Here is a 57671-nt window from a genome sequence, read left to right on the forward strand (position 1 = left end):
AGTTTATCTCGCTTTTGAAAAAGCTTTTGCTGCAAGTGAGAAAAACTATGAATTTGAACGTATTGGAACCGCTGTTCAATATGATTTAAAACTAAATAATAAAGGTATTTTAGGAATGAATTTTAAAGCTGGTAAATTCTTTAACGCCGAAAATATTTCTTTTATCGATTACAGACATTTTAACGGAAATCAAACTCACATAGGCACAAGCGATCGATATTTAAATGTTTTCAATTTAATGCCGTACTACGCAAACAGCACAAACGACAGCTATTTTGAAATGCATTTGGAACACAATGATATGGGATTTATAATGAATAAGATTCCGCTTTTAAATCTTTTAAAATCAACTATGAATCTGGGCTTTCATTCGCTGGCAATTCCGGATCGTAAACCTTATACTGAATTTACGGTAGGTTTAGACAATTTAGGTTTCGGAAAATTTAAATTATTCAGAGTCGATTATGTACATTCTTACCAAGGCGGTATGCAGCAGAATGGTGTAGTGTTTGGATTGAAGATTTTGAATGTGTTGAATTAAATATTCTAAGTTGTTAAGCTTCTAAGATGCTAAGCTTTTTTTATTTCAGATTGATTTAAAAGCAGATTATTTTTTGCAAATGTTTAAAAACTTTGGCAAAGAAAAAAGCTTAGAATCTTAGCATCTCAGAACCTTAGGATCTCTAGCAATGATAATCATCCGGTTCAATGTGTATCAAAACATTTCCTAACTGCGGAATTTGTTCTTTTAAAGTATCCTGTAATTTATGTGACAAATCATGTCCTTCTTTTACCGAAATTTTAGCCGAAACTATAGCGTGAAGATCAACATGGTAACGCATTCCGGCTTTTCTGATGAAACATTTTTCAGTTCCAAGAATTCCGGGAACCTTTAAGGATACAACGCGAATTTCTTCTACTAAATCATCGTTTAGGTTTTCATCCATGATTTCACCAAGTGCAGGCCTGAAAATTTTGTAGCTGTTATACAAGATAAAAAATGCTGCAAAAAGTGCCGCCCAGTCATCTGCAGATTCGTAACCTTTTCCCATAAACAAAGCAATCGAAATTCCAACAAATGCCGCAACAGAAGTTATGGCATCGCTGCGATGGTGCCATGCATCGGCCGCTAAAGAAGAACTGTTTGTTTGTTTGCTTCGTTTCATTACAACACGAAACGAATATTCTTTCCAGATTATAATTGCGCCTAAAACATACAACGTCCATGATTTTGGTAAATCGTGAGAAGTACTGATATTGGAAATACTTTCGTAACCAATAATGGTTGCCGAAGTAATTAAAAACCCAACTACCAAAAAAGTAATTAAAGGTTCTGCACGACCATGACCATACGGATGGTTTTCATCTGCGGGTTTATTAGAATATTTAATTCCGAATAAAACCAAACAAGACGAAAATATATCCGTAGTCGATTCAATCGCGTCTGCAATCAAGGCGTATGAATTGCCAAAAAAACCTGCGAGACCTTTTATAAGGGCCAGGCAGGTATTTCCTATTATACTAAAAATAGTAGCTTTTACAGCTTTTTGTTCGTTTGTCATTTAGACTATTTTTTTCACCGCGAATTCATGAATTAGTTAATTCGTGAATTCGCAGCTAACTTTTTTAAGCTCTCACGATTTTTGCACCGATAGCTCTCAAACGCTCGTCAATACGCTCGTATCCACGGTCAATTTGTTCGATATTTTGAATTGTGCTTGTTCCTTTTGCAGAAAGCGCCGCAATCAATAATGAAATTCCTGCACGAATATCAGGAGATGACATTGTTGTTGCTTTTAATTGAGATTCGAAATTATGTCCCATAACCACAGCTCTATGCGGATCACATAACATAATTTTTGCTCCCATATCGATTAATTTATCCACGAAGAACAAACGGCTTTCAAACATTTTTTGGTGAATTAAAACATCACCTTTTGCCTGTGTTGCCACAACTAAAACAATACTTAACAAGTCAGGAGTAAATCCCGGCCATGGTGCATCGGCAATTGTTAAGATCGACCCGTCGATATCTGTTTTTACTTCATATCCGTCTTTGTGAGCAGGAATATAAATATCGTCGTTACGTTTTTCGATTGTAATACCTAATTTTCTAAATGTATTTGGAATCAAACCTAGGTTTTCCCAGCTTACATTTTTGATCGTAATTTCGCTTTTTGTCATAGCTGCAAGACCAATCCAAGAACCAATTTCGATCATATCCGGTAAAATTGTATGCTCGCATCCTCCAAGACTTTCAACACCTTCAATAGTTAACAAGTTAGAACCAACTCCAGTGATTTTTGCTCCCATTGAGTTCAGCATTTTACACAATTGCTGTAAGTAAGGTTCGCAGGCTGCATTGTAAACAGTTGTTGTTCCATTTGCTAAAACCGCAGCCATTACAATATTTGCAGTTCCTGTTACAGAAGCTTCATCAAGAAGCATATCTGTTCCTTTAAGTCCTTCTTTTGGAGATTCTACTCCATAAAAGTGATCTTCTCTATTGTATCTGAATTTTGCACCAAGATTAATAAATCCTTCAAAATGCGTATCTAATCTACGACGTCCAATTTTGTCTCCTCCTGGTTTTGGGATATATCCTTTTCCATAACGGGCCAAAAGCGGTCCAACAATCATAATAGAACCACGAAGTGCTCCGCCTTCTTTCTTGAAAGCTTCAGTTTCTAAGTATCCAACGTTTACTTCATCTGCCTGAAAAGTAATCGATCCCGGCTCATTACGTTGAATTTTAACCCCTAAATTACCCAACAAAGTGATTAATTTATTGATGTCTATAATATCAGGAATGTTATTAATTTTCACTTTCTCTCCTGTCAGCAGCACGGCACATAAAATTTGTAATGCCTCATTCTTTGCTCCTTGTGGAGTGATTTCTCCTTTTAGAGGTGTCCCTCCTTCGATTTTAAAAATTCCCATAGATCTTTGTTAAGGTTCTTTTAAAGTTTCTAAGGTTCTGAGATCCTAAGATTCTAAGTAAAAAAACTTAGCGTCTTAGAAACTTAGCAGCTTAGCAGCTTTTTCTATTTTTGTTTTTGTTTATTTTTTAAGTATCTAAGTAAAAAAACTTAGCAGTTTAGAAGCTTCGCCTCACTACCTTTTTTACTTTTGATTGTTTTTTTGAAAAGTCTTTTTTTGACCTCCTTTATTATTTTTATTGTTTTGAATTTTAGCCTGTCCGCCCACAGCTGTTTTGTTTGAAACACGTTTGTTGGTACGCATTAAATCTGTCGTATTTAAAAGCTCTTCTGTGCTGTGCAGTAAGTTGATTTTTCCTCCAGACAATTCGTATAAATGTTCAAAAATCACATCATCTTTTACAGTGTCTTTGTTCCAGCTCAGGAAAGATTTTTTCATATGATTGGCAATAACCATTACCAATGCATTTTTCATTTCGCCTTCTTCCCATTTATTGGCAACATCAATCATGTATTTGATATTGTTGCCATAAAACCTGTATTTTGGAAAATTCTGCGGATATTGCAAAGTTTCTGGTTTTAACTGCAAAACATCTCTTGACGGGATTGGATATGGAGATTCAACATTTAATTTGAAATCAGACATGATAAAAAGCTGATCCCATAATTTATGCTGAAAATCCGGCACGTCACGCAAATGCGGATTTAAGCTTCCCATAACCTGAATGATGTATTTCGCTGCTTTGTTGCGTGTTTCATCATCTTCGATTGCAGTAGCCTGATCGATCAGTTTTTGTAAATGACGACCATACTCCGGAATAATCAAACGCTGTCTTTCAGAATTATATTCTAAATTAAAAACAACGTCGTTTGCGACTTCTTTTTTATATTTTTCGATCATAAGTTATAATGAAACTATACCTTCAATTGTAGATACTTCTTTGTATTTAGCAATCACCTCGTCTGAGCTGTGCATGGTAACATCTATAGAAACACTGGTAAATTTACCGGTTTTAGATTTTGTTGTTTTAATAACCGCTCCCATTCTGTCAAAAGCTTTTTCGACACGCTCCACATTATCAGCTACAGAAGGCACAATAAATTTGTACAAGTATTCTGCCGGCCAAGTATTTGCGTTATCAAGTTCAACTTTTAATCTTTCGTAAAATTCGGCTGTATTTTTTTCGTTATCGTTCTCCATTCGTAATTAAAAATAAACGCAAATATACGGTTTTGATTTTAGACTTTTAAGTTTAGATTTTAGATTTTTTTTAGGCTTAAAACTTTGTTTTAAAGGAGCAAAGTTATAAAGGCACAAAGGTGCAGAGAAAAAAGCAATCCAAGATTATTTCTTTGTAAAATTTACGCTTATATTTGAGAAAACATTACTGCGAAATTTGCCCACAAAGCCTCGAAGACGCAAAGCTTATCGGCTTTCTTTTCGAGATTAAAACCACATTACAATGAAAAAAATCCTTTTACTTTTTATTGCACTTATAATCAACAATATTCAGGCACAGGAAGTTAAAACCCTTACTTATTTTCAAAACGACACTTTAAAACTAGATTTAGATTTATATCTGCCAAAGAAAAAAGCCGGAGAAAAAATCCCGTTGATTATGTTTGCTTTTGGAGGCGGATTTTCCGGAGGAGAGCGCACCAGCGAAAAAGAGTTCGGAAAATTTATGGCACAAAACGGTTATGCCGTTGCGAGTATATCATACAGTTTATACATGAAAGGAAAAGATTTTGGATGCAAAGGAACTTTAACCGAAAAAATAAAAGCAATCCAGATTGGTGTGAGCGATATGTGGCAGGCAACTTCTTATTTAATTGAAAATGCCGATAAATTCAATCTTGACACTTCAAAAATCTTTATTTCAGGAATTAGCGCCGGTGCCGAAATTGGTTTTCATGCTTCATTCTGGGATTATAAACTCATGAATTTATATAAAAATAATTTACCAGAAAACTTTAAATATACTGGTTTCATTGGAGGTTCGGGAGCAATTCAGGACATTAATTTGATTACCAAAGAAAAAGCAATTCCGATGTTATTAGCACACGGAAGCAATGATGATACGGTTCCTTACAGCGCAGGTTCGCACCGCTCCTGCCCAACAAATGCTTCGGGCTGGCTGATTTTGTTTGGCTCTTATGCTGTTTACAATCACATGCAGGATTTACATAAAGACATCGAACTGATTACGTTCTGCGGAGGCGGACATGAATTCTCAGGTTATCTTTTTCACGAAGGACAGCAATATGTTCTGGATTTTGTAAATGATATTTTGGAAGGAAAGAAATTTCAATCGCATTTGATTATGCCTTCTAAAAAAGAAAAAAGTTCTGGGAAGTATTTGTTTTGTGAGTAAAAAACTAGATTATGAAAAAACACATCATATTATCATTAATTGTTTTAGGTTTAAATACTCAATGTAAAAACGAGAACGCTAAAAAATCAACAACAAAAATCGAACAGATTTGCGCTGTAAACAATTATAATTTTTATGGAAAAACTAGTTTAAAATTTCAGTTCTTTTCTGACAGCACTTATGTTTTTACAATAACGAAAAAAGAACCTGATTATGAGAAATTTGAAAAATTTACAGGTCATTGTTTCGTTAAAAATGACACAGTATATTTTAAGCCATTTGAATTTAAATTTGATCGAAGAAGCGAAAAAGCAGTAATTAAAAACAATTTCATTGAATTCATTAATGACAAATCAGCATTAAAAATAGAAATTACGAAAAATCTATTTCATACAAAAAACAAATTGGACCTTAAAAAATATAGCGATTACGCATTTTTTAGTTTTAACCAAGAAGTTCATAGTCCAATATACTACAATTATGAACCAAATACTATTAAACCTTACGATCTACAACAAAGTGAATTAATTGAAACTGATCAAATTTTAAAAAAATGTTTTAAAGAAAATAATACAAAACTCAAAAATATCAATCACTACATTAAACAATGTATCGTTGTAATAAATAAAAAACAAGAAAAAGAAGTCTGGATAAGTTGTTATTGCAATGATTTTTCAACTAAAGACACTTTTAAATACGATTTAATAGATATGAGTGACGGCGGAAATTGCAATATTAATTTAAAAATCAACTTAACGAATCGTAGTTATTCTGATTTACATATTGCAGGAAGGGCATAAATATTTGGCTAAAATCTACAACTATCCTAAATAAATTCTTACTGTTCCTATTTTTAATTTCAGAAATTGCTCCAGCGGAGCAAAATATTTATAGAAATTCATATTTCGAATATCAAAAAGCTCCAGCGGAGCGATACATATAAATATATCGCTCCGCTGGAGCTTTTATTTATAATGCATAATTTTTCTATAAATATGTCGTCCCGCTGGGACTTTTTTAAAATTATTTTTTTTTAAAGAACTCCAAAAACAAAACCATCTCTCCCTTCCAGCCCTGATGGAAGCGGAAATCCTTTTGCTTTTTCCTTTAAAAAGCAAAAGATTGCAGCATACAGCAGGAACCAATTTTTACTAAAAATGCAAAATCTTTCGCTCTTGATAAATATTCTTTTTAATTATGAATAAGTTTAGGTAAATTTGCGCTTTATTTTTAGAATAGTGCAAAAAGAAATCATAGTCCTACTTGGCGGTCCTGGTACAGGAAAATCTACACTTATAAACGAATTAGTAGCTCGAGGCTATTGCTGCTACCCCGAAATTTCCAGAGAAGTTACACTTGAAGCCCAAAAAAGAGGCATCGAGCAATTGTTCTTAGAACAGCCTTTATTGTTTAGCGAAATGCTGCTAGAAGGCCGTATTCAGCAGTTTAAAAATGCCAAAGAAGAACCTGACAACGTAGTTTTTATTGACCGCGGTATTCCAGATGTTGTCGCTTACATGGATTATATTGGCGATGAATATCCTGAACATTTTATAAAAGCTTGTGAGGACTATAAATATTCTAAAACTTTTATTTTACCACCGTGGGAAGAAATTTATCAAAGCGACACAGAACGTTACGAAAATTTTGATCAGGCATTAGAAATCCAAAAACATCTAATCGAGACCTATAAAAAATACGGTTACGATTTAATTGAGGTTCCAAAAGACACGGTTGAAAACAGAATTCTTTATATCTTAGACAAAATTTAGCAGCCGGTTTTAAAGTTGCAAAACTAGAAACTGTTTTTCTAAATTTTTAACTTTAAAACAAAGGCCATGCTGGACGCGCAGGAAATTCTTTTAAAATACTGGAAACACTCCAGTTTTAGACCGTTACAAAAAGAAATTATCGATTCGGTTTTAGAAGGTCAGGACACTTTTGCACTGCTGCCAACCGGAGGCGGGAAATCAATTTGTTTTCAGGTTCCGGCGATGATGCGTGAAGGAATCTGCCTGGTTATTTCGCCTTTGATTGCTTTGATGAAAGATCAGGTGGCGAATCTGCAAAAAAGAGATATTAAGGCCATTGCTCTTACAGGAGGTATTCATACAGAAGAAATTATTGACCTGCTGGATAACTGCCAATTCGGGAATTATAAATTCCTTTATCTTTCTCCGGAACGTCTACAATCAGACTGGATTTTAGAACGAATAAAAAATCTTCCTATAAATTTAATTGCCATTGATGAAGCACATTGTGTTTCTCAATGGGGTCATGATTTTAGACCTGCTTATTTAAAAATTTCTGAACTTAAAAAATACTTCCCTAAAATTCCTTTTTTGGCTTTGACCGCAACAGCGACTCCTAGAGTTGTGGAAGACATCAAAACTGAACTCGGATTAAAAGACACCAAACTTTTTCAACAGTCTTTTGAAAGAAAGAATATTGCATACATGGTTTTTGAAGTTGAAGACAAATTATATCGCGTCGAGCAGATTTTAAAGAAAAATCCACAGCCGTCTATTATATATGTACGAAACAGAAAATCGTGCTTGAATATGTCAACTCAATTACAATCGTTAGGATTTAGAGCAACGTATTATCACGGCGGACTTTCGGCTCAGGAAAAAGATAAAAACATGCAGTTGTGGATGTCGGAACAAGCGCAGGTAATTGTTGCAACCAATGCGTTTGGAATGGGAATCGACAAAGACAACGTTAAAACAGTTATTCATACTCAATTACCTGAAAATTTAGAAAACTATTATCAGGAATCTGGACGAGCGGGACGAAATGGCGAAAAGGCTTTCTCGGTTTTATTATTCAATAATTCTGATGCAACTCAAACAGAACAACAGTTTATAAATGTTTTACCAGACAAGAAGTTCTTAAAAACCATTTTTATTAAACTTTGTAATTATTTTCAAATCGCTTATGGTGAAGGTTTAGACGATTCGTATTCATTTAAAATGAATCATTTTTGCAATAAATATGACTTTCCTACTTTAAAAACTTATAATGCACTGCAGTTTTTAAATCAGCAAGGCATTATCACCATGTCTCAGGAATTTTCAGAAAAGGTTACAATGCAGTTTTTAATCGAATCTAAAGAAGTGATTCGATACATGAGCCTGAACCCAAATGATGAAGAAATTATTCTGGCAATTTTAAGAACTTATCCTGGGATTCATGAAATGAAAACACCGCTTAATCTCTCACTTATTGCAAAAAAATCAAATCATTCTGAAGAACAAGTTACAGCACTTTTAGAAAAATTAAAAGAGAAAGAGATCATTGAGTATAAATCTAAAAATAACGACGCGACTATTTTATTTAATGAAGTCCGCGAAGATGATTTGACAATAAACAGGGTTTCTAAATATCTGGAAAAACAAAATAAACTGAAACGCGACCAGCTTTCTTCTGTATTATATTATATAAAAGAAGACAAAACTTGTAAAAACCGACTGGTTTTGGATTATTTTGGAGAAGAAACTAAGGTCAATTGCGGAGTTTGTTCTTACTGCATTACTCAAAAAGGAAAAATCACAGAAGCTGATTCTATTGCTGATAAAATTCTTCACTTATTAAAAGCAACTGCATTAACTTCGCGCGAAATTCAAAATCAAATTAAATTAGACGCAAAAGATGTTCTTTTGGTGTTGCAGGAATTATTAGAAAACAATCACATCGTTATATTAGCGAACAATAAATACACTTTAAAATCATAATGGAAAAATTACGAATTATTTTTATGGGAACTCCAGAATTTGCTGTCGGCATTTTGGATACCATCATTAAAAACAATTACGATGTTGTGGGCGTTATTACAGCAGCAGATAAACCAGCCGGGCGCGGACAAAAAATAAAATATTCAGCTGTTAAAGAATATGCTTTAGCAAATAACCTTACTTTACTGCAGCCAACAAATTTAAAAGATGAAAGTTTTTTAGCAGAATTAAAAGCACTGAATGCAAATTTACAAATTGTTGTTGCTTTTAGAATGCTGCCAAAAGTAGTTTGGGAAATGCCAAGTTTAGGAACTTTTAATCTTCATGCTTCTTTGCTGCCAAATTACCGCGGTGCTGCACCGATTAACTGGGCAATTATTAATGGCGAAACCAAAACCGGCGTTACGACATTTTTTATTGATGATAAAATTGACACCGGAGCAATGATTCTTAATTCAGAAATTGCAATTGAACCAGCGGAAAATGCAGGTCAACTACACGACCGATTAATGAACCTAGGAAGCACAACTGTAATCGATACTTTAAAAGTAATTGAAAACGGAAATGTTATTACAACAATTCAGGAAGATAACGAGGATATCAAAACAGCTTATAAACTAAATAAAGAAAACTGCAAAATCGACTGGACGAAATCTGGAGACGAAATCAACAATCTTATTCGCGGCTTAAGTCCTTATCCTGCAGCGTGGTGCTTTTTGAAAGATAAAAATGAAGAATTGAACATCAAAATATATGAAGCCAAACTGCTTGAAGAAGCCCATTCTTATGAAGCCGGGAAATTAATAAGCGGTAAAAAAGAAATTAAAATTGCAATAAAAAACGGCTTCATACAGTTATTAAGTTTACAATTACCAGGAAAAAAGAGAATGCAGGTGGCAGAATTGTTAAACGGGATAACTTTTTCTGATGAGGCAAAGGTCTATTAACGTCAGTAAAACAGGGGTTTGTACCTTTTTTTGATCGACAAACAACATGCTTTATGAACAAAAAAAGCAAGTTATCAACAATTATTGCTAAAATTAAAGAAAACACTTGCACGCAACGGATTTCCTACTAAATTTGTGTATTAACAATTTTTTTTAACCAACAATTAATAACTAATTATTATGAACAAATCAGAATTAATCGATGCTATCGCTGCTGATGCAGGAATTACAAAAGCTGCGGCAAAATTAGCTTTAGAGTCATTTTTAGGAAATGTAGGAACTACTTTGAAAAAAGGCGGAAGAATTTCATTAGTAGGTTTCGGATCTTGGTCAGTATCTGCGAGAGCTGCTAGAGACGGTAGAAATCCTCAAACAGGAAAAACTATCAAAATTGCTGCAAAAAATGTAGTAAAATTCAAAGCTGGAGCTGAATTAGAAGGTGCAGTGAACTAAGTAAGAAAGTTCTCTAAACTAAATAATATAATTAAAACCCTCCTTGTGGAGGGTTTTTTTATGCGGTTTAACGATTTTTTTTGTGATTTTAATTTTTTTATGATTAAATTTAATAAAAATTGTAGCCGTATGATTTCAGAAAAATTAAAAAAAGGACACCTGCTTATTGCCGAGCCTTCAATAATTGGAGATTTATCTTTTAACAGATCGGTAATTTTATTAGCAGACCATAATAAGGAAGGATCAATAGGTTTTATCATTAATAAACCTTTAAAATATACTATTAATGATTTAATACCGGAGATTGATGCAAACTTCAAGATATATAACGGAGGCCCAGTTGAACAAGATAATCTGTACTTCATTCATAATATCCCGGATTTAATCCCGAATAGTGTCGAGATTTCAAACGGAATTTATTGGGGCGGAGATTTCGAATCAACCAAAGACTTAATAAACGACGGATCGATCAACAAGAACAATATTCGTTTTTTCTTAGGTTATACCGGTTGGGACGAAAACCAGCTTGAAAATGAAATGCAAGGAAACTCCTGGATTATAGCTGATAATAATTATAAAAATAAAATTATCGGAAAATCTACTACCCATTTTTGGAAAGAGCAGATTATTGAGCTAGGCGGAGATTATCTTATTTGGTCTAACGCACCTGAAAATCCATATCTGAATTAATTTTCAGTTATGGATTCATTTAGCTTCTGCACTAATAAATGAGCCAGATTGCTTGTAAACTCTTTTTTTCGATATTTAGTTATCGGTTGTATTCCTATGATTACATTGGTCAGAAATAATTCGTCGGCTTTTTGAAGATCAAACGGCGAAATTATTTCTTCAACTACTTCTATGCCTTCTACTTTCTTTGCTAAGGCTAAAATCTGCTTACGCATAATTCCATTTAAACAGCCTTCAGAAATTGGCGGTGTAATTAGCTTTTTTCCTGTCAGCATGAACAAATTACCCTGAAGGCCTTCGACCACATTTTTTGCATCATTAATCAAAAGACAATTAGCAAGTCCGTTTTCGTGAGCAAAAATACTTCCGGTTACATTTATCATCTTATTAGTCGTTTTAATCGACGATAAAAGCTGTTTTGTTACATAGAAGTCTTTATACAAATCTACTTCATACTGATCTGTATTTAAAACATATACTGTGCTTTCCAGCTGCGATGCATGAATCAAATATGAAATTTCATTGGTTTTTGGAAGATACAAACCTCCATCATTTCTAAAAACCGTGATACGGGCTCTTGCAGATGCTGAAATTCCTTTTTGCTGTACAAGATTTAAAATCTGTTCTTCAAAATGTTCCATTGTAAAATTCATCGGAATTTCCATTCTCACAACACGCATTGAAGCCATAAGCCTGAAATAATGGTCTTCAAGAAACAGAATTTTATTATTGATTATTTTAACTGTTTCAAAAACGCCGTCACCAAATAAAAATGCGCGATTTTGAGTTAATAAATTTTCTTCCTCTACAATGTTTCCGTTAAAATTGATCATAAAAAAACCCTGAATTTTGTTCAGGGCAAATATAAGGCATAAAATAGACTTTTACTAAACAGATCCTATAAGATGTTTTAGGTCTGAGATTTGATTCTCCCACAATTGTTTAGCCTCTCCTATTTCTTCTTTTTCAGCAAAATCAACCACCATCAAAGAAACATCTTTAGTTAATTCATCAACTAAAATATGCAGTTCAAAAAAGTATTCAGTATCCTTACTGCTTTCATCTACCCATTTAAACTTTACTTTTTCTCCACTTTTTTTAGAAGCAAGACGCGCTTTTTCCTGCGAGTCATTCCAAATGAAAGTGAAAAATTCTCCTCTTGAGTTAACATTGTCAGCAAACCATTCTGATAAACCTGACGGAGTTGATATATATTGATACAATAATTGCGGCGAAGAATTGATCGGAAACTCTATTTCGTAACGTATTTTTGGATCCATGTGCTACTTTAAATTTTTTGGAAATATAAGAATATATGTTCAAAAACAATACATTTTTAAAAATATTTTTTTTTCTTCAAAATATGCTTGCGAGCTTTAATATTATTTCTATCTTTGCACCCGCAATCAGGAATTCATGATAGCAATCCAGGCGAGGTAGCTCAGTTGGTTAGAGCGCAGGATTCATAACCCTGAGGTCACGGGTTCAACTCCCGTCCTCGCTACCAGGTAAAAAAAACATCACTTTAAAAAGTGATGTTTTTTTATTTAAAATACTTTGTAATTATTTTTAAATTTGTTGTTTACATTTTATATAACTACTTTTAAAATAATGTTTTACTAACTGTAATTTGCAGTCATATATGGATATAGTTAAATTTAAAATCACATCTAAAACGATAAAAGTAGAAGTACGCAATTCGAATAATTATGTTTTTAATTTTAATACAGCATTAGATATTGCAAAGGAAGACAAAGATGTTTTATTAAAACTTTATAATGCTCTGGATCTTCTTTTTAAGAAAGAAGCACCTTCTGAAACAAAAAACTACATTTCTCCTAACCAAACTAATATCCTTGATCAGATTTCTGATATTGATAATTTAAAAGCCGGAGAATAAATAGCAGATATACATAAAAAGAAAAGCCCTTAAATATTTTAAGGGCTTTTCTTTTTTAATCGTTTTTTGAAACAAGATAAATTGTTATTGCATAATATTTTCCTGTAGTCAAAAAAACTTTAGTAAATTTATCTGTACCCTTAAAAAAATCATTTTCTGTATCTGTACCCTAATTAACAGCAGTGGTAATTTTGCTAAAAAAAAGATGGAATCTAAAGCATTACTACAGGAAAAAATAACTTTTAGAGAAGTGTACATATTTGACATGGAGATTTTACAAAACATTTTCAGTGAAAACAATTGTGTAAAAGCCGAAGGTAAAATGCTTTTTGGAATTCCTTTTCTACTTGCCGAAAAAGAAAACAAGATCAATTCATTTGCAAGTTTATTATTGAACTCAAACAATGAAATCGTTTATAAAATTTACGACGACGGAAGTCTAACAGATAAAGATAAAACACTATTTGAGGAATACATTTCAAATTTTATGAAGAAAAAAAGAAATGCTAATTTCAATAATGCACAACAGCTGAAACACAGCACTGATCACTTTTTACATTTTTTACATTTTTAAACGCTCATAAAAAGCAAAATGAAAAATCGCGAAACATTATATTTAAAAATTGCCAAAATAATTGAAGATCAAATTCACAATGAAACTCTCGTTCTTGGCAGCAAACTGCCTTCTGTACGAAGTGCGCAGAAATTATATAATGTTAGTTTAAACACAATAAAACAGGCATATTTAGAATTAGAAAGCCGTTCACTTATAGAATCGCGTCCCAAAACGGGTTATTATGTCAGCAAAAGTTCAAAGCGCACCACTGCACTTCCAACAATTGCCAGCATAAACAATCATGAAACAGAGAATACACCTGAGGAACTTATCGATAAAGTTTTTGGCACCATTAACAAATCAGATGTAACACAGTTTGCATTGGGATTACCCGGAAAAAATTTCCTTCCTGTTGCCAAACTTAACAAAGGCATTATCAATGCTGTCCGCAACAGAGGTGATGCCGGCACAGCTTATGAACCTGTTCAGGGATCTGAAGAGCTTCGACGTGCCATTGCAAAATGGGCTCTTGTTATGGAAGGAAAAATTACCGAAGACGATCTTGTAATAACTTCCGGCGCCATGCATGCCATGTACAATGCGCTTATGGCCGTAACTTCTCCGGGAGACAGCGTTGCTGTAGAAAGTCCGGCTTATTTTGGAATACTGCAGGCAATTAAGGCTCTAGGTTTAAAAGCAGTTGAAATTCCAACCCATCCTTTGTACGGATTAGATCTCGATGCTTTAAAAAAAGTACTGCCTGAAATAAAAGCCTGCTGTTTTGTTACCAATTTCAACAATCCAATGGGATTTCAAATGCCTGACGAAAACAAACAGGAACTGGTAAAACTGATTACACAATACAACGTTCCATTAATTGAAGACGATATTTACGGTAATCTCTATTTTGGTTCAGAACGTCCTAAACCTTGCAAATTTTATGACGAAGCCGGTTTAGTTTTATGGATTGGATCTGTATCTAAAACTCTTGCACCCGGATATCGTGTTGGATGGATTGCACCGGGAAAATTTAAAGATAAAATCATACGTCAAAAACTGGTTCAAACGGTTTGTAATTCTTCTTTATATTCTGATGTTATTGCAGATTTCTTAGAACATGGGCGTTACGATCATCATCTTAGGACATTTAGAAATAAGCTTTATGCTAATTATCTTCAGATTAGCCGGGCTGTAGAATCTTATTTTCCGGATAACACTAAAATAGCACAGCCAAAAGGCGGTTTTATGTTGTGGCTGGAATTAGATGAAAGAATTTCTACAACAGAATTATACAACACTGCCCTAGCCCAAAAAATCGTTTTTGCACCGGGAAGAATTTTTTCGCAGTACAATCAATATAACAACTGCATGAGATTAACGTATGTTTTAGAATGGAATGACCGCGTAGACTCTGATTTAAAAAAGTTAGGCAGTATAATAAAAAACAGTATTTAATAAATTATGAATAACAAGCACCAAGTTAGAATATTAACTTATACATCGAAATATAAAAAAAGTTTTAAGGATTTAAACATAGAATGGATTTCAAATTATTTTGAAGTCGAACCCAATGATATCAAAGCTCTGGATCATGCAGAGGAATACATTATAAACAAAGGCGGTGAAATATTTTCGGCAGTTTTAAATGAGGAAGTTTTAGGTGTCTGTGCTTTAATTAAAAGTGATGGAAAAAATTACGATTATGAATTAGCAAAAATGGCCGTAAGTCCAAAAGCACAAGGAAAAGGCGTTGGATTATTATTGGCAGAATCGGCAATAAAATGGGCTTCAGAAAAAGGTGCTTCAAAAATTTATCTGGAAAGCAATACGAAACTTACCCCTGCCATTAAATTATATGAAAAACTAGGTTTTAAAAGAATTACAGGCATTTCTTCGGCTTATAACAGAGTCGATATTCAAATGTTACTTACTTTAAATTCTTAAATAAAACTGAAATTTCTTTTTAAACCGCATTCTTAAAAAACCTTAAATATCAATTTAAGGTTTTTTAATTTCAGTAAGATTGTAACTTTTTTTATTAACTGCGACAAACTTTAAAATTAAATTACGGTTCTTTGTAACTTATTACATTCAGGATTTTAGATAGTCGGTTTCTAAGTACAATAATATTGAACTCATTGAGTTTTGACTAGACAAAACTAGTCGCGATATTTTCGTTATGGACAATAAAAAATTAATACTAAGTTTAAAAAAAGGTAATGAAGCAGCTTTTAAAGAGGTGTATTTCAATTACTACGACAAACTGGTAAATATTGCCAAACGATTTAATCTCACGGTTCTTACTCCTGAAGACTTTGTTCAGGAAAGTCTTTTAAGACTTTATAACAAAAGAGAACTTCTTAACGAAGATGTTTTACTTGACAAGCAGTTATTTACTATTTGCAAAAACATCATCATCAATCATGTTAACAGAGAAAGCAAAATAATTCAGCTTGATCCGCATAAAGCTGATATTGCCGACGAAGAAACTGACTTGGGAGTTTTTGAGGATAGAAAAGAAAAATTATACAATTTTATCAATCAGCTTCCTGAGCAGCAACAAAAAATATTTACTTTACACAAACTGGAAAACCTTAGCTATAAGGAGATTGCAGAACTTACAGACCTTTCTGAGAAGACTATTGCCAATCATATTTATCTCGCCAGTAAATTTATTCGAAAAAAAATCGAAAACCATTAGGAACTTTTTTGATCTCGTTTGTTATATATAAAAACGAGAACAAAAAATGCATATCGAAGCGTACAAAACCAATGTTAGAACAAAAAAAGATGCAAGTCTGCTTGTAGTTCTTTTACAATTTGTTATTTCAGATTGTATCATAAATTTTGATTTTAAAAATCGCGAAAGAATACTTAGAATCGAAACTAACAGAGAAATTAAGGATGTGGTTTATGGTGTTTTTAATAAACAAGGATTTTATTGTAAAAAGCTTTAACCCCCAAAGTCATGGATAAAGAAAAATTAGACGAAGAGTTTGAAAAATTGTGGAATGAAACACCGGCTTCGCATTCAGATAAAATGAAAGAAGCTTCGTGGAAAAAATTCCATTCAAAAACTTTTACTCCAAAGAAAAAGAAGTTTAAACCTTGGCGCTATTATGCAGCCGCGGCGGTTTTACTTTTTGTTCTTGTTGGAACAGGAATTTATTTTACCAATGATTCAGCAGCAGGAGCAATTGTACTTTCTGAAAATGTAATTGAAAATACTACTTTAAAAATAAAACATGTGGTGCTGCCAGACAGCTCAAAAGTAGAACTAAGTCCAAATTCTAAAATTTCATACGGAAACAACTTTGCATTAAACAGAAAAATTGAAATTGTGGGTGAAGCTTATTTTCAGGTAAAAAAAGACAAACAGCATCCGTTTCAGGTTTTTTGCAATGAAACAACCACAACCGTTTTAGGAACTTCTTTTACAGTAAAAGGATTTCAAAAAAAGGAAGTAACTGTTGAATTGTTTGAAGGAAGTGTGCAGATGAATGTAAAAGGCCAGGATCAGAATTGGGTTTTAAAACCGGGACAGAAATTTACTTACGGAAATCAAACCGCATCAGTAGCAGAATTCAGCCGATTTATAGATTTTGATAATGAAAAACTAACCGCTGTAAGCACTTACATCGAAGAAAATTACGGATATAAAGTGACACTGCCTAAAGAATATAAAGACCAGAAAATCACTATTAGAATAAACAGAAAAGAAGATTTAAAAATAATTGTACAATTAATATCAGAAATGTATAACCTAAACTTTGAAATAAATGAAGATCTAAAACAGATTACTTTTCAATAAGAAAAGAAAAAGGATGCAAGCCGCGAAACTACACATCCTCCTTTATAGTCAGGAATAACAGGAAGTTATTCCATTTAATAATTCAAAAATACAAAATTTCATGAAGCATATAATTTCAGCATGCTTTTTTTTATTCAGTTTATGTATGTCTGCTCAGACTGTTACAATAACTGTAGATCAAAATGTAACTTTAAAAGAATTTTTTAAGCAGATAGAAAATCAAACCGATTTTAAATTTGCTTTTACAGATCAGATAGATACAAATCAAAAGTATTTTACAAAGAAAAGCACTTATAAGCAGGTCGAAATCGAGAAACTTATCTCTGAATTAAACAAAACTGCCTCTGTACAATTTTCTATTGTTGGCAATAATATTTTTGTGAAACAAAAATCACAATCTGCTAAAACTGTCAAAAAAAAAAGTAAGCTGACAGGTCAGATTTTTGATGATACTAAACAGCCCGTTATTGGCGCCAATGTTTATATTAAAGAATTAGAAGTTGGCGCTGTAACGGATGTAAACGGAAAATTCAGTATTGAAATCCCAAACGGAAACTATACAGTTGCAGTCAGCTATGTTGGGTTTAAAAATCACGAAAAACGCATTACAATTTCTGATGACACTAAGATCAATTTCAATATAGACTCTGATAGTCAGGAATTAGAACAGGTTATTGTAACCGGTAATAAAGCTGTTGACATTAAAACCACTCAAATGAGTGTAAACAGACTTTCGATGCAGGAAATAAAAAGGATTCCTGCAGCAATGGGTGAGCCAGATCCTTTAAAATCGATACTTACTCTGCCGGGAGTTACCAATGCAGGAGAAGCTTCGTCAGGTTTTAATGTTCGAGGCGGTGCTGCCGATCAGAATCTAATTCTTTTAGACGGCGCTCCGGTTTATAATGATTCGCACATGTTTGGTTTTTTCTCTGTTTTTAATGCCGATATCGTAAATGGTTTAGACTTATATAAAGGAGGAATTCCTTCTAAATTTGGCGGACGTGTTTCTTCTGTTTTAGATGTAACACAGCAAACGGGAGATTTTGAAAATTACAAAGTAAACGGGGGAATTGGTGTAATTTCAAGTCGTCTTTTGGTTCAGGGACCTTTACAAAAAGACAAAGGATCTTTTATCGTATCCGGACGTACTTCTTATGCACATTTATTTTTAAAACTGGCAGACAATAAAAACTCAGCTATGTTTTATGATTTCAATGCTAAATTAAATTACCGTTTTAATGCTAATAATACATTGACTTTTTCTGGTTATTTAGGAAATGACATATTCGACATCAACGATCGTTTCTCAAGTAAATACGGAAATACAATGGGAATCTTAAGCTGGAAACACAAATTTTCTGATCGCTTAAATCATAATCTTTCTGTTTTTTACAGCGATTATAAATTCAATTTGGGACTTTCTATGGAAAACTTTGAATGGGACAGCAACATTCAAAATTACGGTCTTAAATACGGATGGAATTATCAAAAATCAGAAAAATTCAAAATCAATTACGGAATTGACGGATTGTATTATAATTTTAATCCTGGTACTGTACAGCCTACAAGTATCGATTCTCAGTTTAATTACACACAGCTTGATAAAAAATATGCTTTAGAAACTTCTGCTTATCTGGATTTTGAAAATCAAATTACTGAAAAATTAAATTTCCGATACGGGCTTCGTTACAGCATGTTTTATCGTTTAGGTTCTGAAGCAATCAGCACTTATGAAAACGGACAAAGTGTTGTATACAATCCGTTATACAAAATTTACGAAGAAGGAACTCCCACAGGAACAACATATTACGGCAAAGGAAAAAAAATCAGCAGTTTTGATAATTTCGAACCAAGAGCGGCACTTTCGTATGCTTTTAACGACAATACTTCTGTAAAAGCTAGTTACAACAGAATGGCGCAGTACATTCATATTTTATCAAATACTCAATCGCCGCTGCCAATGAGTATTTGGACGCCAAGCGGGCCGTTTACCAAACCTCAGCTTTTAGATCAGTATGCTGTAGGGTATTTTAAAAACTTTAAAGACAACGATTATTCTTTTGAAGGAGAGCTGTTTTACAAAAACGTTCAAAACCGCATCGACTATATTGACGGGGCCGATATTTTGGCAAACAATAATATCGAACAAGTTATCTTAAACGGTAAAGCCAGGTCGTATGGTATGGAATTGTTATTTAGAAAAAATACTGGAATTTTTACGGGTTGGATTTCGTACACTCTATCAAGAGCAGAACAAAAAACTCCGGGAAGAACTGCCGAAGAACCGGGAATTGCAAACGGAGACTGGTACTTATCAGGATATGACAAAATGCACAATTTAAGCGTTGTGGGAAGTTATGAGTTTAGTCCAAAATGGTCTTTCAACGGGAATTTTACGCTGCAGTCAGGACAGCCTGTAACGTATGCAAATGGGTATTATGAATTTGGGGGAATTCATGTGCCAAATTATTCTTTAAGAAACGAAAACAGGCTGCCTCTTTTCCATCACCTCGATGTGGCAGCAACTTATACGCCAAGACCAGATAAAAAGAAAGGATGGCAAAGCTATTGGGTATTCAGCATTTACAATATTTACAACAGAAAAAATGCTGCTTCGATGAGTTTTACAACTAATGAAGACACTGGAGCAAATGAAACAAGAAGGTTATCAATCTTCGGAATTGTACCTGGAGTTTCTTATAATTTTAAATTTTAATGCTATGAATAAATTAAAAAAATATACTAAAATGAATAAAATACTGGCATTAATGAGTCTTCTGTTTGTTGTATTTTTTACTTCGTGTGAAGATGTTGTAACTCTGGATTTAGAAACCGGAGAAACAAGATTAGTAGTCGACGCCGAAATCATCTGGAAAAAAGGAACCAGCGGTAATGAACAAACCATAAAAATCAGTAAAACAGCTTCATATTACAGCGGTTCAACACCAAAAGTTTCTGGTGCTCAGGTAAGAGTTGAAAACAGCAGCGGCGACGTTTTTACTTTTAATGAAACTGAGCCGGGCGTATATGTGTGCACTAATTTTGTACCCGTAATCGACATGGATTATAAGTTGTTTGTTGAAGCTGAAGGAAAAAGTTTTACAGCAGTTGAAAAACTGACTTCTGTAACACCAATAACCAAAGTTGAGCAGGCAGTAGTTCCAGATTTTGGAGGAAAAGACATTATTGAACTTACTTTTTATTATACAGATCCTGCAGATCAGGTCAATTTTTATTTAACAGATTATAAAAGCGATTTCTTAATATATCCTGAATACGAAATTACAAATGATGAGTTTTATAATGGAAACGAAATAAGCACCCGTTATTCTCACGAAGATGATATTAAAACCGGAAGTATTGTAAAAATTACGCACCGAGGGGTTTCTAAGAACTTTTTCAATTATATGAAACTAATTTTAGAAGCTTCAAGCGCAAATCCGTTTCTTGTGCCTCCCGGAAATATTAGAGGAAACATTGTAAACACAACCGATGCCAGCAATTTTGCATTAGGTTATTTTAGACTTTGCGAAGCAGATGCAGTTGATTATGTGGTAAAATAAAACCAATTTTCGACAATAAAAGACAAATCCCTTAAATGCGATATTTAAGGGATTTGTCTTTTTATCTCGATCCGGTTTTTGAAGATCTCTCCCACTTTTCTTTTACTTTTAAAAAGAAATACGGAATTTCACCTTCAGATATTTTAAAATTAAACGTGAACAAATGAAAAAAGTAGTTTTAAATCTTGCGGTTACATTAGACGGATTTATTGAAGGTCCAAACGGAGAAGTTGATTGGTGCATAATGGATGAAGACATGAATTTCCCAGCCTTTATAGAAAGTATTGACACTATATTTTATGGAAGAATAAGCTACGACGAATGGGGAAATTATCAGCCAGATGAAAATGCTGATTTGGCAGAAAAAGAAATGTGGAATGGAATTCACTCTAAAAATAAATTTGTTTTTTCGAGCCAAAACAGAGATGATGAAAATGCTGTTTTTATTACCGCAGATCTAATTACCAAAGTAAACGAAATAAAAAATCAGCAAGGCAAAGATATCTGGCTGTACGGCGGTGCCAGTCTTATCAAAACCTTTATAAATTTAAACCTTATCGATGTTTACAAAATCTCTGTTCATCCCATTGTTTTAGGTTCCGGAAAACCTTTATTTGAAAACTTATCAAAACGTATTGGACTGAAACTAATGGATACGCGAGTTTTTAAATCAGGAGTTGTAGAGCTGACTTATCAGCCGGAATAAAACCGAAAATAAAAATAGTTGTATCTTAGCAGAAGTTTAAATTAAAGTACCATGTCAATAACAACAGAAGCAGAATTAATTGGAATGAAAAAGGCAAGCGAAGCAGTTGCTTATGCTTTAAAAGAAATGAGAAATTTTGCAAAACCCGGCATATCGACAAAAGAACTGGATGAATACGGCGGAAAAATACTAAACGATTTAGGAGCAAAATCTGCACCTTATGTAACGTATGGTTTTCCGGGATGGACTTGCATCAGCGTAAATAAAGAATTTTGCCACGGCATTCCTTCAGAAAAAAGAATTTTAAAAGAAGGCGATTTAATCAATATCGATGTTTCGGCAGAATTAAACGGTTTCTTTTCAGATAACGGAGGTTCGTTTGTTATTGGTGAAGATGTAAATCAGCATCAAAAATTAATTGAAGCCTCAAAAGAAATTCTGCATAAAGCCATTTACAATATAAAAGGGGGCGTTCGCATTTCTGATATTGGTTTTATAATGGAAACCGAAGCTAAAAAAAGAGGCTACAAAGTAATCAAGAATTTAACCGGCCACGGAATTGGAAGAGGTCTGCATGAAGAACCACACGAAATAGCCAATTACAGAGATCGTTTTAACCTGACAAGGTTTAAGAAAAACTCAGTTGTTGCTATCGAAACTTTTATTTCTACTACTTCTACAATTGCCGAAACTCTAAAAGACGGCTGGACAATGGTTGGAAACAAAGGCGGTTTTATGGCACAGCACGAACATACAATCATAGTTACAGAAGGAAAACCAATCATCTTGACAGAAATGAACGGAATCTGGAATTAAAAAAATTACATACAAATACAAAAAAACTCCATTATTGCTAATGGAGTTTTTTTATGTTTTGAAAATTTAAAAATAAGATTTAATCTAATTTCTATATGATTTGTAAACTTTTTTTATTGTTTTTCAAAATAAAGATAATTGGTACTGTTATTTACATCTCGCAATCGAATTTGTGAATTATTAAACTCAAACAATTTCCAGCTCTTGTTTAATTTGCTGAGTAACTCTGAACTAAAAGTCAGTTTTAATTCCCTAACATTATTTTGTACGGTGCTTTCCCATTGTCCTGTTTCTGAAATTCCCGCTTTAGTGGCTGTAACAGAATTGTCGCTTTTAAACACAAATGAATAACCGCTGTAAGACGAAGTTTTATCAGAATCAGCAAAATAATACGGAATCTGCCAGGAACCTTTTGTAATTACTTCGTTTAGATTAAGTGTTACAATATTATTTTCTGGGCAGTAATCAATCGCATATTTTATAGCATTTTCGAAATCTAAATTAGTATTAACCGCTTTCGTCTGTCCGTGGTAATCGACTATCGAAATTGGATATTTTAAAGAAATGTACTGACTGGCGTTGAGGTTTTTTATAAAATTAAAAAACGCCTGATCGCTTATTATAGTTTGAGAACTTCCTATTTGATTAGCGCTGTTGTAAATATTGATAATGATTGGATAATTAATATTGAGTCCGTTAATTTTAGAAAGAAGATCAGGATATTGATTCCAGTAATCAATTAAAGTATCAAAATCAGCTTCGTTCGGGATCAGTTTTTCAATGTAATTATAGTAAACCATCGTTACCGGAAAATCTATTTTTACAATATCATCGTCGTAATTACTTGCATTAATATTGTCAATTACTTTTTGATAATCGGCTGCACTGTTTATGGCAATCTGCGTGTTGTTAACCGTAACCGTGTAAGGAAATTTTATAGTACAATAAGTAGACCCGTCGATTAAATTATCCTGCACGGTCTGCACCATGGCAACCCTTTGCAGGTAAGACGTAAGAGGCGAAGCATTTGTAATGGTTCCCTGCGCCGTATTGTCCTGATCGTCTGATTCGTTCTGACAGGAAAACAAGAGCAGGAAAATGGCTGCTATTGATAAATATTTTTGAAAAGAAAGCATATTTATATTTTTACAAAGGTAATAAAATTAAAAACGGTTTTAATAAATTCGGCATCAACGGCTTCTGTTTCATATTTTTAATTCTCGATAATAACAGAAAATAACATCTGATGTTTCTATAAAACAATCAGCACCGCGTTTACCCTACTTAAACTAAAAACAAATACTTTTGCATCGTACCAATCACAAATATAAATGCCAACTAAGAACCAATCAGATACTTGTGACGAAATAATCTTTTCGTCCTTTTTTAAAAGCCATGCAAAAGCGCTTCGAAATTTTCTTCTTTACAAGTTTGGCAATATCGAACAGGCAGAAGATCTAACACAGGAAGCATTTGTAAAACTCTGGCAGAATTGTGCTTCGGTGCCGCTTGAAAAAGCAAAATCATATCTCTATACCATTGCAAACAACAGCAGTCTTAATCAGATTGCGCATCAGAAAGTGGTTTTGAAATACGAAAAAAACTTCACCGGTTTAGACAAAACCAATGAAAGCCCGGAATATATTCTGGAAGAAAAACAGTTTCAGGCAAAACTTTTAAAAGCCATCGAAAACTTAAACGAAAAACAACGCACCGCTTTTTTGATGCACCGAATTGACGGAAAAAAATACAGTGAAATTGCCGCGGAGCTAAATATCAGCGTAAAGGCGGTAGAAAAGCGCATTCATCTTGCGTTGTTAAGCTTACGTAAAGAAATTGATTTATAAAAAGTAGGGTAAAATAAGTTCTAATTGTTTTAATTATAATAGTACGATAAAATGAAAAAAAATCGCTTATTGGCAAAATGGCTCAACGATGATTTATCTCCGGATGAATTAGCAGCATTTGAGGCAAGTCCGGATTTTGAAAAATATCAAAAAATCAAGAATTATACAGCTCATTTAGAGGTTGGTGATCTTGATGAAAACGCTATGCTGTCGAATATTTTGAGTCAGAAAAAAACAGCTCCAAAAGTTGTGCCGCTATACAAAAAATGGGCTTTTAGAGCCGCTGCAATATTTGTTCTCGCATTGGCAGTAACTTTTGTAATGCAGTTTTTTGTGCCTGAGACTGAAACAGCCGATTTTGGAAAAAGAACCACTTTTTCATTACCGGATAATTCAGAAGTAGTATTGAATTCAGGTTCTGAAATACAGTATAAAAAATGGAACTGGGACAACAGCAGGCATTTAGAATTAAAAGGCGAAGCTTATTTTAGAGTAGCCAAAGGCCGAAAATTTGAAGTAGAAACCCGTCTTGGAAAAGTAACAGTTTTAGGAACCCAGTTTAATGTAAAAACCAGAAAAAACAGGTTTGATGTAGTGTGTTATGAAGGACGTGTAAAAGTAAATTATAACAACACTCAAATTTTATTAACCCACGGGCAAAGCGTAAGTTTTGAAAATGGGAAACAGGTTAACCTGACTGTAAATACATCAAAACCGGAATGGATTGAGAATCAAATAGGGTTTTATAAAGAAAATATCAGAAGTCTTCTGGATGAAGTTGAAAGACAATATAACATTAAGATCGAATTAAATACAAAAGATACAACATCATTATTTACAGGGAAATTACCCGCTAAAGATTTAAATACAGCTTTGCAGATTATTAGTACAACATATCATTTAGAGGCGAAACAAGTCTCGAAAAATAAAATAATATTTGACGAAAAATAAATGTTGCTCCCCAAACAATTTCATTTTTTGTTTTTTCTCTTTTTCATTGCCCTGAATTGTTTTGCTCAGGGCAAAGGAAAAGTCTTGCCTTTTAAAAAAATAATAATTGATATTGAAAAACAGCATCATGTAAGTTTCAATTATACTGAAGACAACATTTCTGGAGTTGAATTAATTCCGCCCAAAAAATCATTTTCATTAGAAAAAAAACTGGAATATCTGAGTGAAAAGACGCATTTATCATTTGAGAATATTGGAAATACATTTATCAATATTTATAAAAAAGATAATGTTTCTCAAATAATCTGCGGATATATTTTTTCTGCATTGGATAAAAAACCAATTGAAAATGCCAATATTAGTGTATCAAATCACACTCAGGTTTCGACCAATTCAAATGGTTATTTTGAATGTAACGAAGAAAAAGAAGCAGTAGTTTCTATAAGCCATGTTGGATATATAACTCAAAAAATAGCGGCGATAAATTTCAACTCAAAAAACTGCCCGCAGATACTATTACAACCCGAAATTACAGAACTTAAAGAAATTAAGACAAATGCTATTCTGGCATCGGGAATTTCTAAAAACAAAAATGGTTCTTTTGAAATTAAGCCCAAGAAATTTGGTATTCTGCCCGGACTTATCGAACCGGATGCCTTGCAGACTATGCAGCAAATTCCGGGTGTAAATAGTATCGACGAAAGTGTATCGAGCATTAATGTGCGCGGCGGTACGCACGATCAGAATTTATTTTTATGGAATGGAATAAGAATGTTTCAAACGGGACATTTTTTTGGTTTAATATCTGCTTTCAATCCTAATCTGGCCCATACCATTTCAATTTACAAAAACGGAAGTTCTGCTTTTTACGGAGAAAGTGTATCGAGTGTTGTAGCCATTTCTTCTACACCAGAAACGGCAGAAAAAAATTCTTTCAGCGCCGGACTCAATATGATCAATGCTGATGTTTACGGGAAATACAATCTTTCGAAAAAGAGTTATATTGAAGTTGCTGCACGCAAATCTATTACTGATTTTATTGAAACTCCTACGTACAAAGAATATTTTAATAAAGTATTTCAAAACACGACAATTACCGATTTTTCGAACAATCAGAATGTCGATTATCAAAGTGATAAAAAATTTGATTTTTATGATGCCACCTTTAAGTATGTTCAAAAAATAGGAAACAAAGACCAGATAATACTAGACCTTATTACCATTAAAGATAATCTGGAAGTTTTGCAAAGCGCGACTATTTACAGCATAAACCGATCTGAAAACAGTATTTTGCGCCAGCAGAATTATGGCGGTAATTTGTCATGGAAACGAGATTGGAACAATTTCAACACTACTAAAATTAACGTTTACAATTCGGCTTATGAACTTCTGGGCAATCAGACCAACAGCGAAGGCCAAAGGGTTATTCAGGAAAATTCGGTAAACAATAACGGAATCAATTTAGAAAACAATCATATTCTCAGCACTAAATTTACTTTTAGCGATGGTTATCAGTTTAATGAAATTGGTATTACAAATTTAGAGCAGGTAACAAATCCTGATTTTTATCGAAAAGTAAAAGATGTACTGCGAACACATGCTTTAATTTTAGAAGGAAAATACAATGACACAATTTCCCGAACCTATTTTAAAGCCGGAACCCGAATTAATTATATCGAAAAATTTGAGAAATTTATTCTGGAACCGCGGGTACAGTTTGGTTACGGCATTAATAAAACCCTGAATTTAGAATTACTTGGAGAATTAAAAAGTCAGAACTCCCAGCAGATTATTGACCTGCAGAAAGATTATTTCGGAATAGAAAAAAGACGCTGGATTATCTCCAATAATGGTTCAATTCCTATTCAGAGAAGCAGACAGCTGTCTCTGAATTTATCATACATAAAAAATGACTGGCTGTTTGATATCGAAAATTTCTATAAAAAAGTAACCGGAATTACGACTTCAAGCCAGGGGTTTCAAAACCAGCTGGAGTTTGTTAAAACAACCGGCGATTATGAAGTCTGGGGAGCCGAAATGCTGCTGCAAAAAAAGATGAATCATTTTTTAACCTGGTTAAGTTATACCTATAATCATAATAATTACCATTTTATTAATTACGAATACCCTGTTTTTCCTAACAATTTTGAGGTAATGCATACGGCATCGTGGGCAGGAATTTATGAAAAAAACAATTTTAAAATTGCTTTGGGAACAAAGTGGACTTCGGGCAGGCCAAAAACTTCTCCTGATAATTCTCAAATTGACCCGTCAAATCCCACATTGGTTTACAATAAACCTAACAATACCAATCTGCATATTTTTTCCCAGGTCAATTTTTCATCTACTTATAAATGGGAAACTGATAACGGAATCCAATACAAATTGGGGATTTCTATTTTAAATATCCTCAACAGAAAAAATGAAATCAGCGAATATTACAGGATAAGTTCGCTTACAAATTCTATAGAAGAAGTCGAAACTTTTTCTTTGCAAAGAACTCCAAATCTGAGTTTTAGAGTTTCATTTTAATTCTATTCAGGCAAGGTTTTTTCATCGCCTGAACTCCTTTTATATTTTTTTTCTTAAAATTTTTAATTTTTTGGTAGGGTTATCTGCACCAAGGCTGTTTTACTATTGAACCTTATCAAAAGAATTAAAATGACCGCAGCAGATTTTACAAAACACCGCAGGGACAGCTTTTACATGACACTTCGTAGCGCTGCGAAATGCTCATCAGTAAAGAACAATTCTTTGATGAATCATTTTTTAAACAAACGCTTTATAAATTCTGTAAAGCCTATTTACCCATTTCAATTTAACTAAAATTAAAGACGATGAAATTAAAACAACTTAAATTCGCTGCAGCACTTGCTGTTACAACATTTTTTTTAAGCTGCAGCAGTGACAATTCTGGTGACAATACTAATCCTGATCCAACTCCGGAAACTAAGAAAGAAGTTACGCTTGCAACAAGTACTACATTGGGTTCTTATCTTGTAGACAAAGACGGAAGATCTTTATATTTTTTCTCAACAGATGCAAAAGGACAATCTTCTTGTACAGGCGGATGTGAAGCAGTATGGCCTGTATTTAATGTAGATAATTTAACAGCTGATAAATTAGGCGCAGGATTAACATTATCTGATTTTGGAACTATTACTAATGCATCTTCAAAAAAACAGCTTACTTACAAAGGATGGCCTTTATATTACTATGCACCTAGTTCTGCAAACGACGGATATGGCAACGTTACCAATACACCGGAAGCTGCTGGTAAAACTGATGGAGACGGAATTGGCGGTGTTTGGTTTATTGCAAAACCAGATTACTCTATTATGATCGTAAGAAGTCAGCTTGTTGGTCATGACGGTAAAAATTACAAATCTGATTATACTGTTGGCGACGGACAGACTACTTATTTTACAGATGCCAAAGGTTTAACATTGTATACTTTTAAAAATGATAATTTCAAGAAAAATAACTTCACTAAAGAAGATTTTTCAAACAATGCAGTCTGGCCAATATATGAGACAGACAAAATCGTAGTGCCTTCTATTCTTGATAAATCAAAATTCTCTGTTATTACCGTATTTGGTAAATCACAATTGGTTTACAACGGCTGGCCTTTGTATTACTTTGGACAGGATGCAAGTCTAAGAGGCGCTAATAAAGGAATTAGTTTCCCTGCTCCTGCTGTATGGCCGGTTCCGGTAAAAGATATTCCGCTGGCGATTTAAAAATCAAAAACTGTTTCTTTCAAATTAGTCCGGTTTTCACCGGGCTGATTTGAAATTATTAATAAGAAATTCTGGCACACTGCTGTAAAATTTAAATCCCAAATTGACATGAACAAAAGAAAAATCACGATTTTGATAGTACTGCTGGTAATAAGTTTTGGCCCTTACTATATCTACCAAAACATTCTTTACAAAGATGCCAGAGACATCGATAATGAAAAATCAATGCTTACTATTTCTGCCCAAAACTTAGAAAGTCAATATGCGCAAAATTCTTCGCAGGCAGATTCAAAATACTTAAATAAAACAATTGAAATTGAAGGAACAGCCACAGAAGTTACTGATTCTTCAATGGTAATTGACGGAAAGGTATTTTGTAAAATGAATAAAAAATCAAACCAAAATTTAATTAAAAAACAAGTTAATATAAAAGGAAGATGTATTGGTTATGATGATTTATTTGGAGTCGTAAAATTGGATCAATGCAGTACACAACAAAATTAATTATGAAAAAAATATTCTTAATAGCCAGCTTTTTAATCTGCTTATGTGCCAATGCTCAGGAAGATTTACTGTCAAGTCTGGACTCAACCCAGGTTGTAGATAAAAATGCGACGGCCACTTTTAAAGGTCTGCAGATTATAACACTTCAGTCAACAAAAATGGCAGCCAAAAAAGAACTGTATATTGTTATATCGCACCGATTTGGTTCTGTAAAAGGCGGTATTTCTGAGTTTTTTGGTTTTGATGATGCCACGACAAAAATTGGAGGAATTTATGGTGTAACCGACTGGCTTTCTGTAAGTGCATCGCGCCATACACTTTTAAAAATTTATGAAACATCGCTTAAATATCGACTGGCAAGACAAAACGACCAATTTCCGTTTGACATTGTGGGTTATAATACAATCGATATTAACAGCGGATTGAAAAAAGACGATTATCCTAAAATTGAGTTTTCTGACCGATTAACGTATGTAAATCAGCTTTTAATTTCAAGAAAATTCTCTGATAAATTATCTCTCGAACTTGTGCCGTCTTATATTCATAAAAATCTATACAATCAGAATACTGAAAACGACAATCAGTTTACGTTAAGTGCCGGAGGAAGATTAAAATTAACCAAAAGACTTTCTTTAAATCTGGAATACGGAGAAAATTTTAATAAACCGGATTTTTACAATAATCCGCTTTCTGTTGGATTGGATATAGAAACCGGCGGTCATATTTTTCAATTAATTTTTACCAATTCGCAATCTATGACCGAGAGCGGTTATTTAACAAATGCCACGGGCGACTGGGGAAAAGGCGATTTTTTCTTTGGGTTTAATTTATATAGAGTTTTTTAAAAGTATAGAATATGAAAAAATATATCTTTTTATCTGGCATATTGTTGTCTTTATACGGCTGTGAATCTAACACGTACGAAAGTCTGGAAGAACCAGAGGTAATAGTTGGAAAAGTAACCTATAACGCAAACGCAAAAGCCATTATCGATGCAAACTGCATCGCGTGCCATGCTTCTGGCGGAACATTGAAACCGTTGGAAACTTATGCACAGGTTAGAGACGCAATGTTAAACACTGATTTATTAGACCGAATTCAGCGTCAAAACGGAACTCCGGGACAAATGCCAAGAGCAGGAAGAATGTCTCAGGATAAAATAAATACCATTTTGCAATGGAATGCGGATGGATTATTAGAAAATTAAATCGACAGGAAATGAAAAAACATATTATACTGTTGTTTTTGTTTGCCGGACTATTTCAAGTTTCGGCACAAAAATATGCAACAAAAACAGGGAATTTAAAGTTTGAAGCTTCCGCAGATTCTTTTGAAGAAGTGGCGGCAGAAAACAAAAATACATCAGCCATTTTAGACTCAGGAACGGGAGACGTTGCTGTTTTAGCACTCATGAAAGGATTTCGTTTTAAAGTGGCTTTAATGGAAGAGCATTTTAATGAAAATTATGTCGAATCGGATAAATTTCCTAAAGCCTCATTTAAAGGAAAAATTGAAGATTTTGATGTATCAAAACTTTCAGCGTCATCAAAACCAGTTAAGATTTCGGGAGATTTGACTCTGCACGGAAAAACAAAAAAGATTACCGTTAATTCTAAAATCCAGAAATCAGATGACAAGATTACAATTACCGGAAGTTTTGAAGTAAAAGCAGAAGATTTTGATATTGAAATTCCAAAACTGGTCAGCAAAAAAATCGCTGAAAAAATAAAAGTGAGTTTCAATCTTCCGCTTACAAAAATGTAGTTTTTTTAGTTTATGGTTAATTATTTAAAAGTGCTGCATTTTTAAATACAGCACTTTTAATTTATCTAAGCTTTATTTCCCAACAGTTTGCTGAATATGAGCAGGATATCTATCACCCTGAATTGTAGTTTGAGCAAAAGCATCGTCAATTTTTTTAACATCTTCTGCCGATAAATTAATTGAAGCACCGCCGATATTTTCTGTTAATCGGTTTGATTTTGTGGTTCCCGGAATTGGTGCAATCCAAGGTTTTTGTGCCAAAAGCCATCCTAAAGCAATTTGTGCAGGAGTTGCTTGTTTTTGAGAAGCAATAGCAGATAATAAATCAACTAATTTTTGATTGGCAGATCTGTTTTCTTCGCTAAATCTTGGAAGAGAATTTCTAAAATCTGTACTTTCAAATTTTGTGTTTTGGGTAATAGCGCCTGTTAAAAATCCTCTGCCAAGCGGACTAAACGGAACAAAACCAATTCCTAATTCTTCTAACACGGGCAAAACTTCTAATTCTGGTTCTCTCCACCAAATAGAATATTCACTTTGCAAAGCCGATACTGGTAAAACAGCATTTGCTTTTCTAATAGTTTCGGCACCAGCTTCAGACATACCAAAATATTTTACTTTTCCTTCCTGTATAAGATCTTTAACCGTTCCGGCAACATCTTCGATTGGAATATTTTGGTCTACTCTATGCTGATAAAATAAATCAATAACATCCGTTTTTAAACGTCTTAGAGATTCTTCGGCAACAGCCCTGATATTTTCCGGACGACTGTCTTGTCCGTTAAATGCCTGTCCGCCTTTAAAACCAAATTTAGTCGCGATTACAACATCTTTTCTAAACGGGCTCACCGCCTCTCCTACCAACTCTTCGTTGGCAATGCCGTATGCTTCGGCAGTATCAAAAAAATTAATTCCCTGTTCGTATGCTTCTCTGATTATTTTTATTCCGTGTTGTTTATCTACTGCTGTACCGTAAGCGAAACTCAATCCCATACAGCCCAATCCTAATGCAGAAACTTCTAATCCTTGTGTTCCTAATATTCTCTTTTCCATAATTTTATTTATATAAAAGTTTATTGTTATTTTTAACAGTACAAATTTCTTGTAATAAAACCAGCTGTATATAATACATATTACTGCTGTTATTACCATTTTTACTGATTTGAATAATCATGCTAAGTTATTAATAATCTGAATAGTATATTTGTGTATCTAAATTTCACAAGCACATCATGGACCAACTAAAACTTGAACACGTTACACAATACAATCAGTTAAAAGGTGTTGGAACTCAGCATCCTTTAATAAGTATTTTTGATAATTCTAACAGTAATCCGTTACCCAATAATACCCGTCTGCATTTTGGTTTTTATGCTATATTTTTAAAAGCCGGAAATTGCGGCGAATTAAAATACGGCCGTAATAATTATGACTACGATGACGGCACAATGGTTTTTGTTGCTCCCGGACAGGTTCTGGAAGTAAGCAATACCGATAATTATAAATCTACAGGTTTAACACTGCTTTTTCATCCTGATTTTATAAAAGGAACTGCCTTGTTTAAAAATATAAATCAATATTCGTTCTTTTCTTATGACTCGCACGAAGCGCTTCATTTGTCTTTAAAAGAACAGGAAATTATAAAAGATTTATTCAACAAATTAGAATACGAGTTAAGCCAGTCTATTGACAAACACAGCAAAAACATTATCAGCAATACTATAGAACTGCTTTTAAATCACTGTGTACGTTTTTATGACAGACAATTCATTACCCGCGAAAACATCAATTCTGATATTTTATCAAAATTTGAAAACTGCTTAAATGACTATTTCCAATCTCAAAATGCACAAGATTCCGGACTTCCTTCTGTTGGATATTTTGCAGATCTTTTACATCTTTCACCTAATTATTTTGGAGATTTAATAAAAAAAGAAACTGGGAAATCGGCTCAGGAACACATTCAGTTAAAATTAATCAATCTGGCAAAAGAACGAATTTTTGATGCCGAAAAATCAGTCAGCCAGATTGCTTTTGAATTAGGATTTAAATATCCGCAGCACTTTAACCGCATGTTTAAAAAGAATACCGGTTATACACCAATCGAATATAGAAACCTAAACTAAAAAAATGCTGGATAACTTCCCCTTCTACCTTGGTCTGTTAATTGTTATTTTACTGCTCATTATGCTGGCCAATAAAATAAAAGTAGCTTATCCTGTACTTCTGATACTTGCAGGATTGTTAATCAGTTTTATTCCGGGTGTACCTTCAATCAACATCGAACCAGAGCTCATCTTCTTTATTTTTCTTCCGCCATTATTATATGAAGCTGCCTGGACAATTTCATGGAAAGAATTGTGGCGCTGGAGACGCATTATAACGAGTTTTGCTTTTATCGTTGTTTTTGTTTCAGCACTTTCTGTTGCGCTGGTTGCAAATTATTTTATTCCCGGCTTTTCATTGGCATTAGGTTTTGTTTTAGGAGGAATTGTTTCTCCTCCAGATGCTGTAAGTGCCGGTGCAATTTTAAAATTTGTCAAAGTACCCAAAACCATGTCGTCGATTTTAGAAGGCGAGAGTTTATTAAATGATGCCTCTTCCCTTATTATTTTCAGATTTGCCATGATTGCCGTTGCAACAGAACAATTTATATTTTATAAAGCGGCATTAAGTTTCAGCTGGATGGTTTTGGGCGGCGCTGGTATTGGTTTATTAATAGGATGGCTGTTTATGAAAGCACATAAATATCTGCCAACCGATGCCAACAGCGATATTGTTTTATCATTGTTAACGCCTTATATTATTTATCTCGCAGCCGAAGAAGTTCATAGTTCCGGAGTACTGGCTGTAGTAAGCTGCGGTTTACTTTTGTCTAATAACCGACACCGTTTTTTGAACAGCAGATCGCGTATACAAGGCGTAAATGTCTGGGAAAGTCTCTGTTTTATACTAAACGGATTGGTCTTTATGCTGATTGGATTAGATTTACCTCAAATTACTAAAGGACTGGAAGAAACCACGCTTTTAACAGCAATTGGTTATGGCGTTTTGATTACGGTTGTTTTAATTATAAGCAGGCTCTTATCTTCTTACGGTGCCGTAATTGTAACACTTATCGCCCGAAATTTTATTACTGTAGCAGACAATAGACATCCTGGATATAAAACGCCTTTTATATTAGGCTGGACGGGAATGCGCGGTGTTGTTTCATTAGCAGCAGCATTATCTATTCCCGTTTATCTGAACAATGGCAACGGATTTCCGCAGCGAAACCTCATCTTGTTTATCACCTTTATCGTTATTCTTTTAACTTTATTGATTCAGGGATTGACGCTTCCGTATTTTATTAAAAAAATCAAACTTCCCAATATCTACGATCCTGTTCCCCGCGAAGAAGCGCATCACCAGATACGACAAGAATTGGCTGAATTTGCGTTACATTACTTAAAAACCAATTATCAAGATCATGCCGAAAACAATACTTCATTACAGCATCTTATTCAAAAATGGGAACAGCATATTAAAGGAATTGATGATGAATCCATAAGTCAGGAACTCAAACATATTTATCGGGATTTATTAGACCAGCAGAGAAAGTGGCTTTTAAATAGAAATAAAGAAGACAAAACTTTAGACGAAGCTATTATACGCAGACAAATGTATTACCTTGATATTGAAGAAGAAAAATTGCGATATCTTTAAAAAAACTACAGCGATAAGAGAGGAAGACTTTTGTATTAAGTTTATCTCTTTTATGCTGAGCAGGAAGTGAAGAAACAAATACAGGCGGAGAATTTAATAAAAAATTAAGCTTTTTCTTTAACAAAATTGTTAACTTGTTATAGAAATAGAAAAGATATCAGGATATCAAAGCCGATAAAAAAGGTTTAATTCTATTTTTTCTCAGCAAATTACAGGTCATAATACACCAAACCTAATTTGCATCAAATAATTATTTTATTGCAATTAAAAACCAAAACTATGCGTGTATCCGTTGTTCGAAAAAGTATAAAATTTACCCCAGATTCCAGAAGAGTTGTAGCCCGTTATTTCATGAATGGTTATGATAGAACCCAGCAGATGGTGCTTCGGATAATGACGCTGGATGAAAAACAAGTTTCAGAAACCTTAGAACAAACACTTCGGGAATTTGCCAGACGCCACAGAAATATTTCGGCGGTGTTTTTTAGACACTGCGAAAGAATAAGACCCATAATCGAAGCCATGCAGGTTGATTATGAAGCCATGACACTTAATCGAAAAATGCTAATTGGTTCTTATTGCACAATGGAATATGCCATAGAATCAGCAGCTATTTTTAATCCTTCGATTGTAGAAGATTTTGATCAGTCTGGTTTAGAAGCGGGTGAGAAACGTGTAATAATTTCTTTCCGCGCCACTGGTGAAGGACATATTTCTTCTATTGTTTTTAGAAGAGGAATTCTGGACAGAGACAACAATCTTCAGATAATGAAAATTGGTCATCATATTGATAAGGCCGAAATTGAACATAAAACTTTATTCAATAAAGAGCGATTTCTCACCAAGCTCATTGAAATGCATACGCAGGACAAATACATTGATCAGATTATGCAGGATCTGCCGGAGGAATTTGAATTTGCAATTTTAAAAAACACATTAAAAACAGCTTTAAGTGATCCTGCAATTCGTCAGGAAAGAAGAACTGCTCTCGAAGAAATACTCTGGCTTGCCAACTCTTTTTATGATTTACAATTCAAACACGATTCTGATATTACAGAACGTGTCATTTTTCCAATATCAGATTCTGAAAGCCGTGGAATTGAAGATGCCCGTTTTGTGCGTTTTGTAGACGACGACGATTCTGTTCGCATTATGGCTACATACACGGCATATAATGGTCACGCGATATTGCCCAAATTAATTTCTACTGAGGATTTTTATTCTTTTAGAGTTATGCCTCTACATGGAGAAGGTGCTCAAAATAAAAACCTGGCTTTATTTCCGAGAAAAATAAAAGGAAAATATGCCATGCTTGCCCGAATTGACGGTGTAAACAATTACATTATGTATTCCAACAGAGTTACACAATGGAACACTCCTGTTTTATTGCAGCAGCCGCGTTACACCTGGGAACTCACACAAATAGGAAATTGCGGATCACCGCTCTGGACCGAAGAAGGCTGGCTTGTTATTACACATGGTGTAGGTACAATGCGACGTTATTGCATTGGTGCATCACTTTTTGATCTTGATGATCCGTCAAAAGAAATTGGAAGACTTAGCGAACCTTTACTTTCTCCATTGGAAGATGAACGAGAAGGTTATGTCCCAAATGTTGTGTATTCCTGCGGAGCCATTATTCACAACAATAGTCTAATCCTGCCTTATGCAGTTTCTGATTATTCTTCGACTTATGGTGTGGTTGATATGGTTGAATTATTGGATGCTTTGAAGAAAAGTAAATAAAGGATGTATCAAATTATTTTATGCGAAAAGGCAACAGGTATTATTCTGGAACTTGATGGAAAAACAAGATATTCGTATGATGGTATAAATGATTTTCCTCCAACTTTTTTTGCTTCTCTTGAAGAGGCAGAAGATAAGGCAGATGCTTTACTAAAAGAAAATAATACTATTGAGATTCAAATTTGTAATACTGATGGGTCTCGTGTAAAAATAATGGCTTAAAAACTGCTTTTCATTTTTAAACTTGAATCAGTCCCATAACAAGAGCCGTTCGTAAAGCTTCGGTTGTATTAGAAACCTGCATTTTCTGGATGATATTCTGTCTGTGGCGCCGAACGGTATAAACTGATATGTTTAGAAATCCGGCAATTTGACCGCTGTTGTTTCCTTTTGCAGCAAGTTTTAAAATTTCCAATTCTCTTTTCGAAAGTAACGTTTCGGAAAGAGATTTGTATTTTTCAGAAGCAATCGTTTCGCCTGTCTGCATGTTTACAATTCTGCCGTCGATTCCGGTACTGGTTTGTAAATTGCCGGAAGGCGAATACAAACACAATGCAAGCCAGATACTCCCGTTTGATGATTTTTTAAGATACATGGTGCGGTGATTAATGTAATTCACGTTTTGAGAATCAGAAGTTCTTAAACGACTGAAAGTGCTGAATTTTCTATATTCTTCTCCGGGTAAATTTTTAAGAAATTGTATATACTGAAGTTCCAAGGCATGACGTTCGGTTACATCATCAGAATTTATTTTATTAAAAATACAGTCTTCAAAAGCAGAATCGATTATTAAATCTTCTGAAGAAAGTCCAAAAAATTCTCCAAAATTGCCTGCATAAATATAACTGCAGTCTGCCTGAAAATCAGAAAGCACGGCTACACATTGTTCGATTTCTACATATGAAACAACCGATTTTTTATATTCTTCTATGTCTAAAACTTCTCCATCCAGAAAGGTTTGCTGTAACAAAGTTGAGGTTAACTGATCTTCGATGGAAACTTTGGACATAGCGGCTTTATAAATTGGTTAATTTTACGTATTGCTGTTTTTGGAAAGCAGGACTAAATTTGAAAAACCTAAATTATCATTTTTATACTTCTAACAAAACATTTTATGAAAACTAAATTTATTACCTGCCTCGCTCTTTTTGGAATTATAATCTTTTCAAGCTGTAACAATTCTTCAAAAGAAAACAAAACTGAAGAAAAAACCACTGAAAAAATTTCAGATTCTGCTTTAGTTCGAGGTAATCCGTGCGATATAAAACTAGAGAAAATTCATTTTACAAAATCTATTAATGGTGCCGATACTCTGGCAAAAGTTGATGAGAAAAAGAATATCCAGTTTCATGTGGGCGAGAAAAAAGATTATTTTTCAGATCCAAACAACAAACTTTCAAACAACACCGCTCCTATTCTTTTATCTAAAATAGACAATACTAAACCTTTTACGATTACAGCAAAAGTAAGTCCCGAATTTACAGAAAGCGGTTTGTACAATGCAGGCGTTTTGTATTTGTATGTAAATGACAGCTTTTATCAGAAATTTTGTTTTGAGCAGGACGAAAGAGGAAATCACAGAATCGTAACAGTCCGAACAATAGGAACTTCAGACGATAACAATCATGATGTGGTAAAAGGCAAAACAGTTTATATGAAAATATCATCAGATACGCAGACTGTTGCCAGTTATTATTCTCTTGACAACAAAACCTGGCAGATGGTTCGTTTGTACAAAAACAATTATCCGGCAGAACTTTGGGGCGGAATCAGCGCGCAGTGTCCAGTAGATAAAGGAACTACAAGTTATTTTGAAGAAATAAGTTTAGAACAGAAAAGTGTAAAAGATTTTCGTTTGGGAATTTAAGAACATTTTAAAAGCGGATTAGTTTTATATGAACCGTTCCTACGGAACTTTAAATTTTTCAATAAAACTAATCCTCTTTATTTATTTAAATTCGGAATTTTCTCAGTTAAATTCTTCCAATATCGTTTTGGCATGTGCTGTAAATGCAGTTTGGTATTTTTTCTGGATTCAATATTTACACTGCTGAAATACTGTCGCCAAAGATTTTGAAAAAATTCTTCGTTGTCATCACATATTTCTGCTAAAAACTTCGCTGAGGTTGATTCAGCATTAAATTGAAGCTGCACGGTTGAGGTATCTTCAAGATCATAGTAAATTCCGTATTTGCGTTTTGAGTCATATATCAGCCAGCGCTGATCGGCATAACGGTTTTTAAAATGTTTTTCTATTAAAGGCAGCACATCACAATCTGGTTCTACTATGGCATAATACAAATTGTCTTTTGTGAGTTTAAAGCGGACAAAAGCTTTCATGCGATGGCTTTCTTTTCCGGTTAAATGTGCCGCTCTTTGAACATCCAAAACAAAAGTATTTGCCAGATCATCTTCAATATTAACAGAGCTGGCAAATATATATTTTACAAATTGAAATAAGGTTTCTTCTATTTTATCCAAATCAGATAAAAATGCTCTGTAAATATTAGCAAAACCTTCTGGAGAAAGACGCTGTTTTAATCCGTTTAAAACACGATTTGCTTTACTAATATCAGTTGTCACAAAATATGTCTCTGAAAAAAGTAAAGTATTTGTAACTTCATTTTTAGCAAAAACAACATCTGTGAGTTTTAATTCGTAAATTTCGAATACTGCCGTCAGCCAGCCTTCAAAAGTACTATCGTAAATTACTTGTGTCATTGGTTTAAAATAAAGCTAATTGATTCGAGAAATCATTTTTGTATTTACTTTTCTGAGAATTTAAAATGTGCTCTTTTATTTGAATTGAGGTCAGGTCTCTTTGTAACTGAAACGGCGCTGCAAAAGCCAGAAAGTATTTTGACCTGCTGTAAGAGATTCCTAATTTTTGCAAATCTTCTGGCTGCAGCTTTTTAAATTTTCGAGCTGCAACAATTTTTTTGGCACTCAAAACACCAATTCCGGGAATTCTGAGAATCAATTCTAAATCGGCAGTATTTATATCAACCGGAAATTGATTTAAGTTTCGCAAAGCCCAGCCCAATTTTGGATCTATATCCAAATCAAGGTTCGGCTGGTCAAAACCTACCATTTCATTGACATGAAATCCGTAAAACCGAATCAACCAATCGGCCTGATACAATCTATTTTCGCGAATCATAGGCACGGGAGTTCCAATTGCCGGAAGTCTGTTATCATAACTTATAGGCACATATCCCGAATAATAGACCCTTTTCATGTTCATTTGTTCGTAAAAATAATTGGCCATGCCCAAAATTTCCATATCATTTTCTTTTGTCGCGCCAATAACCATTTGAGTACTTTGACCGGCCGGAGCAAAAAGAGGCGCTTTGTAGTTTTGCTTTTTCTCTTCTTTATAGCCTATAATTTCATTTTTCAGATATTCCATTGGTTTGATAACATCAATGTGATTTTTATCCGGAGCCAATAATTTAAGACTTTGCTCGGTTGGCATTTCAACATTTACACTTAAACGATCGGCATATAATCCAGCTTCTTTCAACAATTCCGGACTCGCACCCGGAATTGCTTTTAAATGAATGTATCCGTTAAAGTTTTCTTCTAACCGCAGTTTCTTGACAATTCTAACCAAACGTTCCATTGTATAATCGGGATTATCAAAAATACCCGAACTCAGGAACAAACCTTCGATATAATTTCTTCGGTAAAAACCTATCGTTAAATCGACCACTTCCTGAACCGTAAAAGCAGCGCGTTTAATGTCGTTGCTTTTTCTGCTGACACAATAAGCACAATCAAAAATGCAATGATTGGTCAGCAATATTTTAAGAAGCGAAACACAGCGTCCATCTTCTGTATACGCATGGCAAATTCCGTTTCCGGAAGCATTTCCTAAACCTTTATCTTTATTTTTTCTGCTGCTGTTACTTGAAGAACACGAAACATCGTATTTTGCAGCATCGGCTAAAATTGCCAATTTCTCCATCACTCTTTCCTGTACCATTTGACCTTAAATTTAGTTTTAGAATAAAATTTGTTTCCTCAAAACTAAATATTTGATATTGAAAAGAACTGAATTCTGATGTTCTAAATTGTACCAAATTTTCTTAGTACAATTAGCAATAACAAAGCTTTTCTTAATAAATGAAGCCTTGTAAATAAATGAATTAGACTCAAAAAACAGGTAAAAATACGTAATGCCGAATTATTGAATCTTTATACATTGCATCATCATTTAAGGAGAAAAATTTTTATCCCCCTAGATTAATTTTTCGGTCCTTTTTGATAAAATGGAGACTTGGATATTAGCGAGTATTAAAAACCAAAAGCTAAAGAGATGAATTTTGTAAAAGGACAAGATGTATTCTACACAACATTGAGTGGAAGATCTTATAGGGCGACAGTAATAGAGAGAAAAATAGATTTTAAAAAAGGACTTATCAAAAAATCTGCAATTAAGGAGATGACCTACCATTATTTGATAGAAGTCCATAAAGTTGGTATTAAAGAACAGATTCTTTGTACTGAAAATCAAATTAAGCTTTTGGAGAAAAAACAGCGCGCAAAAAAAGCGGCGTAAAGCTTATTTTAAACATTCAGTAATTTAAAATTGGCTGAAAACTCTCTAAACAAATTACCCACTTGATGAAGTTGGGGAAGAATATCTTTATCCAAATTATCTGAAGAATGATTAAGATAAATTATAAAATTCAGTTTTGCCTATTTGTTATCTGCCTTTTCTTCATTGGTATAGGAATCTATGAAACTTCAAATGAAGGACTAAAAACAGGAAAAGATCTCTTTTGGCAGATTTCTCATTTTGTACCTTTTGTAATGGGAGCCATTATTTTTGGCAGTAACTTATATTCTGGCAGAATTCATAAATTTAAAAATTAAATAAGAACTATTTCTCTTGATAAAAAAGGCATTTTTAAATTTCAAAAATGCCTTTTTTATTTATCAATTGTAAAAAAGACGTTAAAATCCTGATCTCATAAGGCTTTTTCCATATAAAAAAATATATTTGTCTTAAACCCAGTTTTACCCAAAAACCGAAAAGACAGTAGCATGGATAATGAAAAATTTATTTTCTGCCTCGAAGGCGTTCAGGACGTAGATACCGTTACAACTACTGATGTGGTTAAAAATCTGGAAGAAATTGCTTTTAATCAGGGAATTTCGAGCATCTATAAAGCCTGTGATACTATTGAAGGTTTAGAAGAAAGTTTAAATACTTTATTATATGATGATCATAATTTTAAGGATTATGAAATCATTTATCTGGTAATGCCGGGACAGGAAAACAACATCTGTCTTCATGATTATTATTACAGCATTGAAGAAATAGCCGAACTTTTTGAAGGGAAAATGAAAGGAAAAATTATTCATTTTGCCAATAAAAAAAGATTAGACCTTAACGACGAAGAAGCACAATATTTTCTTGATATTACTGGTGCACGCGCCATTTCAGGATATGGTTCTACCTATAATAAAATTGCCAGCTGCAGTACAATCGATAAAGCGTTTTTCAGCTTATATCAGGAAAATGACGATTTGACTGAAGTTGTAGAAGATTTGTACCAAAAGCATTATGCTCTTTGTAAATTACTTGATTTTAGATTGTATTATTAAGTATGAAGACAAAGACAATTGAAAAAATAAAGACTTATAATACCTCAGGATTTCGGGAGAAGTTCCTTGGAGAGGACAATCCTATTCATTTGCTTTTTAAATCAAATTCTGATCATTTTTTCTGTTTGGAAATTGAAGAAATAATGCAGATGCAGCATCCGGTGCCGCCTTGTAAACATTCCTGCCATACTTTAATTTTTATTTCTTCGGGCCAGCATGTCATGAAATTGGGGTATCAGGAATATACCACTATAGATAACGAAATAATTGTGGTTCCCGCTGGTCAGATTTTCTCTCTTGAAAACGTTAATAACATACATAAAGGTTACATCTGCCAGTTTCACCCTGATATTTTAATTAGAAAATACGGAAGTCGTGAAATGATTAATGAATTTGATTTCATGAAAATTTCAGGCAATCCAAAAATTGCATTGGCTCCAAAAGATGTTCCGCACGTGACGGCTATTTTGAGCCGGCTTGAAAAAGAATATTCTCAAACTTCAACAGCAAACCTAAATATTGTACAGTCGTATTTAATTACGCTGTTTTATGAAATGAATAAAAACTCGGTTAAGAGTTCGAAAAATATTTCTGCAGCAGAAGTTATTACGAATAAGTTCAAAGAATTGATTCACCAAAATATTAAAACACATCATTTGGTTCATTATTATGCATCATTATTGAATGTTACGCCCAACCATTTAAATAAATCTGTTAGAACGGTTACAGGAAAATCAGCCACAAAATGGATTGATGAAACCATATTATTAGAAGCCAAATATTTACTCTTTCAAACCACACTTTCTGTAAGTGAAATCGCAGTACAAGTAGGTCATGAAGACCAATCGTACTTTAGCCGTTTTTTTAAGAAACATGAAGGAATTACACCAATTCAGTACAGAAAAATGATTGATAAGTCCTAATAATTGATTATTGAATCCTATTAAACAGCCATACATTTTTCAGAAATTTGCCTCTTCAAAAAATGCAAATTATGATTTATGTTTTTAAAACTTCCGTTAACAGCCAATCAAAATTTGATTCGGCTTCTACACTGCTTCACGAATTATTACCTGATACTTTATGGAATTTTGATCTTGAGGACTGCGATAATATTTTAAGAATCGACAGCGAGCTTGATATTCCAAAACTAATTCTAAACAATGGCATTTTTGACTGCATTGAATTAGAATAAAACTTAAATACTTACAACATCTTCACAAATAAAATGGAAACTAAATTATACCAAAACCGAACTTTTGACACAGTAGATTACTCTGATCAAAGTTTATCGAATACAGAATTTGTAAACTGCGAGTTCATCAACTGCAATTTCTCTAAAAGTGATTTGAGTCATAATGATTTTTTAGATTCTACTTTTAAAAACTGCAATCTCTCATTGGCTGTACTTAAAAATACCGGATTAAAAAACATCAGGTTTATTGGCTGTAAACTAATGGGATTGGATTTTAGTGCAAGTAACAGTTTTTTGTTTTCGATGAGTTTTCAGGATTGTCTTTTAGACTATTCAACTTTCATTTATAAAAAACTAAAGAAAACCAATTTTATTGACTGTTCGCTGAAAGATGTCGATTTCTCAAATACCGATTTGTCTTTGGCAGTTTTCAAAAATTGTGATTTATCTAATGCTACTTTCGCAGAATGTATCCTGGAGAAAACTGATTTCAGGTTTTCGAGAAATTATGCTTTCGATCCTTCTGAAAATAAAATTAAAGGAACGAAAGTTTCTCATACAGCACTTGCCGGATTATTAGAAAAATTTGATTTGGATATTGAATAGATTATACAAAGTATTCAGCCGCAGTTTTTAGTCTCAGGATTTCTTGATTGTTGAGATTTTCCAAAAAACACTCTATAAAAAAAGGGATGCAATTGCATCCCTTTTAAAAACTAAAAATATGAAAATGAAATTTATTTAATCCAACGTGGATCACCAATTTTATTATCTTTCAAAGTTTGATTTCCTAATGTAAAATCTCCTCCGGCAGCATTTGCAAACTGCGGATCTAATGTTGTTGCCGCAGCATCTGGTCTGTTATTATTTGTAGTCGCTTTTAAATTTGGTGAATTAAAATTATTATTGTTTCCAAATCCTGGAGCACTTGTTGCAGCATTGTTAGTATAAATTGCCTGACCAACAACAAGCAATGTGTTACGTACCGCTAAAATATTTGTCGCAAAACGTACATATAAAATTCTGCTTGAAGCTATTAATGTCGGAGTATATATCGTACATCCATCAATCACCACATTACTTACTAAACTTCCTCCTGAACCAGCAGCTGCATCTAAACGGATGAAATCACGTGATCCACAATTATTAAATGTACTTCTTGTTAAAGTAACATTTTCAACATATGTAGTTCTGAAATCGATAAAATCAGCTGATCCGGCAGTATTTACATTTTTAACAATACTATTATCTATAGTGAATGATTTCAATCTGGCTGCTGCATTTCCGTACATAAGCTGAGAAGGGTAATCATGAACATAAGAACTGCTTATCAAGACATCTCCTAAAGGTGACGCTTGTGCTGTTAAAATTGAAATGACACCGCCCGTTAAACCAGATCCACTTAAATCCAGATCAACCAGAGACAGGCCTACAGCTTCACTTGCATTAGCCGGATTATTAGCCAGAGTAAATTTCACTGTCAGTTTTGGTTTATTTTCTGGTCTTACACCTCTAAAAATAAGTGTTTTGTTTACAATGATCTCACCCGCTGTTGAATAAACACCCGGCATAAGTAATAATCTTGATCCTGATGGTGCCTGAGCAACTTTAGCAATTAAATCGTCTTGTGGATTGATTACAATACCTTTTGTAAGATCAACACCACTTGTAAAAGTTAGTATTCCTCTGGTTTTAGTCCCATTCTTTAAAGTAGCAGTATAATTTGTTTCTGGAGTTAAACCGTTAACAATTGCTGCTCCGGCAGCTTTTTCTTCTGCTGTTATGGTGTGGGTTATATTACCTGGCTGTACTAAAATTTCAGTTACGTTACTATTAGGTGTCCATCGTACAGTAAGATATCCGGCTTCGATTTCTTCTGGTTTAATTGGAAAGAAAATCTGTTCAGATAATGTTGTAGCTGTAGTTACTGACCATTTTGAATCGTCTAAACCAGCTGCACTTACAGCTTTAACCCTAATAGAATAAGTTGTTTCTCCTTCTAAAGCTACTTGTATTGGCAGTTCTGCCGGAGTTACATTTACTGTTTTAAAAATAGTTTTAAATTCTGGATCGTCCGGGCTGAATTCTACTACATAATGATCTGCGTTTTCATCTGTTTTAACAGTCCAGTTTAATTCAACCGTAGTTTGATTTCTCACTGTGGCTTTAAGCCCAATTGGAGAAAACTCTCTTGTATTTCCTACGCTGTCTAACAGCTCTTCATTATAACTTTCGCAGCTTGAAACTCCAACTGCAAGAAGTAATACGGCTATTAGTCCTCTAAATATATATTTTGCTTTCATCATAATAACTTATAATTTATTATCAATTAAGATTTTAATAACCGAAATCATTTTTTAACTGTCCATTACTACCATCGATAAACACCTGCCATATTGGCCAGTATTGTCTGTTATCCGGATTAACTCCTGGTTTGTATAGTGAGTTTATCTTAGCATCTGCTGCTGTACCTGTCCATGTCCAGACAATAGAAGAATATCCTGTTCCCGGATTTGTTGTTTCTCCTCTGTTTAATCCGTAGATATCTAAACTTACATTATCTGTTTTATACTTATAATACAGAGTTGCCGGTACATCAGCATAAGCACCTGAACGCGCTGCTAAATCTGTCATTTTTTGTTTAGCTTCGTCTAATTTTACCTTAAGAAGATTCCAGCGAATTAAATTTTGTTTACGTTCCATTTCTCCGGTAAACTCATATTTATTCTCTTCAACAATAGCATTAAACATCGCTTCTTTGCTGCTTAAACCGTCTACATATGCTTCCACTTTAACAGCTTGTGCTGCTGCCGGGAATGATCTTCTTCTAACTTCTTTTAAATAAGGCATTGCTGCTCCCGGACCTTCTAATTCGTTTGCTGTTTCTGCAGCTATAAGAAGCACCTCAGCATAACGCATGTACATTTTATTAACCCCATCATCATTGTCTGAAGTAACTCTTCTTGTCATCCACTCATAGCGGTATTTACCGAAATACCATGTATCTAAAGTCCCCAGCTCTTGTTTAGCAATTGGATATGGACTTGCTGCTGCAGCAGTACCCCATTTGTAAGGCACGCAAGTAACATCTCTACGCAAATCTGTCTGATCATAATCGTAAAAAACAAATGGTAAAGGTCCCGCTGCACCGCCTCGATTCGCTCCATTAGCCTGAAATTGATCAATTGCTGAAGTGTGTCTCACCGCAAACGTGAATAACATACGCCCACGTCCATCTGCAAAAGGAAGTTCCCAAAGAGACTCACCGCCGGCAGTAGTAATTTCCTGATTGTATTTTCTCCATAATCCTTCAAAAGTAGATTCTAAATGAGCTGAACCGCTCTCAATTACTTCGCGAGATTCTTTTAATGCTAATGCATACATAGCTGGAACTGAAAGTTCAGGATCATTACTTCTTCTTACGCCGTCAGGGTATTGCTGATAACCACTTGCTGCCAAAGCCAAACGTGCTCTAAATGCTTTTACAAAAGCTTTGTTTACATGTTCTACAGTACTAGTATAAGAAGTTTCGTTAGGCCATGCAACCAATGTAGATGCTTCACCTAAGTCAGCAATTAATTGTTTGTAAATAATATCTCTATTCGATTTAGGCAAATATAAAGTTGCTGTAGTGATAGGTTCAAAACGAGCAGGAACATCACCCCATGCTTTAAGTAAATCAGCATAGTAAATAGCTCTTAGTGTTAATGCTTCTCCTAATAACTGTCCCATGTTTGTTCCTGGTGACGGTTTCCCATATTGACGTATACCTTGAATACAGATATTTGCTCGTTCAATACCTAAGTACATCATTGCATAAGCATTTGTAGTAGTATTCATTTCCGTATTACCCGGTCTGGCATCGTAAACACACAAATCTGCTTTATCTCCTGCTGTCTGCGAAGTATTATACCATTCCACATCTGTATTTAATCCATAATATGGTAAAAATCTTCCTCTATAAGAGTTCGTTTCTGCAAATGGCACTTTTATTCCATCAACAGCTCCTTTTGCCAGTTCGGCATCAGAAAAAATCAAAGAAGGCTGTAATGTTGATGGTGCGTCTGTATCTAAATAGTCGTCTTCAAATTGCTGGCAAGAACTAAATAAACTTGAAATTATCAATCCTGCTATTATTAATTTATGTTTCATTTTGTGATAATTTAAAATTAGAAATTAAGATTCATCCCAAAAACCATTTGTCTGCTTCTTGGATAAGGACTTGAATCAACCCCTGGAGTAAGTGGGTTTTTTCTTTTTGTTGAAACTTCCGGATCAGAACCAGAATACTTAGTCCAAACAAAAACATTGCTAGCCGTCATGTAAAATCTTAATTTAGAAACTCCAAGCTTAGATGTAAACATTTCAGGTGCTGTGTACCCTAATGTTAACGTATTCAATCTTAAAAATGATGCATCTTCAACTGCCCAATCAGTAAATATAGCAGTTCTCATATATGGAGACCACATAGTTGTATTAGCATTAAGAGCCGCTAATGCATCAGGATCTGTTACTAACTGGCCTGAAACAGGATCCAAATTTGTCCATCTTTTTCCATCAGCCATTGTAGAATTTAAATTTTTATACTGTCCTGAAGCATTAGCTGTAGAAAATTCAATTTTATCAGCGTTGTATACTTCATTACCAATACTCCAGTTAAAAGCTGCCATTAAATCAAATCCATAGGCGTTTCCGTTAATAACGAAACCTCCGGTACTTTTAGGATTAATATTGCCAATAACTGTTTTATCTGTCAGATCCACTTTACCATCACCATTAACATCTTTCAATTTCATATCTCCAGGTTTAAGAGAACTTCCGTCTCCAACTAAAGTTGTAGCAGTAGCAACCACACCGCTTTTTAAAACATATTTTCCTCCAACATAATCAAAGTCAGAAACTTCATATCTTCCATCATTTTTATAACCGTACATAGTTCCTAAAGAAGAACCTACTGATATTAGGTAATCATCTCCAATTTGTGAAGAAGCCCAGTTTGTAGCAGCTCCAAAGTTGTTCATAACACCTAGTGAGTTAATACGATTTTTATTTACTCCCATATTGAAAGAGAAATTCAATCCGTATTTAGCTTTTTCAATTGCCACAACATTTAAAGTAGCTTCAAAACCTGTGTTTTGAGTTTCTCCCATGTTACGGTATTGATAATCATATCCAGATCCTGGAACCGGGAAATTAATTAATAAGTCGCTTGTAACATTTTTATAGACATCAAAATTACCGCTCAAACGATTTTTAAAGAATCCAAAATCCAAACCAACGTTTTGAGTTACTGTAGTTTCCCATTTCAAATCTGGATTAGGCATTGTTTTAGGAATAGCCCAAACACTAGTTACCCCATTAATCCATGCTGTTGGAATAGATTGAAAAATTTGAGTCTGCTGTCCTACAGGTATATTATTATTTCCTGCCTCACCATAGCTGGCTCTTATTTTTAGAAGATCGATCCATGATTTACCTTTTAAGAAACTCTCTTCAGAGATTTTCCATCCTGCAGCAAATGCCGGGAAATATCCCCAACGGTTTTGTGGTAAAAATTTACTTGATCCGTCCGCACGGAATGTCGCTGATAAGATGTAACGATTTTTATAATCATAATTGGCACGTCCAAAAAATGACAATAATCTGTCGTCTGGGTTATAATAGTTATCAACTGCCTGCGGAGTTCCTTGTGATGTCAGCGATTTTGCCTGGCTGAAATCGAAGAAAGAAGGATATCCATGAATAGTAGAAGTCACTGTATTCACTTCATAATTAATACTTTCTTCACCAATCAATGCTGTTAAATGGTGGTTTTCTCCCATTATTTTTTTGAAATCGTAATTCAAAGTATTAGCATTTCTAAAACGTCTCTCTTTACCATCAGTAATAACCATTGCCGGTTTCCCTTGCAGTGTACTAGCCGGAGTATTAGCTACATAGTAAGTGCTGCGTCCGTAAAAACGATAATCTAAACTGTTATAATTATCAAGACCTAAGTCTACTTTGAATTTTAAATTATCTACGATTTCCCATCCAAAACTTCCTAACATATTGAAGTTTTTACGGAACTGCTGACGGTTATTATCGTAAATAGATCGTAAAGGATTTACCAATATATCTGTTCCGTCTCCAGAAACATCATCAGAAGTTAAACCTGATACCGGAATTGGCGCATAACCAACAATAGTACGCATACGTGAATCTGTAGCCGATTTTTCATTTTGTTCGTTTACTCCTCCACCATCGATTTCAGTATCAGAATAACGTACTGTAAAACCAACGTCAACTTTATTGCTTACTTTACTTTTTAAAGCCAAAGCAAGGTTGTTTCTTTTATAATTTGAACCCAGCATGATTGCCTTTTCATCATAATGAGCATAATTAAAGTTATAATTAAGCTTATCTGTTCCGCCTCTAATTCCTAAATCACGGCTCTGCACCTCACCTCTGCGTCCAAAAATCTGCTTTTGCCAGTCATTTCCTTTTAAACCATTATACATATCATGATCCTGCCAATTTCCAAAATACTTAGTATAAGAAGTTGGATCTGAAGGTACTTTTGTTCCTGTTTGTGAAAGCATAGCATACTCGTACTGCCATTTAGTATAATCCTCAGGTGACAAAACATCTATTTCATTTGCCATGGTTTTCATACCATAAAACATATTGAAATTCACAGAAATTTTTCCGTCTTTTCCACTTTTTGTTGTAATCAAAATTACCCCATTTGCACCACGAGATCCGTATATTGCAGTAGAAGCGGCATCTTTTAAAACTGTCATTGTTTCAATATCAGATGAAGAAATATCATTCATACTATTGATAGGAAATCCATCAACAATAATTAAAGGTGAAGCATCCTGAGTTAATGATCCCCCTCCACGAACTCTAATTCGTATATCGGCATCTGGAGAACCCTCTGCTGATGTTACTTGTACACCGGCAATTCTACCTGTTAAAGCTTCAGCAACATTTGCTACCGGAACTTTTTTCAAATCATTACCTGAAATAGTAGACACAGCCCCTGTTAAATCACCTTTTTTTGCTGTACCATAACCAATTACAACTACTTCATTTAAGTTATTAGAATCTTCGATTAAAACTATATCTACTTTGGTTTTACCTTCTGCAGATACGTCTTTAGTTTTAAATCCTATAAAAGAAAAACTTAGAATCGCTTTCGGATTACTGAGTTTAATCTTATAGCGTCCGTCAAAATCTGTAGAAGTTCCGTTCTTTGTTCCTTTTTCCAAGACATTAACTCCTGGTAAAGAAAGCCCTGCTGCGTCTTTAACAGTTCCTTCCAATGTTACAGTCTGAGCCATAGCTCGACTGCTCATCAGTAAGCACAATAAAAAAACAACTGCAAAGCAACGATTTGCTCCTTTGTTTAATAAATCTTTAAAATTCATGGTTGATTGTTTAAGTTACTAATTGTTTAAAGTGGTTTTTTGTGGTTAAGTTTTTTGTATATCAATTCTACTTTTTATAAGAAGTTTAAAAACAACTCTATTTGAACAAAATCTGTGATTCAGCCTGATAAAATCACTTATAGAGAGCTATATTTTAACTTTTTTTTAAAGTTGTAATCGATTACACAAACATAGATATTTTTTTCATATAAAAAATTAAAATTCATAAAAAATTCATAAATAAAATTACAAATCAAAAATAAATATGCTTTTTTATACGACAAATGTAATTTTATTGATATATAAATATTAAATATATTATTATAAATGGATGTTTTGCTGCGATTTTTCAAAAAAAACAATCGATTACATGTTTAGATTTTAAGATTTTTTTAAGTGTATTTTTGACATTTAAAAGCCGTTACGAAAACGATATTATTTTAAATACCCCTCGTTTTTTAACAAGTTTTTATTTTAAAAATCCGTTTTTGGCAAAGAAGCGTAGAATAATAAACCTTCCTTTTTAATTGATTTAGTCGTTAAACAACTCTAAAATAATATTGGGCATAAAAAAACCCTTAGAATCATCTAAGGGTTGATTAACAAACTAAATTTAAATAAACCTTATACGCTTTGAAGCTTTAAGCTGTTTTTGTGAGTTTTAATTAAGGTTAAGGTAATAAGCATTCCTATAACCGACATTCCAACACCTATAAGATTTGGTGAAGCATAACTATATCCGGCACTCAAAGGTAATCCGCCCAAGAAAGCCCCTAAGGCATTTCCGATATTAAAACTTCCCTGAAGTGAGGCCGAAGCAATCATCTCTGCTCCTTTTGCTGTTCGGATCATTAACATTTGAATTGGCGCAATAACAGAGAAAGAAATAGCACCTGTTAAGAAAGTCAGAAACAAAGAAACATATTGATTTGAGGATAAGAAATACACTAATATTAAATCAATTGACATTATAAAAAGTAAAGCTAATGTTGTAGGCGCAGGCGAATATTTATCTGCCAGTTTACCGCCAGCGAAGTTTCCAACCACCATTCCAAGGCCTGCCAGAATCAAAATATACGATACATCACCTTCTGCAAATTTTGACACGTTAATTAATAACGGTGCAATATAACTGATCCATGCAAACAATCCGCCAAATCCAATTGCCGTGATTCCTATAATCAGCCACGCTTCTCTTCTTTTAAAAAACTCTAATTGTTTCTTCATATTTACTGATTCACCTTTATCTAAATGCGGCATCCACAATGAAATAAACAAAAAGGTAAGCAAGCCGACAATGGCTATTAAAACAAAAGTATAGCGCCAAATAAAATTATGCCCAATATAAGTTCCAATAGGAACTCCAATTAAATTAGCCAATGTAAGACCCGAAAACATAATAGCAATTGCCTGAGCTTCTTTTCCTTTATCAGCTAAACGGCTTGCAACTACAGCTCCAACACCAAAAAAGGCACCATGCGGTAATCCAGACAAGAATCTGGAAGCAAATAAAATATTATAAGTTGGTGCAATTATAGACAAAGCATTAAAAACTGCCAGCATTGCGGCTAAAATTAAAAGCTTTTTTTTAGGCGGAAAATTTCTTCCAAGTATTACTAATAAAGGAGCACCAATAACAACTCCCAGAGCATATGCAGAGATTAAATATCCAGCTACAGGAATGCTGACTTTCATATCTGAGGCAATATCAGGAAGAAGGCCCATCATTACAAATTCGGTAATACCGATTGTTAAACCTCCAAATGACAATGCAATAAGACTTTTTTTCATAAGATTAAGAGAGAAAGGGAATTAACTTTCTACGATGCAAATTTAAAACCCATACAGCAGAAATAAATTGTATATTTGCGATATAAATTTGTAAATATATGTTATGCCGAAATTAAACCAATTCAAAACGCTTATGATTGATGAGTTTGAAGAAGAAAAATTTCATCTCCCGCCGCATTCTCATACTTATTATGAAATCATTTATATAAAGAAAGGAAGCGGTGTGCATCATATCAACAACAATCTGTTATCGTATAAAGCCGGTGATTTATTTGTAATTTCACCAGATGACGAGCATTACTTTGATATTAAAAAAAGCACTCGTTTTATTTTCATCAAATTCACAGACAATTATTTCAACTCAAAACAAAACCTTACCTGCGACGAATTTCTGGTTCATACGCCAGAAAACTTTATGCGTGATAAAATTCTAAAAGAAACGGTTTTAAAATTTGGCGAACCCTGCAAAACGATTCTTAGAAATACGGTTGAGAACATTACAAAATATGACCAATATATTGATGTAACAAATTCGCCAATTGTTTTTTATCAGATTCTTTCGATTTTTGGTTTAATAAAAGAAACTATTCGATGCATGAACCTGCAGATGACTTCAACTCATATCGATAATGAACAAATTGCCAATTACATTCACCAGAATATTTATCAGCCAAAACTGGTACAAATAAAAGTAATTGCGGAACATTTTAATATTGCCCAGACGTATTTCAGTGCTTATTTTAAAAGAACTTTTTCAATAAGTTATCGTGATTATATCCATAATTTGAGGACAACATTAATAGAGAAAAGATTTCAAAATAATCAATTACCTATTAAGCAGATTGCTTATGAATTTGGTTTTACAGACGAGAGCCATTTGACTAATTATTTTAAAAAGAAAAGAAATATGAAGCCGACTGATTTTAAAAGGCTTTAGTTATTGAAATCCTAAAAGAGCATTTCTCCTAAATATTTTTATATAATTTTGTAAAACAAACAAATTTTCTTTTGACAAAAAAAGTCTACATAGCATTTCTGATAGTAATGATTGGTTTCTTTTTGATTCCGGTTTCTGGTTATGCATGCGGGAATCATACTCTAAAAAAATCTCATGTAGAAGAAACTGCTCTAGAAAAAAAGAAAAACAGCTGCTGTACAAAAAGCTGCTGTCAGGAAACCTCAAAATCGAAAAATAAAAAACACGACTGCAACGGAAAATGCAATCATACCAACTGCACAACTTCATCTTTTCAATTGAGTATTCCGGTATCAAGCGATTTTAGTTTTCAGAATAACTTTAATTTCTCTGTAAAAAAATCCATTACGTATTACAATGAAACCAATATTTCTGATGGTTTCACTACGATTTGGTTACCTCCAAAAATATAAAATTACATTCTTAACAGCCATAAATGGGTCTTGTTGAGAAATTATTTACGCATTAAAATTCAATAAAAACAACCTAAAGAAAAAGTTCTTTCTTTAAAAAAACATATAAAAATGAAAAACTCAATAACAGCTGTTTTAGCAGCCATCACAATACTATTTTCTGTAAACACTATTACAGCAAACGAAATAAAATCACAAATCAACACAGAAGATGTTATAGCTTCTGGTGAATTACAATCTGTTTTTGACAACTATTTTGCTGTAAAAGATGCCTTAATTAAAAGTGATGCCAAAACTACTTCGGCAAAAGCGGCAAGTTTACTAACTGCAATTAGTGCTGTAAAAATGGACAAATTAAAAAGTACCGAACACACTGTTTGGATGAAAGTAGTTAAAAAATTAACTGCCGATGCGAAAGCAATTTCGTCAAATACAGATCTTAAAAAGCAGCGTGAGTCTTTTAAATCATTATCTAAAAACACTTACGATTTAATAAAAGTTTCAAATCCGGATCAGCCAATTTACAAACAATATTGTCCAATGGCCGATGCTGACTGGTTAAGCAAAGAAAAAGCGGTTAAAAATCCGTATTATGGTTCTTCAATGCTAACCTGTGGAAACGTGGTAGAAACCATCAAATAAAAATATGACGCTTTACATCAAAAATATGGTGTGCGCCCGCTGTAAAATGGTCGTGAAGTCTGAGTTTGAAAAACTCGGACTTCCTACTATTTCTGTTGAACTTGGCGAAGTAGAATTAGAAAATGAAATAACCGAAGATCAAAAAGAAGCTTTACTTAAAAATCTTCAGGATTTAGGTTTTGATTTATTAGATGATAAAAAAAGTAAAACAATCGAGAAGATTAAAAATCTGATTGTTGATTTGGTTCATCATAAAAACAACGAACTAAAAATTAATTTATCTGATTATTTAGTCGAAAACCTCAATCAGGATTACAGCACATTAAGCAACTTATTTTCTGAGATTGAAAACACAACTATTGAAAAGTATTTTATAAGCCAGAAAATCGAGAAAGTAAAAGAACTTTTAATTTACAATGAGCTTTCCTTAAGTGAAATTGCTGATCTTTTAAACTACAGCAACGTCGCACATTTAAGTAATCAGTTTAAAAAAATTACGGGCTTTACTCCTACTTCTTTCAAACAGCTGAAAGATAAGAACCGCATTCAGATCGAGAATTTATAGTTTTTATTCAACTGCTAAGAGCGCAAAGATTTTTAGCCACAGATTAAAAAGATTAAAAGGATTTTAAAATCTGTGTTAATCTTTTTAATCTGTGGCTAACTTTCTTCATGGTTCACAAAGTTTTACAGATAAAGCTTTGCGAACTTTATGTTTTTTATAAAACCAGCATATCAAAATCCTTGCGCACTTTGCGGTTAAAAAAAACCTTTTGTAAATCTTGCAAATCATTCTCAAAATTCTACAACCCGAAGTAATCATTAGTTTGGAAATTTGCATTGTAAACAAAAAAGTAAAGCAATGGAACATCAATATATAATTTCAGGAATGTCGTGTAACGGATGCCGAACCAAAGTCGAAAAAACTTTAAATGAAATAGAAGGTATTCACGCAGAGGTAAACCTAAATCCGGGAGAAGCGACTATTACAATGGATAATCATGTCGCAACCGAAAAACTTCAGGAAGCTCTATCGGCTGCGGGAAACTATACTATTGAAATGAAAACAGCAGAAAATGCTGTAAAATCATGCTGTTCATCAAAAAAAGAACATTCTCATCACGATCACGCAAAAAAAGCTGCCATACCTCATAATGAAACAGGAGTTTTTTACTGCCCAATGCATTGCGAAGGAGATAAAACTTATAACAAACCGGGAGACTGTCCCGTTTGCGGAATGGATTTAGTACCTCAAATTGCAGCAGGCACACAATTTACCTGTCCAATGCATCCAGAAGTTATTTCTAATGAGCCAGGCGACTGCCCAATCTGCGGAATGGATTTAGTACCAATACAGGCTTCTGAATCTGAAGACAACAAAACTTATACTGACTTATTAAAGAAAATGAAAATTGCGACATTGTTCACGCTTCCAATTTTCATCATTTCAATGTCAGAAATGATTCCGGATAATCCTCTTTTTAAAATCATGTCAATTGAAAAATGGAACTGGGTTCAGTTTATATTTTCAATTCCGGTTTTGTTTTATGCCGGATGGATATTTTTTGTACGCGCCTGGAAATCTATTACAACATGGAATTTAAATATGTTTACCTTAATAGGAATTGGAACCAGCGTTGCATTTCTTTTTAGTATAGCCGGAATGTTTTTTCCTGATATTTTCCCGGCAGAATTCAAATCGCATCACGGAACGATTCACCTTTATTTTGAAGCTGCAACAGTAATTATCACTTTAGTTATATTAGGTCAGTTACTAGAAGCAAGAGCACACGGACAGACAAACGGCGCCATTAAAGAATTATTAAAACTGGCTCCAACTGAAGCCACTTTGGTAGAAAACGTAATCGACAGAACAATTTCCATTCATGATATTAAAAAAGGGGATTTATTACGAGTAAAACCGGGAGAAAAAATTCCGGTTGACGGAAAAATAACGTCTGGCGAAAGCAGTATTGACGAAGCTATGATTACCGGAGAACCTATTCCGGTTGATAAAAAAACGGGCGATAATGTAATTGCAGGAACCATCAACGGAACAAAATCTTTTGTAATGACTGCCGAAAAAGTAGGTTCAGAAACTTTGCTTTCGCAGATTATCCAAATGGTAAACGATGCGAGCCGTTCCAGAGCACCAATTCAAAAACTGGCAGACCGGGTTGCTAAATATTTTGTACCTACAGTTGTTGGTATCTCTATATTAACCTTTATTATATGGGCAAAATTTGGCCCGGAACCTTCTTATATCTACGGATTAATAAATGCAATTGCCGTTTTAATTATTGCCTGTCCTTGTGCTTTAGGATTGGCAACACCAATGTCAGTCATGGTAGGGGTTGGAAAAGGCGCTCAGCACGGAATTTTGATAAAAAATGCAGAAGCACTCGAAAACATGAATAAAATCGATGTTTTAATTACTGATAAAACCGGAACAATTACAGAAGGGAAACCAACAGTTGAGAAAATTTATTCGATTGATAATAATGAAGATTTTCTGCTTCAAAATATTGCTTCTCTAAATCAGCACAGTGAACATCCTTTGGCGCAAGCCGTTGTAAATTTTGCCAAAGAAAAAAATCAATCTTTACTTGAAGTTCCCAATTTTGAAGCTGTTGCCGGAAAAGGAGTTTTAGGAACCGTGAATAATTCAAAAATGGCATTAGGAAATAAAAAACTGATGGATCAAATTGGCGCCTCTATTCCTGATGATTTAGAAACTAAGATTATTGCCGAGCAAAATTTAGGCAAAACCGTTTCTTATATTGCTGTAAACAATAAAGCTGTCGGTTATGTATCTATAACAGATGCTGTTAAAGGAACCAGCGCAAAAGCTATTAAAGATTTAATGGATCAGGGAATCG

58 protein-coding genes and 1 tRNA gene (2 of these 59 cut by a window edge) are annotated in these 57671 nt (G+C 33.8%); 44 read left to right on the forward strand and 15 right to left on the reverse strand.

The genetic code is table 11. The features are described from left to right. Positions 1 to 541: the 3' portion of a DUF5686 and carboxypeptidase regulatory-like domain-containing protein gene (locus PQ462_RS19675; protein ID WP_274251258.1), read on the forward strand. It extends 1949 nt beyond the left edge of the window; only the last 541 of its 2490 coding nucleotides appear in the window; its start codon lies off the left edge, out of view; it ends in the stop codon at positions 539 to 541. Positions 542 to 683: 142 nt separating this feature from the next. Here PQ462_RS19675 and PQ462_RS19680 read toward each other — a convergent pair whose 3' ends face one another. From PQ462_RS19680 to PQ462_RS19695, 4 genes are all read right to left on the reverse strand, one after another. After that, positions 684 to 1562, reverse strand: coding sequence for a cation diffusion facilitator family transporter (locus PQ462_RS19680; RefSeq protein WP_274251259.1), 879 nt, complete (start codon positions 1560 to 1562; stop codon positions 684 to 686). A gap of 64 nt (positions 1563 to 1626) precedes the next feature. Next, positions 1627 to 2940, reverse strand: a complete 1314-nt coding sequence (murA, locus tag PQ462_RS19685; RefSeq protein ID WP_274251260.1) for a UDP-N-acetylglucosamine 1-carboxyvinyltransferase — start codon at positions 2938 to 2940, stop codon at positions 1627 to 1629. 183 nt (positions 2941 to 3123) lie between these two features. Beyond that, positions 3124 to 3840: a DUF4290 domain-containing protein gene (locus PQ462_RS19690; RefSeq protein ID WP_012022242.1), complete on the reverse strand. Its 717-nt coding sequence runs from the start codon at positions 3838 to 3840 to the stop codon at positions 3124 to 3126. Positions 3841 to 3843: 3 nt separating this feature from the next. Then, positions 3844 to 4140 carry a DUF493 family protein gene (locus PQ462_RS19695; RefSeq protein ID WP_012022243.1) on the reverse strand — a complete coding sequence of 99 codons (297 nt, stop codon included), beginning with the start codon at positions 4138 to 4140 and terminating at the stop codon, positions 3844 to 3846. A 262-nt stretch (positions 4141 to 4402) separates the two neighbouring features. Between PQ462_RS19695 and PQ462_RS19700 the strand changes: the two genes are divergently transcribed. The 7 genes from PQ462_RS19700 (at position 4403) to PQ462_RS19730 (ending at position 11138) form a co-directional block, all read left to right on the forward strand. After that, entirely contained in the window at positions 4403 to 5314 is a 912-nt protein-coding gene (locus tag PQ462_RS19700; protein ID WP_274251261.1) for an alpha/beta hydrolase family protein, read from the forward strand. Positions 5315 to 5325: 11 nt separating this feature from the next. Next, positions 5326 to 6114, forward strand: coding sequence for a hypothetical protein (locus PQ462_RS19705; RefSeq protein WP_274251262.1), 789 nt, complete (start codon positions 5326 to 5328; stop codon positions 6112 to 6114). A gap of 438 nt (positions 6115 to 6552) precedes the next feature. Further along, a complete protein-coding gene (locus PQ462_RS19710; protein WP_121360251.1) occupies positions 6553 to 7086 on the forward strand; it encodes an AAA family ATPase in 534 nt (177 codons plus the stop codon). A 66-nt stretch (positions 7087 to 7152) separates the two neighbouring features. Continuing rightward, positions 7153 to 9048: a RecQ family ATP-dependent DNA helicase gene (locus PQ462_RS19715; RefSeq protein ID WP_012022247.1), complete on the forward strand. Its 1896-nt coding sequence runs from the start codon at positions 7153 to 7155 to the stop codon at positions 9046 to 9048. Beyond that, a complete protein-coding gene (gene fmt, locus PQ462_RS19720; RefSeq protein ID WP_274251263.1) occupies positions 9048 to 9995 on the forward strand; it encodes a methionyl-tRNA formyltransferase in 948 nt (315 codons plus the stop codon). The genes PQ462_RS19715 and fmt overlap by 1 nt, the downstream gene beginning before the upstream one ends. Before the next feature lie 180 nt (positions 9996 to 10175). Continuing rightward, positions 10176 to 10448, forward strand: a complete 273-nt coding sequence (locus PQ462_RS19725; protein WP_012022249.1) for an HU family DNA-binding protein — start codon at positions 10176 to 10178, stop codon at positions 10446 to 10448. Between the two features lie 129 nt (positions 10449 to 10577). After that, positions 10578 to 11138: a YqgE/AlgH family protein gene (locus PQ462_RS19730; protein ID WP_044047376.1), complete on the forward strand. Its 561-nt coding sequence runs from the start codon at positions 10578 to 10580 to the stop codon at positions 11136 to 11138. Here PQ462_RS19730 and PQ462_RS19735 read toward each other — a convergent pair. Continuing rightward, positions 11135 to 11971 carry an aminotransferase class IV gene (locus PQ462_RS19735; RefSeq protein ID WP_274251264.1) on the reverse strand — a complete coding sequence of 279 codons (837 nt, stop codon included), beginning with the start codon at positions 11969 to 11971 and terminating at the stop codon, positions 11135 to 11137. The two genes, PQ462_RS19730 and PQ462_RS19735, sit on opposite strands and share 4 nt — an antisense overlap. A 54-nt stretch (positions 11972 to 12025) precedes the next feature. Further along, a complete protein-coding gene (locus PQ462_RS19740) occupies positions 12026 to 12418 on the reverse strand; it encodes an START-like domain-containing protein (protein ID WP_012022252.1) in 393 nt (130 codons plus the stop codon). Between the two features lie 150 nt (positions 12419 to 12568). Between PQ462_RS19740 and PQ462_RS19745 the strand changes: the two genes are divergently transcribed. The 12 genes from PQ462_RS19745 (at position 12569) to map (ending at position 22493) form a co-directional block, all read left to right on the forward strand. Then, a tRNA-Met gene (locus PQ462_RS19745) sits at positions 12569 to 12645 on the forward strand. A gap of 135 nt (positions 12646 to 12780) precedes the next feature. Beyond that, entirely contained in the window at positions 12781 to 13038 is a 258-nt protein-coding gene (locus tag PQ462_RS19750; protein WP_274251265.1) for a hypothetical protein, read from the forward strand. A 205-nt stretch (positions 13039 to 13243) separates the two neighbouring features. Further along, entirely contained in the window at positions 13244 to 13612 is a 369-nt protein-coding gene (locus PQ462_RS19755; RefSeq protein WP_274251266.1) for a hypothetical protein, read from the forward strand. Positions 13613 to 13630: 18 nt separating this feature from the next. Beyond that, the gene (locus PQ462_RS19760; protein WP_274251267.1) at positions 13631 to 15049 is read left to right on the forward strand and encodes an aminotransferase-like domain-containing protein; all 1419 of its coding nucleotides are present in this window, start codon (positions 13631 to 13633) and stop codon (positions 15047 to 15049) included. A 6-nt stretch (positions 15050 to 15055) separates the two neighbouring features. Next, positions 15056 to 15538 (forward strand): GNAT family N-acetyltransferase, encoded by a 483-nt coding sequence (locus tag PQ462_RS19765; RefSeq protein WP_274251268.1) that lies wholly within the window; start codon positions 15056 to 15058, stop codon positions 15536 to 15538. A gap of 235 nt (positions 15539 to 15773) precedes the next feature. After that, a complete protein-coding gene (locus PQ462_RS19770; RefSeq protein ID WP_274251269.1) occupies positions 15774 to 16295 on the forward strand; it encodes an RNA polymerase sigma factor in 522 nt (173 codons plus the stop codon). Between the two features lie 46 nt (positions 16296 to 16341). Next, positions 16342 to 16551 carry a hypothetical protein gene (locus PQ462_RS19775; protein ID WP_044047378.1) on the forward strand — a complete coding sequence of 70 codons (210 nt, stop codon included), beginning with the start codon at positions 16342 to 16344 and terminating at the stop codon, positions 16549 to 16551. An 11-nt stretch (positions 16552 to 16562) separates the two neighbouring features. After that, positions 16563 to 17405, forward strand: a complete 843-nt coding sequence (locus PQ462_RS19780; protein WP_274251270.1) for a FecR family protein — start codon at positions 16563 to 16565, stop codon at positions 17403 to 17405. A gap of 100 nt (positions 17406 to 17505) precedes the next feature. After that, complete coding sequence (locus PQ462_RS19785) at positions 17506 to 20124, forward strand: TonB-dependent receptor (RefSeq protein WP_274251271.1); 2619 nt, start codon at positions 17506 to 17508, stop codon at positions 20122 to 20124. 4 nt (positions 20125 to 20128) lie between these two features. Then, on the forward strand, positions 20129 to 20971 hold the full coding sequence (locus PQ462_RS19790) for a DUF4249 domain-containing protein (RefSeq protein WP_274251272.1): 843 nt from the start codon (positions 20129 to 20131) through the stop codon (positions 20969 to 20971). Positions 20972 to 21134: 163 nt separating this feature from the next. Further along, a complete protein-coding gene (locus PQ462_RS19795; protein WP_274251273.1) occupies positions 21135 to 21677 on the forward strand; it encodes a dihydrofolate reductase family protein in 543 nt (180 codons plus the stop codon). A 51-nt stretch (positions 21678 to 21728) separates the two neighbouring features. Next, positions 21729 to 22493 (forward strand): type I methionyl aminopeptidase, encoded by a 765-nt coding sequence (map, locus tag PQ462_RS19800; protein WP_274251274.1) that lies wholly within the window; start codon positions 21729 to 21731, stop codon positions 22491 to 22493. A 113-nt stretch (positions 22494 to 22606) separates the two neighbouring features. Here the strand turns inward: map and PQ462_RS19805 are convergent, their stop codons facing one another. Then, complete coding sequence (locus PQ462_RS19805) at positions 22607 to 23629, reverse strand: hypothetical protein (protein ID WP_274251275.1); 1023 nt, start codon at positions 23627 to 23629, stop codon at positions 22607 to 22609. 195 nt (positions 23630 to 23824) lie between these two features. Between PQ462_RS19805 and PQ462_RS19810 the strand changes: the two genes are divergently transcribed. The 8 genes from PQ462_RS19810 to PQ462_RS19845 all read left to right on the forward strand — a co-directional run bounded on the left by PQ462_RS19810 (position 23825) and on the right by PQ462_RS19845 (position 31299). After that, positions 23825 to 24340 (forward strand): RNA polymerase sigma factor, encoded by a 516-nt coding sequence (locus PQ462_RS19810; protein WP_274251276.1) that lies wholly within the window; start codon positions 23825 to 23827, stop codon positions 24338 to 24340. A gap of 51 nt (positions 24341 to 24391) precedes the next feature. Then, positions 24392 to 25291 (forward strand): FecR family protein, encoded by a 900-nt coding sequence (locus tag PQ462_RS19815; RefSeq protein ID WP_274251277.1) that lies wholly within the window; start codon positions 24392 to 24394, stop codon positions 25289 to 25291. A gap of 27 nt (positions 25292 to 25318) precedes the next feature. Continuing rightward, the gene (locus PQ462_RS19820; RefSeq protein ID WP_274251278.1) at positions 25319 to 27823 is read left to right on the forward strand and encodes a TonB-dependent receptor; all 2505 of its coding nucleotides are present in this window, start codon (positions 25319 to 25321) and stop codon (positions 27821 to 27823) included. Between the two features lie 305 nt (positions 27824 to 28128). Further along, positions 28129 to 29031 (forward strand): COG4315 family predicted lipoprotein, encoded by a 903-nt coding sequence (locus tag PQ462_RS19825; RefSeq protein ID WP_274251279.1) that lies wholly within the window; start codon positions 28129 to 28131, stop codon positions 29029 to 29031. Positions 29032 to 29139: 108 nt separating this feature from the next. Beyond that, a complete protein-coding gene (locus tag PQ462_RS19830; protein ID WP_121360237.1) occupies positions 29140 to 29535 on the forward strand; it encodes an OB-fold protein in 396 nt (131 codons plus the stop codon). A 2-nt stretch (positions 29536 to 29537) separates the two neighbouring features. Further along, on the forward strand, positions 29538 to 30380 hold the full coding sequence (locus PQ462_RS19835; protein ID WP_274251280.1) for a DUF5777 family beta-barrel protein: 843 nt from the start codon (positions 29538 to 29540) through the stop codon (positions 30378 to 30380). An 11-nt stretch (positions 30381 to 30391) separates the two neighbouring features. Next, positions 30392 to 30742, forward strand: coding sequence for a c-type cytochrome (locus PQ462_RS19840; protein WP_274251281.1), 351 nt, complete (start codon positions 30392 to 30394; stop codon positions 30740 to 30742). A gap of 11 nt (positions 30743 to 30753) precedes the next feature. Continuing rightward, complete coding sequence (locus PQ462_RS19845; RefSeq protein WP_274251282.1) at positions 30754 to 31299, forward strand: YceI family protein; 546 nt, start codon at positions 30754 to 30756, stop codon at positions 31297 to 31299. A gap of 72 nt (positions 31300 to 31371) precedes the next feature. Here the strand turns inward: PQ462_RS19845 and PQ462_RS19850 are convergent, their stop codons facing one another. Beyond that, the gene (locus tag PQ462_RS19850; protein WP_274251283.1) at positions 31372 to 32352 is read right to left on the reverse strand and encodes an aldo/keto reductase; all 981 of its coding nucleotides are present in this window, start codon (positions 32350 to 32352) and stop codon (positions 31372 to 31374) included. A 179-nt stretch (positions 32353 to 32531) separates the two neighbouring features. Between PQ462_RS19850 and PQ462_RS19855 the strand changes: the two genes are divergently transcribed. The 4 genes from PQ462_RS19855 (at position 32532) to PQ462_RS19870 (ending at position 36972) form a co-directional block, all read left to right on the forward strand. Further along, positions 32532 to 33425 (forward strand): helix-turn-helix domain-containing protein, encoded by an 894-nt coding sequence (locus PQ462_RS19855; protein ID WP_274251284.1) that lies wholly within the window; start codon positions 32532 to 32534, stop codon positions 33423 to 33425. A gap of 4 nt (positions 33426 to 33429) precedes the next feature. Next, positions 33430 to 35004 (forward strand): Na+/H+ antiporter, encoded by a 1575-nt coding sequence (locus tag PQ462_RS19860; RefSeq protein ID WP_274251285.1) that lies wholly within the window; start codon positions 33430 to 33432, stop codon positions 35002 to 35004. 279 nt (positions 35005 to 35283) lie between these two features. Continuing rightward, entirely contained in the window at positions 35284 to 36750 is a 1467-nt protein-coding gene (locus PQ462_RS19865) for a glycoside hydrolase family 130 protein (protein ID WP_121362820.1), read from the forward strand. A gap of 3 nt (positions 36751 to 36753) precedes the next feature. After that, positions 36754 to 36972 carry a hypothetical protein gene (locus PQ462_RS19870; protein ID WP_012022281.1) on the forward strand — a complete coding sequence of 73 codons (219 nt, stop codon included), beginning with the start codon at positions 36754 to 36756 and terminating at the stop codon, positions 36970 to 36972. A gap of 16 nt (positions 36973 to 36988) precedes the next feature. On the opposite strand, the gene PQ462_RS19875 is transcribed toward PQ462_RS19870, so the two are convergent. Next, the gene (locus PQ462_RS19875; RefSeq protein ID WP_274251286.1) at positions 36989 to 37759 is read right to left on the reverse strand and encodes a response regulator transcription factor; all 771 of its coding nucleotides are present in this window, start codon (positions 37757 to 37759) and stop codon (positions 36989 to 36991) included. Between the two features lie 105 nt (positions 37760 to 37864). Between PQ462_RS19875 and PQ462_RS19880 the strand changes: the two genes are divergently transcribed. Continuing rightward, the gene (locus PQ462_RS19880) at positions 37865 to 38617 is read left to right on the forward strand and encodes a DUF1349 domain-containing protein (protein ID WP_274251287.1); all 753 of its coding nucleotides are present in this window, start codon (positions 37865 to 37867) and stop codon (positions 38615 to 38617) included. 77 nt (positions 38618 to 38694) lie between these two features. On the opposite strand, the gene PQ462_RS19885 is transcribed toward PQ462_RS19880, so the two are convergent. Together PQ462_RS19885 and PQ462_RS19890 are read right to left on the reverse strand one after the other, a co-directional pair. Further along, positions 38695 to 39471 (reverse strand): TIGR03915 family putative DNA repair protein, encoded by a 777-nt coding sequence (locus PQ462_RS19885; RefSeq protein WP_274251288.1) that lies wholly within the window; start codon positions 39469 to 39471, stop codon positions 38695 to 38697. Between the two features lie 4 nt (positions 39472 to 39475). Then, complete coding sequence (locus tag PQ462_RS19890; RefSeq protein WP_274251289.1) at positions 39476 to 40735, reverse strand: putative DNA modification/repair radical SAM protein; 1260 nt, start codon at positions 40733 to 40735, stop codon at positions 39476 to 39478. 333 nt (positions 40736 to 41068) lie between these two features. Here PQ462_RS19890 and PQ462_RS19895 point away from each other — a divergent pair, with 333 nt between their 5' ends. The 6 genes from PQ462_RS19895 (at position 41069) to PQ462_RS19920 (ending at position 44164) form a co-directional block, all read left to right on the forward strand. Continuing rightward, entirely contained in the window at positions 41069 to 41311 is a 243-nt protein-coding gene (locus PQ462_RS19895) for a hypothetical protein (RefSeq protein WP_012022286.1), read from the forward strand. 107 nt (positions 41312 to 41418) lie between these two features. Continuing rightward, complete coding sequence (locus tag PQ462_RS19900) at positions 41419 to 41628, forward strand: hypothetical protein (RefSeq protein ID WP_274251290.1); 210 nt, start codon at positions 41419 to 41421, stop codon at positions 41626 to 41628. Positions 41629 to 41799: 171 nt separating this feature from the next. Beyond that, on the forward strand, positions 41800 to 42363 hold the full coding sequence (locus PQ462_RS19905; protein ID WP_073408925.1) for a DUF6642 family protein: 564 nt from the start codon (positions 41800 to 41802) through the stop codon (positions 42361 to 42363). Positions 42364 to 42365: 2 nt separating this feature from the next. After that, positions 42366 to 43286, forward strand: a complete 921-nt coding sequence (locus PQ462_RS19910) for an AraC family transcriptional regulator (protein ID WP_274251291.1) — start codon at positions 42366 to 42368, stop codon at positions 43284 to 43286. Positions 43287 to 43357: 71 nt separating this feature from the next. Continuing rightward, entirely contained in the window at positions 43358 to 43558 is a 201-nt protein-coding gene (locus PQ462_RS19915; RefSeq protein ID WP_274251292.1) for a hypothetical protein, read from the forward strand. A 33-nt stretch (positions 43559 to 43591) separates the two neighbouring features. Next, a complete protein-coding gene (locus PQ462_RS19920; protein ID WP_274251293.1) occupies positions 43592 to 44164 on the forward strand; it encodes a pentapeptide repeat-containing protein in 573 nt (190 codons plus the stop codon). Positions 44165 to 44295: 131 nt separating this feature from the next. Here the strand turns inward: PQ462_RS19920 and PQ462_RS19925 are convergent, their stop codons facing one another. From PQ462_RS19925 to PQ462_RS19940, 4 genes are all read right to left on the reverse strand, one after another. Next, complete coding sequence (locus tag PQ462_RS19925) at positions 44296 to 45864, reverse strand: DUF4957 domain-containing protein (RefSeq protein ID WP_274251294.1); 1569 nt, start codon at positions 45862 to 45864, stop codon at positions 44296 to 44298. Between the two features lie 31 nt (positions 45865 to 45895). Then, positions 45896 to 47710 (reverse strand): RagB/SusD family nutrient uptake outer membrane protein, encoded by a 1815-nt coding sequence (locus tag PQ462_RS19930; protein ID WP_274251295.1) that lies wholly within the window; start codon positions 47708 to 47710, stop codon positions 45896 to 45898. 17 nt (positions 47711 to 47727) lie between these two features. After that, the gene (locus PQ462_RS19935; protein ID WP_274251296.1) at positions 47728 to 50970 is read right to left on the reverse strand and encodes a SusC/RagA family TonB-linked outer membrane protein; all 3243 of its coding nucleotides are present in this window, start codon (positions 50968 to 50970) and stop codon (positions 47728 to 47730) included. Positions 50971 to 51594: 624 nt separating this feature from the next. After that, a complete protein-coding gene (locus tag PQ462_RS19940; RefSeq protein ID WP_274251297.1) occupies positions 51595 to 52761 on the reverse strand; it encodes an MFS transporter in 1167 nt (388 codons plus the stop codon). A 103-nt stretch (positions 52762 to 52864) separates the two neighbouring features. Between PQ462_RS19940 and PQ462_RS19945 the strand changes: the two genes are divergently transcribed. The 5 genes from PQ462_RS19945 to PQ462_RS19965 all read left to right on the forward strand — a co-directional run. Beyond that, positions 52865 to 53698 carry an AraC family transcriptional regulator gene (locus PQ462_RS19945; protein WP_012022296.1) on the forward strand — a complete coding sequence of 278 codons (834 nt, stop codon included), beginning with the start codon at positions 52865 to 52867 and terminating at the stop codon, positions 53696 to 53698. A 71-nt stretch (positions 53699 to 53769) separates the two neighbouring features. Next, positions 53770 to 54150 (forward strand): hypothetical protein, encoded by a 381-nt coding sequence (locus tag PQ462_RS19950; RefSeq protein WP_274251298.1) that lies wholly within the window; start codon positions 53770 to 53772, stop codon positions 54148 to 54150. Positions 54151 to 54261: 111 nt separating this feature from the next. Continuing rightward, positions 54262 to 54792, forward strand: coding sequence for a DUF3347 domain-containing protein (locus PQ462_RS19955; protein ID WP_274251299.1), 531 nt, complete (start codon positions 54262 to 54264; stop codon positions 54790 to 54792). A 4-nt stretch (positions 54793 to 54796) separates the two neighbouring features. Beyond that, on the forward strand, positions 54797 to 55357 hold the full coding sequence (locus PQ462_RS19960; protein WP_073408934.1) for a helix-turn-helix domain-containing protein: 561 nt from the start codon (positions 54797 to 54799) through the stop codon (positions 55355 to 55357). A gap of 297 nt (positions 55358 to 55654) precedes the next feature. Further along, on the forward strand, positions 55655 to 57671 hold the 5' portion of the coding sequence (locus PQ462_RS19965; RefSeq protein ID WP_274251300.1) for a heavy metal translocating P-type ATPase. The gene runs 497 nt beyond the window's last position; 2017 of the gene's 2514 nt are visible here — the first part of the coding sequence; it begins with the start codon at positions 55655 to 55657; its stop codon lies off the right edge, out of view.

The organism is Flavobacterium sp. KACC 22758 (assembly GCF_028736135.1).
Lineage (GTDB): Bacteria > Bacteroidota > Bacteroidia > Flavobacteriales > Flavobacteriaceae > Flavobacterium > Flavobacterium johnsoniae.

Bases quoted from the DNA above. Each gene is read 5' to 3' on its own strand.
- PQ462_RS19680 (WP_274251259.1), bottom strand. From the start codon at position 1,562: ATGACAAACGAACAAAAAGCTGTAAAAGCTACTATTTTTAGTATAATA.
- murA (WP_274251260.1), bottom strand. From the start codon at position 2,940: ATGGGAATTTTTAAAATCGAAGGAGGGACACCTCTAAAAGGAGAAATC.
- PQ462_RS19690 (WP_012022242.1), bottom strand. From the start codon at position 3,840: ATGATCGAAAAATATAAAAAAGAAGTCGCAAACGACGTTGTTTTTAAT.
- PQ462_RS19695 (WP_012022243.1), bottom strand. From the start codon at position 4,140: ATGGAGAACGATAACGAAAAAAATACAGCCGAATTTTACGAAAGATTA.
- PQ462_RS19700 (WP_274251261.1), top strand. From the start codon at position 4,403: ATGAAAAAAATCCTTTTACTTTTTATTGCACTTATAATCAACAATATT.
- PQ462_RS19705 (WP_274251262.1), top strand. From the start codon at position 5,326: ATGAAAAAACACATCATATTATCATTAATTGTTTTAGGTTTAAATACT.
- PQ462_RS19715 (WP_012022247.1), top strand. From the start codon at position 7,153: ATGCTGGACGCGCAGGAAATTCTTTTAAAATACTGGAAACACTCCAGT.
- fmt (WP_274251263.1), top strand. From the start codon at position 9,048: ATGGAAAAATTACGAATTATTTTTATGGGAACTCCAGAATTTGCTGTC.
- PQ462_RS19725 (WP_012022249.1), top strand. From the start codon at position 10,176: ATGAACAAATCAGAATTAATCGATGCTATCGCTGCTGATGCAGGAATT.
- PQ462_RS19730 (WP_044047376.1), top strand. From the start codon at position 10,578: ATGATTTCAGAAAAATTAAAAAAAGGACACCTGCTTATTGCCGAGCCT.
- PQ462_RS19735 (WP_274251264.1), bottom strand. From the start codon at position 11,971: ATGATCAATTTTAACGGAAACATTGTAGAGGAAGAAAATTTATTAACT.
- PQ462_RS19740 (WP_012022252.1), bottom strand. From the start codon at position 12,418: ATGGATCCAAAAATACGTTACGAAATAGAGTTTCCGATCAATTCTTCG.
- PQ462_RS19750 (WP_274251265.1), top strand. From the start codon at position 12,781: ATGGATATAGTTAAATTTAAAATCACATCTAAAACGATAAAAGTAGAA.
- PQ462_RS19755 (WP_274251266.1), top strand. From the start codon at position 13,244: ATGGAATCTAAAGCATTACTACAGGAAAAAATAACTTTTAGAGAAGTG.
- PQ462_RS19760 (WP_274251267.1), top strand. From the start codon at position 13,631: ATGAAAAATCGCGAAACATTATATTTAAAAATTGCCAAAATAATTGAA.
- PQ462_RS19765 (WP_274251268.1), top strand. From the start codon at position 15,056: ATGAATAACAAGCACCAAGTTAGAATATTAACTTATACATCGAAATAT.
- PQ462_RS19770 (WP_274251269.1), top strand. From the start codon at position 15,774: ATGGACAATAAAAAATTAATACTAAGTTTAAAAAAAGGTAATGAAGCA.
- PQ462_RS19775 (WP_044047378.1), top strand. From the start codon at position 16,342: ATGCATATCGAAGCGTACAAAACCAATGTTAGAACAAAAAAAGATGCA.
- PQ462_RS19780 (WP_274251270.1), top strand. From the start codon at position 16,563: ATGGATAAAGAAAAATTAGACGAAGAGTTTGAAAAATTGTGGAATGAA.
- PQ462_RS19785 (WP_274251271.1), top strand. From the start codon at position 17,506: ATGAAGCATATAATTTCAGCATGCTTTTTTTTATTCAGTTTATGTATG.
- PQ462_RS19790 (WP_274251272.1), top strand. From the start codon at position 20,129: ATGAATAAATTAAAAAAATATACTAAAATGAATAAAATACTGGCATTA.
- PQ462_RS19795 (WP_274251273.1), top strand. From the start codon at position 21,135: ATGAAAAAAGTAGTTTTAAATCTTGCGGTTACATTAGACGGATTTATT.
- map (WP_274251274.1), top strand. From the start codon at position 21,729: ATGTCAATAACAACAGAAGCAGAATTAATTGGAATGAAAAAGGCAAGC.
- PQ462_RS19805 (WP_274251275.1), bottom strand. From the start codon at position 23,629: ATGCTTTCTTTTCAAAAATATTTATCAATAGCAGCCATTTTCCTGCTC.
- PQ462_RS19810 (WP_274251276.1), top strand. From the start codon at position 23,825: ATGCCAACTAAGAACCAATCAGATACTTGTGACGAAATAATCTTTTCG.
- PQ462_RS19815 (WP_274251277.1), top strand. From the start codon at position 24,392: ATGAAAAAAAATCGCTTATTGGCAAAATGGCTCAACGATGATTTATCT.
- PQ462_RS19825 (WP_274251279.1), top strand. From the start codon at position 28,129: ATGAAATTAAAACAACTTAAATTCGCTGCAGCACTTGCTGTTACAACA.
- PQ462_RS19830 (WP_121360237.1), top strand. From the start codon at position 29,140: ATGAACAAAAGAAAAATCACGATTTTGATAGTACTGCTGGTAATAAGT.
- PQ462_RS19835 (WP_274251280.1), top strand. From the start codon at position 29,538: ATGAAAAAAATATTCTTAATAGCCAGCTTTTTAATCTGCTTATGTGCC.
- PQ462_RS19840 (WP_274251281.1), top strand. From the start codon at position 30,392: ATGAAAAAATATATCTTTTTATCTGGCATATTGTTGTCTTTATACGGC.
- PQ462_RS19845 (WP_274251282.1), top strand. From the start codon at position 30,754: ATGAAAAAACATATTATACTGTTGTTTTTGTTTGCCGGACTATTTCAA.
- PQ462_RS19850 (WP_274251283.1), bottom strand. From the start codon at position 32,352: ATGGAAAAGAGAATATTAGGAACACAAGGATTAGAAGTTTCTGCATTA.
- PQ462_RS19855 (WP_274251284.1), top strand. From the start codon at position 32,532: ATGGACCAACTAAAACTTGAACACGTTACACAATACAATCAGTTAAAA.
- PQ462_RS19860 (WP_274251285.1), top strand. From the start codon at position 33,430: ATGCTGGATAACTTCCCCTTCTACCTTGGTCTGTTAATTGTTATTTTA.
- PQ462_RS19865 (WP_121362820.1), top strand. From the start codon at position 35,284: ATGCGTGTATCCGTTGTTCGAAAAAGTATAAAATTTACCCCAGATTCC.
- PQ462_RS19870 (WP_012022281.1), top strand. From the start codon at position 36,754: ATGTATCAAATTATTTTATGCGAAAAGGCAACAGGTATTATTCTGGAA.
- PQ462_RS19875 (WP_274251286.1), bottom strand. From the start codon at position 37,759: ATGTCCAAAGTTTCCATCGAAGATCAGTTAACCTCAACTTTGTTACAG.
- PQ462_RS19880 (WP_274251287.1), top strand. From the start codon at position 37,865: ATGAAAACTAAATTTATTACCTGCCTCGCTCTTTTTGGAATTATAATC.
- PQ462_RS19885 (WP_274251288.1), bottom strand. From the start codon at position 39,471: ATGACACAAGTAATTTACGATAGTACTTTTGAAGGCTGGCTGACGGCA.
- PQ462_RS19890 (WP_274251289.1), bottom strand. From the start codon at position 40,735: ATGGTACAGGAAAGAGTGATGGAGAAATTGGCAATTTTAGCCGATGCT.
- PQ462_RS19895 (WP_012022286.1), top strand. From the start codon at position 41,069: ATGAATTTTGTAAAAGGACAAGATGTATTCTACACAACATTGAGTGGA.
- PQ462_RS19900 (WP_274251290.1), top strand. From the start codon at position 41,419: ATGATTAAGATAAATTATAAAATTCAGTTTTGCCTATTTGTTATCTGC.
- PQ462_RS19905 (WP_073408925.1), top strand. From the start codon at position 41,800: ATGGATAATGAAAAATTTATTTTCTGCCTCGAAGGCGTTCAGGACGTA.
- PQ462_RS19910 (WP_274251291.1), top strand. From the start codon at position 42,366: ATGAAGACAAAGACAATTGAAAAAATAAAGACTTATAATACCTCAGGA.
- PQ462_RS19915 (WP_274251292.1), top strand. From the start codon at position 43,358: ATGATTTATGTTTTTAAAACTTCCGTTAACAGCCAATCAAAATTTGAT.
- PQ462_RS19920 (WP_274251293.1), top strand. From the start codon at position 43,592: ATGGAAACTAAATTATACCAAAACCGAACTTTTGACACAGTAGATTAC.
- PQ462_RS19925 (WP_274251294.1), bottom strand. From the start codon at position 45,864: ATGATGAAAGCAAAATATATATTTAGAGGACTAATAGCCGTATTACTT.
- PQ462_RS19930 (WP_274251295.1), bottom strand. From the start codon at position 47,710: ATGAAACATAAATTAATAATAGCAGGATTGATAATTTCAAGTTTATTT.
- PQ462_RS19935 (WP_274251296.1), bottom strand. From the start codon at position 50,970: ATGAATTTTAAAGATTTATTAAACAAAGGAGCAAATCGTTGCTTTGCA.
- PQ462_RS19940 (WP_274251297.1), bottom strand. From the start codon at position 52,761: ATGAAAAAAAGTCTTATTGCATTGTCATTTGGAGGTTTAACAATCGGT.
- PQ462_RS19945 (WP_012022296.1), top strand. From the start codon at position 52,865: ATGCCGAAATTAAACCAATTCAAAACGCTTATGATTGATGAGTTTGAA.
- PQ462_RS19955 (WP_274251299.1), top strand. From the start codon at position 54,262: ATGAAAAACTCAATAACAGCTGTTTTAGCAGCCATCACAATACTATTT.
- PQ462_RS19960 (WP_073408934.1), top strand. From the start codon at position 54,797: ATGACGCTTTACATCAAAAATATGGTGTGCGCCCGCTGTAAAATGGTC.